The sequence below is a fragment of the Microbacterium saperdae genome (genome assembly GCF_006716345.1).
In the GTDB taxonomy this organism is placed as follows: Bacteria; Actinomycetota; Actinomycetes; order Actinomycetales; family Microbacteriaceae; genus Microbacterium; species Microbacterium saperdae.
Map to the genome: position 1 here is coordinate 56,655 of NZ_VFOX01000002.1, position 56,317 is coordinate 112,971.

Sequence of the window (56,317 nt, forward strand, 5' to 3'; positions counted from 1 at the left end):
TGATCCCGTCCACCGGCTCGCCGTTCTCATCGGTGACCCGCTGCGGGGCCGACCAGTTCTCCCCATCGGTGCTCGTGACGTACTCGGTGTATCCGCCGCGAGGCTGGAGCGCCGCCGGCCAGACGTTGAGATAGGCGACGAGAGTCTCCCCGTCCGTCCACCATCCGCCGTTGGACGTGTACCCGTCGGTGCGCGGTGCGGTGAGGGCCTCCGGGGTCGACCAGGTGTTCCCGTCATCGCTGACGCTGTACTTGACCACGGTTTCCGGGGCATCCTCGTCCAGCGCCGAACTCTGCCACTGGGCGTACAGCCGTCCGCGGAACGGCAGCAGTACCGTGCCGTGGTTGAACTTGTCGTCCGCATCTCCGGGTTCGAAGATCGTCACGGTCTCGGCGTTCCCGGCCTGCGGCAGCCCGAGCGAGATCAGGTCGGTCGTGTCGATCAGGCCATCGACGACCTGCACCGGCGCAGGGTCGTCCGCCTGGGCGGGTCCCGCGAATCCGGCGACCAGTATCGCGGCGGTCAGCAGCGCACCGCCGGCGAGGATCCGCCGTCGGGGTGTGACATGTGAGGGCAGCATTGCAACTCCTTTGTCGTGCGGCGCCCGTCGTCGGACGCCGTTGTTTCAGTGGAATCGAGGCACAGCGCGCTCGAGACGCGCGAGCACCTCGGCATCCGGGTCGGGGATCGGCATGCGCTTGCCCCCGACAGGACGCCCGGCAAGGCGGTGGACGGCACGCATCCGCGCGGGGGATCCGTCCACGGCCCCGACGACCTCGTCGATGTCCGTCTGCAGTGTGGTGATTCGAAGAGCGTCCTCCGCGAGAAGCGCATCGCGCATGGCGACGAAGGGAACGGCGAACGCCGACGCGACGCCGGAGATCACTCCATCCGCTCCCGCCTGTCCCGCACGGGCGAAATCGCCGTCCGCTCCGGTGTAGATGCGGAAATCCTCGGGCAGCCGCTCCCGGAAGGAGGAGATCAGATCGAGCGATTCGCCGCTCACCTTCACGCCGATCACTCCGGGAAGCTCGGCGAGGCGGACGATGAGGTCCGCATCGACGGGAATCCCCGTCCGCGCTTCGAACATGTAGACGTAGACATCGAGCCCTTCCGCCTCCGAGACGACCCCGCGGAAGAAGTCGTAGACCTCGTCCGGGCTCGCCGGCAGGTAGTAGGGCGTCAGTACCGCGATCTCCTTCGCCCCCGCGTCACGGGCGCCGCTGATGAGCTGCGACACCTCGAAGCGGCTCGCCGCACCGACATGCACGATCACGCGCAGGCCGACGAGGACCTCCACCGACAGTCGCGCCACCGCATTGCGCTCCTCGATCGACAGCGCGGGGAACTCCCCGGTCGTGCCGAGGACGAGAGCGCCCTGCACTCCGGAGGTCGCGACGTACTCGAGGATCCGACGAGAACCTTCGAGGTCCAGACCACCGGCCTCATCGAAGGAGAGGGGGACGGCGGTGATGATGTCGTGCGAGCGCATGGCGATGAGGGTCTTTCGAGAGTGCGGGTGGGGAAGAAGACGCCGGATGCAGACGCTCGCGCCTGCATCCGGCGAGGAGGTCAGCCGGCGAAAGCCTCGTCCATCGAGCGCAGCACGTCATCGACCTCTGCCTGGTTCGAGAACAGCTGCTGGGTGCCGATGAACAGCGCCGACTGCGCCTTGGCGTTCGGCCAGCCCTGATCGGGCATGGGTGCCGTGCGACCATCGGCGATGATGTCGGCCGCGGACTGCATCACCGGGTCGAGCTCGACCTCGGCGTCGGTCAGTGCCGGGATGCCGGGGGCTGCGGCGAACCAGATGCTCGTCGCCTCCGGCGTTGCCAGCCAATCGACGAAGTCCAGCGCGTTGACCTGGTTCTTCGCCGACTCGTTCACGGCGAAGCTCACACCGATGCCGCGCGGGATCGACGTGGATCCGGAGTCATCGCCGGGCAGTGCGAAGAATCCGAACTCCGTCCCCTCCGGGGCGGTCGATGCGATCTGCGGGTACGACGCCAGCACCTGCACGACGCCGACCGCGTCGCCCGAGTTCACGAGTGCGTATGCCGCCGTGACATCGGTGCCGAGCGGGTCGTCGTTGAAGCAGCCGGCCTCGCCCATCTCCAGGTACTTGTCGAAGGCGTCCCCCCAGCCGGAACCGACGAAGGTCTCCGACCCGTCCTTGAGTCCGGCGTCGAACTCGGGGTCATCCGCGTACACGGTCGAGGCGACGAGCGCGTACGGAATGAGCTGGGTGACCCAGTCCGTCTGGATGCCGAGGGCGAAGGCGACCTTGCCGGCGTCCTTCACGTCGGCGCAGTATTCGAGAAGCTCGCTGTAGGTGGTGGGCACGTCGAGGCCGAGCTCGTCGAGCGTTCCGGTGTTGTAGATCGCTCCGACCGCGTCGAGCTTCGACGGCAGCCCGTAGGTCTTCCCCTCGATCTGCAGCGTCTCGGCCGTGCCCTCGTCGACCGTGTCGACCCAGGGCCGATCGGAGAGGTCGGCCAGATAGCCGGCGCCCTGGAGCACATCGATGGCGCCGGGGTTTCCTCCACCCGCCCATACCGTGAAGACGTCGGGCGCCGTGCCGCTGGAGAGCTGCGTGCGGATGGTGGTCTGGAACTGAGAAGTGTCGGCCACCGTCAGGTTGACGTCCAGACCGGTCTTCTCCTTGTACGCCTCGACGACGGCCTCCATCGGGCCCTGGTTGTTCGAGGTGGTCGCGATGGTGAGCGCGTCCGTGGGCTCATTCGCTCCCGCCGTCGGCTCCGACGACGAGCAGGCCGCCAGGCTGACAGCGGCGACAGCGACACCGGCGACGACGGCGATGTTACGCAGATTCATGGTGGATAAACTCCAATGCAGGAAGGGGGCGAGCCCCCGGATCAGGTGGTGTGTGGGTCAGGGGCCCTACCCGGGCGGGAAACGGAAGTTGAAGGTTCCGGATTCCAACCGCAGTCGGGTGCTCTCAGGGCCTGGGTCCATCAGGGTGACGCCTTGCGAGTGCGTCGCGTTCTCGCCTCCTTCCGTGATCTCCGAGGGCGTTCGGCAGGGCAGATGTGCGATCACGGCGCCTCCCGGGGGGACCGTGATCGTCCAGGCGATCTCTGCGCCCTCCCGTCGCCACGCGCTCTCCACACGTCCGCGCGGCGTCTCGAGTGCGCCGCGCGCGTGCTGGAGGAAGGGGTCGAGGCGCGGCGCGAGTGCGATCTCGCTGTAGCCCGCCGACTCCGAGGTCTGGGTGATCCCGAGGATCCCGGAGAGGAACCACGCGCCGACCGAGCCGAGCGAGTAGTGGTTGAAGCTGTTCATCCGGGCGGACTGGAATCCGTGCTCGGGGGTCCAGCCGTCCCACCGCTCCCAGATCGTCGTGGCGCCGTTGTTCACGGAGAAGAGCCAGGAGGGGTAGCGGTCGTTGTGGAGCAGGCGGAACGCCAGATCCTCGCGCCCGACCTCCGCCAGGACGGGGCACAGCAGCCCCACCGTGACGAAGCCGGTCGTCAGCGAGACCTCGCGGCGGACGACGGTCTCCACCAGGCGCTCCGCGAGGCGGTCCTTCTCCGCGGCGTCGCGGTACAACCCGAACGCGAGCGCGAGCAGGTAGCTGCCCTGCGTGTCTCCGGCGACGGTGCCGTCGGGAGCGACGAAGGCGTCGCGGAACGTCGCGGCGATCCGCGCGCGCAGCTCTTCGAACTCGGAGGCCTCGGCATCACGCCCCAGCTTTCGCAGAGTGCGCGCGGTGAGGTCGGCGCTGTGCGCGAAGTACGCGGTGGACAGCACGTCCTTACGCGTCTCCTCGCCGATCTGCAGCCAGTCGCCGTAGTCGTTGCCGACCTGGGTGCGCCAGATGAGCGAGGGGTTGTGCCGCTCGATGTGCCGCACCCACGCCATCATCGAGTCGGCCGCTTCCTCGAGCACGGCGAGATCGCCGGTCGCACGGTGGATGCTCCAAGGAATCGTGACGCCGCCATCACCCCATGCCGGCGCCCCCTCGCGGAGGTGGATCAGGTGCGGGGCGATGTCGGGGAACGCACCGTCGTCGTTCTGGGCGCTGCGCACGTCGCGCATCCACCGCCGCAGCAGTGGGCCGACATCGGCGAGCGCGAGTGCGGTCGGGGCGAACACCTGGGCATCGGCGAGCCATCCCAGCCGTTCGTCGCGCTGCGGACAGTCCGTGGGAATCGAGACGAAGTTGCCCCGCAGCCCCCAGGAGATGTTCTGGAACAGGCGATCGAGCGGTGCGTCCGACGAGGAGAACTCGCCGAGGAATTCGACATCGTTGTGCAGCACGACGGCTTCGACGTCGGCGGCCTGGAGCGGGCCCGCCAGACCCTGCACCTCGGCGAATCGGAATCCGTGCAGAGTGAAGCGCGGCTCGAAGGTCTGCTCGGCATCGCCGTTCGTCCAGAACACGTCTCGAGGTTCGGCGGTGCGCAGGTTCGCGGTGTAGAGCTCGCCCTCGTCGAGGACCTCGGCGTGGTCCAGTTGGATCCTGGTCCCCGCGGCCTGTCCGCGCACGGTCAGCCGCACGCGTCCGACGAGGTTCTGGCCGAAGTCGACGATGTGGCGCCGGGGCGCCCGCTCCTCCACCGAGATGGCGGGCAGGACCTTCGTGGCCCTCACTCCCGGATCGACCTCAGGAGTGAGCCGGTCGACGTCCGTGCCGACGACGGCCGCGCTCGACCAGCCCGTCAGGTCGCACGTGGGGAGATGCCAGTCCGGCTGCGCACGTCGAGAGTCCTCGTACTGGCCCATGAGCATGTCCGCATAGAGGATGTCGCTCGCCGATTCGCTCCAGCGGTCATCCGTTCCGATCACGGATCGACCGCCGTCGCCGGCATCCATCATCAGCTGCACCAGCAGAGCGGGTTGCTTTCCGTAGTGCTGGGCCTGATGCCGCCGGTCGGTGCCGATGAACCCGACGTACCAGCCGTCACCCAGCAGGGCGGCGATGCTGTTCCTGCCCGGACGGAGGTGGCCCGTGACGTCCCAGGACTGATACGTGATCCGGTCGCGATACTCGGTCCACCCCGGGGCCAGCTCGTCCGCGCCGACGCGGCGGCCGTTGACGTAGAGGCGATAGATCCCCTGGGCCGACGCATGCACCTTCGCCGTCGCCGGAACCGCCTCGAGATCGAAGTGGCGGACGAATCGGCGTACCGGCTGGAGCTTGTTGACGGTGAAGCTGATGTCCGTGTCCTGCGGAGGAAGCGCGACCTGCTGGAAGACGGGGTTGCGTCCGATCCATGCCGCCGCCCATTCGTCGGCATGGACGATGCCGGTCGCGAACCGTCCGGTGCGCTCGACGACGTCGCCCCCTTCGTCCTCGACGGCCAACAGCCAGTCGTAGTCGGCCGACGAGGACAGCGGCGCGCCGCCGTAGTGGGCGCCGGTGGTGAGCGACGACTCGATCCGGCCGGAATCCCACACCCGTGCGCTCCCTCCCCCGGGAAGGCGGACGGAGACGACGACACGGTATGCGACCTGGCGCGCCCCACGACGTGCGGAGCGAAGACGCCAGGAGAACGACGGCGCGGCGACGATCCCCTGCGGGTCGGCCTGACCGTCCGTGCGCAGCGCGTACGGCTCGAGCATGCTCACCCCTTCAGCCCCCCCGCGAAGCCCTGGATGATCTGCTTCTGCATCAGGAAGTACACGAGGAGCACGGGGAGCACGCTGATGACCAGCCCGGCGAACACGACAGGCCAGTTCGACACGAACTGCCCGACGAACGCGTAGAGCGCGACGGTGACGGTCTGCTGCGGCGTTCCGCTCAGGTAGAGCAGCGGCACCAGGAAGTCGTTCCACACCGTGATGGCGTTCAGGATGACGACCGTGCCCGTGATCGGTCGCAGCAGCGGGAACACGATGCTGAGGAACGTGCGGAAGGTCCCCGCTCCGTCGATCGCCGCCGCCTCTTCGTAGTCACGATCGAGGGTGCGGAGGAATCCCGTGTAGAGGAAGACCGAGAACGGCACCTGGCTCCCCGTGTAGAAGAGGATGAGCGAGGCGAGCGAACCGAGCAGACCGAGGTCGCGCATCGTCTGGTACAGCGGGATGAGCGCGACCTGGAACGGGATCATCATGCCGGCCAGCACGATCCAGAACACCGTGGAGGAGAGCCGCGACATCACCCTCGCGAGCGGGTAGGCCGCCATCGACGAGATCGCGACGATGAGCACCACGCTCACCACTGTCACGATCGCACTGTTGAGCAGCGCGGTGCCGAGCCCGGCTTGATTCCACGCCTGGATGAAGTTGTCGAAGGTCGGCTGGGCCGCAGGGACGAGCGGCGAGGAGATGTCGTTCGCCGGTCGCAACGACATGTTCACGAGGATGTAGACAGGGAAGACGAAGATGAGGGCGACGCCGATCATCACAAGCTCGCGCGCGAACACGCCCTTCGTGTACCGGAACATCAGTCGTTCCCCTTCCGGGACAGGCGCTGCTGGCCGACGGAGAAGATCGCGACCACGGCGGCGAGCACGAGCGCGAGTGCGATGCCGTAGCCGAACTCGTTGAACTGGAACGCCGACTTGTACAGCAGCGTGGACAGCGTCTCGGTCGCACCCCCGGGACCGCCGGCGGTGAGCACGAACACCTCCGTGAACATCTTCAGTCCGCCGATGATCGTGAGCATGATGTTGATCGCGGTCGCCGGCGCGAGAAGCGGCCAGGTCACCGACCAGAATCGGCGCCAGGCGCCGGCGCCGTCGACGGCAGCAGCCTCGTTCAGCTCCTGCGGGATGGACTGCAGACCGGCCAGATAGATGACCATCGAGTAGCCCGCATGCTGCCAGACCACCATCATCACGATCGAGAACGCCGCCCAGAACGGGTCTCCGAGCCAGCTCGGTGCGATGTCCCCGAGACCGAGCGCGGAGAGCACGCTGTTCATGGCGCCGTTCGGCGTCAGCATGAACTTCCACAGGTACGAGACGACGACAGGAGTGATCACGACCGGCGCGAAGAAGAGCACGCGCAGGAAGTTGCGGGACTTCAGTCCCGAGTTGACGCCGAGAGCGAGCAGCAGTCCGATGCCGTTCTGCAGCACCGTGACGGCGAAGGCGAAGATCAGCGTCATCCGCAGCGCGTCGAGCGAGCTCTCGGTCGTGAAGATGCGCACGAAGTTCGAGATGCCGACGAAGTCGTAGGTCTGCGAGAGTCCGTCCCAGTTGGTGAACGCGAGCACCGCTCCGCGGATGGACGGAACGATGACGGCGAAACCGTAGAAGAGCAGGGCGGGGATCGCGAGGAGCAGCAGCGCCTTGGACTGCGCGACTCCGACGAAACGACGTCGCGCGCGCGGACTCTCCTGCACGGGCGGTTCCGGTGGGGCGGCGTTCGCTTCCGTGGCCTCGAGGACGCTCATGAAGCGATCTCCCCGGATGGCACGTCGATGAGCGCCTGAACGGCGTGGGTCATGCGCCCGCGCGCACCGTCGAGGTGCTCACGCAGCTCGGCCCGCACCTTCTCGGCGTCACCCTCTTCGATCAGGTCGAGCAGCCGTCCGTGGTCATGCGCGGAGGGGTGGAGGTCCACGTCCTCCTCGACCGTGAGCTGCATCAGGCTCGCGAAGACGGGCTCATACGCCTCCCACACGTCGACGAGGCGACGGTTCCCGCCGACACGGTAGAGGAGCGCATGGAAACGCATGTCCGCATCAGCGAAATCCGCAGCGGCCGAGCGGTCGGCACACGCGACCATCTCACGGACGATCTCACGGCCGAGGCGGATCTGGTCCGCTGAGGCCTGCGCGATCGCACGCGTGACGGCGACGAGTTCGATGGACTCGCGCAGCTCATACAGGTCGTTGATGTCGCTCTCGCTGAGACCCACGACGAAGAACCCGCGGCGTCGAGCCTCCACGAGCCCCTGGGACTCGAGCTGGCGGAGCGCATCGCGGACAGGGCCACGACTGACGTCGTACTCCGCGGCGACGGCATCCTCGACGAGATGCGTGCCGGGCTGCAACTGCCGGCGCACGATCCGGTCGCGCAGCACCGCTGCGAGCTGGTCTCCGAGCGCCGGCGCTCGGGTAGGTCTCATCGTGACCACTGCGTCACCCCTTCGTGTACCGTTAACGATTGACAGTTAACTGCAATCGATTTCAGAAGTCAACTCCTCGCGCAGGGCGTCGGACGCACGCGTCACACAGGGTGGTGGACGCACGCGTCGCGCGGGGTGGCGGACGCACGATTCGGCTGGTCAGGCACAGAGCGACAACTGCTCAGGCACAGTGCGACAACGGGGCGCACCAGCACAGCGCTCCGTTGGAGCGCACGAGCGACAGAATCGGTCTCAGCGACCGTCGCGGGGGTTCCAGAGCACGACTTCGGTCGAGCGGCGCAGACGGCGCCCGCTCGGCATCGGCACGACGCCGGCGGAACCGGCGGCGAACACGCGCACACCGGGCCGGCTCTCGCGCTCAGCGCGCACGGCGGCTTCGAGTTCGGCGATGCGGCGTCGCAGCATCCGATTCTCGTCTTCGAGGTCGAGCAGCCGCGCAATCGCGGGAAGGCTCACACCCTCGGCGGAGAGCTGCGCGACCTGGCGCAGCTGGTCGATGTTACGGGTCGAGTAGCGCCGCGAGCCACCCGAGGTGCGGCCGGGCACGACCAGCCCGATGCGGTCGTACTGGCGCAGCGTCTGCGGATGCATGCCCGCGAGCTCGGCCGCGGCGGCGATCGCGAACACCGGGGTGTCGGCGTCCATACGGCGTTCAGCCATGGTCCTCCACCTCCTGCCCCGGTGTCGCGGTCATCATCGGCGGGCCTTCGCCATCAGCTCGGCCCGCGGGTTCTCGGTGGGCTCGAGCGCCTGGAACTTCTCCAGCGCTTCGCGCGCGGCGTCGTCGAGGTGCGAGGGCACCGCGACCTGGAGCTCGGCGAGCAGGTCGCCCGTGCCCTTGGAGGTCGCGACACCGCGCCCCTTGACGCGCAGCACGCGCCCGGAGGGAGTGCCCGGTGCGACCCGGAGCTTCACCGGGTCGCCGCCGAGCGTCGGCACCTCGATCGTCGCGCCGAGGGTGGCCTCCGTGAAGGTCACCGGCACCGTCACGCGGAGGTTCAACCCGTCACGGGTGAACACCGGATGCGGACGCACCGAGATCTGCACGACGATGTCGCCGCTGTCCCCGCCGTCCGGCGAGGGGCGACCGCGTCCGCGGAGACGGATCTTCTGCCCGTCGGCGACTCCGGCCGGGATCTTCACCTTGAACGGCTTGCCGTCCTCGCCCTGCAGGGAGATGGTCTCCCCCTGCACGGCGGTGACGAAGTCGAGCGTGGTGCGCGCCGTGACGTCGGCACCGCGCTGCGGACCGCCGTACCCGCGGAATCCACCGGACGTCTGCCCGAATCGGCCGGAACCGAAGGAGCCGCCCTGACCCTGGTTGAACATCGCGAAGATGTCCTCGAAGTCAGCGGTCTGGCCTCCGCGGCTCTGGCCGTAGCGGCTGAAGACGTCTTCGAACCCGCCGGCGCCCGAGCCGCCCGCCGTGAAGCGAGCGCCAGAGCCCATGGCGCGGATCTCGTCGTACTCCTTGCGCTGGTCGGCGTCGGAGAGCACCGAGTAGGCCTCGCTGATCTCCTTGAACGTCGCCTCGGCCTTGGCATCACCCTGATTGGAGTCGGGGTGGTACTTGCGCGCGAGCTTGCGATACGCCTTCTTCAGCTCGGCCTCGCTGACGTCCTTCGAGACCCCGAGGGTCTTGTAGAAGTCCTTGTCGAACCAATCCTGGCTAGCCATTGATCACCTACTCTGCAGGGACAGCGACGACGACCTTCGCAGGACGCAGCTCGACGTCTCCGAGGCGGTAGCCCACCTCGACGACCTCGAGGATCGTGGTCTTCTCGACGCCCGGCGTGGGTTGCTGGAAGATCGCCTCGTGGCGCTGGGGGTCGAATTCCTCGCCCTTCTCGCCGTACGAGACGACACCGAGACGCTCCACGACCGCGCGCACCTTCTCGGCGATCGCCGCGAAGGGGGTGCCCTCCACGAGGTCGCCGTGCTGAGCGGCACGGTCGAGATCGTCGAGCACCGGCACCAGCCCCTTGGCCGCCTCGCCCTTCGCGCGCTCGATCTCCAGCTGACGCTGGTCCTCGGTGCGGCGACGGTAGTTGGCGTACTCGGCCTGGAGGCGCTTGAGGTCGTTCAGCAGCGTCGACTCGAGGTCGGCGAGCACGGCGTCCTCCGCTGCGGCTTCACCGGTCTGCGTCGCGCCGAGGATGTCGTCGACCGTGAGGTCGTCGTCAGAGCCCTCGGCCGCGGCGGCCTCGGTGGAGTCGGGGTTCTGCGGCGCGGGGCCGGATGCCTGAGCATCCGACCCCTCACCGTGAACCCCGGCAGCGTCCTGATTCTTGTCAGGCACTTCGTCGAAGTTCTTGTCCGTCATGATTACTTCTTGTCTTCTTCGTCGTCGACGACCTCGGCGTCGATGACGTCCTCATCAGAGGAGGCGTCATCGGCAGCGGGTGCCTCGCCGTCAGCGGGAGCGCCGGCTGCGGCATCCGCCTGGGACTGCGCGTAGATCGCCTCGCCCAGCTTCGTCTGCGACTCGTTGAGCTTGTCGAACGCGGTCTTCACGGCGTCGTCGTCCTCGCCGGCGAGAGCCGTCTTGAGGGCGTCGACATCGGCCTGGACCGACTCCTTGACGTCGGAGGGGAGCTTGTCCTCGTTCTCCTTGATCAGCTTGTCGATCGAGTAGGCGAGGGTCTCTGCCTGGTTGCGGACCTCGGCGGCCTCACGGCGCTTCTTGTCCTCGGCGGCGTTCTCCTCGGCCTCGCGCACCATGCGCTCGATGTCGTCCTTGGACAGCGAGGAGCCGCCCGTGATCGTCATCGACTGCTCCTTGCCGGTGCCCTTGTCCTTGGCGGACACGTGCACGATGCCGTTCGCGTCGATGTCGAACGTGACCTCGACCTGCGGGATGCCCCGAGGAGCCGGCGCGATGCCGGTCAGCTCGAACGTGCCCAGCGGCTTGTTGTCACGCGTGAACTCGCGCTCGCCCTGGAAGACCTGGATCGCGACGGACGGCTGGTTGTCGTCTGCCGTGGTGAAGGTCTCGCTGCGCTTGGTCGGGATCGCGGTGTTGCGGTCGATGAGCTTGGTCATCATCCCGCCCTTGGTCTCGATGCCGAGGCTCAGCGGGGTGACGTCGATGAGCAGGACGTCCTTGCGCTCGCCCTTGAGGACACCGGCCTGGAGCGCGGCTCCGACGGCGACGACCTCATCCGGGTTGACGCCCTTGTTCGCGTCCTTGCCGGTCTCGCGCTTGACGAGCTCGGCGACCGCGGGCATACGGGTCGATCCACCCACGAGCACGATGTGGTCGATGTCGGCGACCTTGATGCCGGCTTCGCGGATGACATCCTCGAACGGCTTCTTGGTGCGGTCGAGCAGGTCCTTGGTCAGGTCCTCGAACTTCGCGCGGGTGATGGTCTCGCTGAGCGAGACGGGGCCGGAGTCGGTGAGCGACAGGTACGGCAGGTTGATGCTGGTGCTCGTGGAGCTCGAGAGCTCCTTCTTCGCCTGCTCCGCCGCTTCCTTCAGACGCTGCAGGGCGATCTTGTCACCCGAGACGTCGACGCCCGTGGTCTCCTTGAACTGCTTGATCAGGTAGTCGACCAGGCGCTGGTCCCAGTCGTCTCCACCGAGGCGGTTGTCACCGGCGGTCGAGCGCACCTGGATGGTCGAGAAGTCGTCGTCCTTGCCCACCTCGAGGAGGGAGACGTCGAACGTTCCGCCACCGAGGTCGAAGACGAGGATGAGCTCGTCCTCCTTGCCGCGGTCGAGGCCGTAGGCGAGTGCTGCAGCGGTGGGCTCGTTGATGATGCGGAGCACGTTGAGACCGGCGATCTCACCGGCTTCCTTCGTGGCCTGACGCTCGGCGTCGTTGAAGTACGCGGGGACGGTGATGACCGCGTCGGTCACGGTGTCACCCAGGTAGGACTCGGCGTCGCGCTTCAGCTTCATGAGGATGCGCGCGGAGATCTCCTGCGGCGTCCACTTCTTGCCGTCGATGTCGAAGCTCCAGTCCGTGCCCATGTGGCGCTTGACGGACGAGATCGTACGGTCGACGTTGGTGACGGCCTGGCGCTTCGCGGTCTCGCCGACGAGCACCTCGCCGTCCTTGGTGTATGCGACCACAGACGGGGTCGTGCGGAAGCCCTCGGCGTTGGCGATGACCTTCGGCTCGCCACCCTCGAGGACGCTGACGACGGAGTTCGTCGTTCCGAGGTCGATTCCCACAGCACGTGCCATGTGTTTTCTCCTTTGTTGAGGACGTTGATCGGTTCAGAAACCTGCGGCGATCAGGAAAACCTGAGTCGCGATGACTCAACTGTACCTCGGCGCACGAGAGGTGTCAAACAAAGTTGATATGAATTGGCTCAACTTTAGAACGGTGGCGCGATCGAGTCGCGGAACATCACGGTGTTCGGCGGCTGAGGTCGGTCGACATAGGTCCTCCCCACGGGACTGGTCCAGGAGAGCAGGCCGCCGTCGAGTCGTTCCACCCGCCACGGGGTGTGATGCTTCAGCATGTGATGCCGCCGGCACAGGTGCGCGAGGTTGTCTTCTCGCGTGGCTCCGCCGAGAGCAGCATCGTGCGTATGGTCGACGTCGCTCTCGCTCGGCGACCGTCCGCACCCGGGGAATCGACATCGCTGATCCCTGGCCCGGAGATGCCGACGCAGCTGCGCGCTCGGTCGAAAGCGATCCACCGCGAGCACAGACCCGTCGACCGGGTCGGTGAGCACCCGATCCCATCCGGATGCCGCACCCGCCAGCCTCCGCGCCGTCTCGATGTCGATCGGCCCACTGCCGTCGAGTTCGGCAGCGACGTCGCCACGCCCCGACAGCGTCAGCACGGGAATCGTCACCGAGACGTGGGCGGCGATGGCACCGAGCACCCCGGCCGACCCGTCGTGTCCGGCAGGAGCGCCGGTGAGCAACAGGTCGAGTGCGAGGTCGGCGCGGAGCTGATCCACGGTACGGCCGTCGCCTACTGCAGCGGGTGCATCGAGTTCAGCCGAGCGAGGCGCATCATGATCTGCGGCACACGCGGTCTGCACCATCTCGGCCATGCCGGTCAACCGGTCGAACACCCCGTGCACCAGGGCGGCCGGGCCCCGCAGACCCAGCTGCGCCATGCCGTCGGCCACATCTCTCACCCACACGCCGCGCTGCTCGCGCGCATCGCGATGACGCTCGTCGAGCGACCGCGGCTGGAAGCGCTCGGCGACGCGTCGCGCCATCCGCGCCACCCGATTCGGCGACTCGGCTTCGGCGAGCTCCAGAATCTGCACCGAGTAGGCGTCGCGATCCTCGGCCGCATCGAGGTGTTCCGCGGCGTCGACGATCACCCGCGCGTGCGCCGCACTGATGCGCCCGGCACCTTGCGCCGCCCAGACCAGCGGGAATCGAGTCACCAGCCAGTCCGCCTCCGCCATGCGCCGCTGGATCGTGCGGTCACTCATACGCAGAGCAGTCGCCATCTCGGCCGCCACGGACCGCGCCGCCATATCGGCTCCGTCCGGATGCTGCGCCTGATCGGCGACCTCGACCGCCCAGCGCGACCCCAAAGCGAGAATCCCGTCTCGAGCCGCCTGCAGGCTGCTGATCGTGCGCTCGACGGACTGCAGCAGGTCCACCAGCTCGTCGAGCGTGGCCATCTGCTCCCCCGTCACATCCATCAGCGCCGCCATACCTTCAGTAGACCAGGGGCCACCGACATTGGAACACCTGATCAGAGCGCAAATCCGAAATACCGGAATACTCGGGTACGGTCCGCTCGTCGCCCCGCGGAAGAATGGCTCCATGATCCGCGCTGTGCTGTTCGACCTCGAGGCTCGCCATGGCCTCGAGGTCGGCGCGATCGCCCGCGCCGCGTTCCGCTCGCCCGTGATCGAGGACGTGACCACAGGGCGCATCACCCGCGCGGAATGGCTTCGCCGCATCGGCGAGCACACTGGGGCGGCGGAGGCCGTCGACGAGTGGGGTCGCACGGCGTTCCGCGTCGATCGCGACCTGACGGCACTGGCCGATGAGCTGCGCGCGCACGGTCTGATCGCCGCGATCCTCACCAACGGCACCGACACGATCGCCGCCGAAATCGCGAGCTGCGGCCTCGATCACCACTTCTCCCCGATCTTCAACTCGGCGGAGATCGGCTTCGCCAAGCCCGACCCCCGAGCGTTCCGCTACGTCCTCGACACACTCGCGCTCCCCGCCGATCAGGTCTTCTTCACCGACGATTCACCGTCGAAACTGGTCGGCGCAGCAGGACTCGGGCTGCACACCCACCCTTTCACCGGCGTCGAGGCACTCCGTTCCGCCCTCCGGGACTGCGGAGTGGACGTGCGCGCCGCGGCCGCGTGACCGAGTTCTGAGGAGTTGTGAACCGATACCTCACACGCCCGAAACATCCCGGTCACAGACGCCCCCTACAGTCGCCTTCATGGTCCGCCCCACGCTGCTCGCCGTGTCGCACGGCACCGACGATGCCGACGGCGCCCGCGCGATCGCCGACCTCGTCGCCCAGGTCGCCGCACACCTGCCTGATGTGGAGGTGCGCAGCGCCTTCGTCGACGTGCAGCAGCCCGAAGCGCGCGACGCCCTCGCGGCGATCGAGGGACCGGTCGTGGTCGTCCCGCTCCTGCTGTCGTCGGGATTCCCCGTGTTGCACGACCTGCACGGCATGGTGGCCGACCGGATGGATGCGATCGTCGCCGACCCGCTCGGCCCCGACCCCCGTCTCGCGCAGGTGCTGGCGCAGCGCCTGTCCGGGGCTTCCGATCATCCGGTGATCCTGGCGATCGCAGGGTCGCACGGCCCCCGTTCGGTCACCGACGCCGAGGACATGGCCGCTCTGCTCCACACGCATCTGGGCCGCCCCGTGCACCTCGCCTACCTTGCCGCGCTCGAGCCGGACCTGCCGACCGCCCTGGCCGCGCACCCCGGCGCTGTCGTGTCGACCTATCTGCTCGCCCGGGGCGCCCTCTTCGACCTCGCCGTGCGGCATTCCTCCGGCCGCAGCCTGACCATGCCGCTCCTGAACGGCATCAGCGTGCCCGAGCCCCTCATCGCGCTCGTGATCGCACGCTACGAAGACGCCGCGGCCCGGCTCGCGAACGATGACGCGCCCGCCTGCACCGCCGAACTGGCAGGATAGGAGTAAGGCGAGCCTTACCCCGCATTCGGCCCGCCCGGCGGCGCCGCCACGATCGCCGCTCCCGCGCGCGCTCTCCTTCGTCGCCGCCCTTCCCGCAGGAGGATGCGCATGACGGATCAGACCCCGTACGACGTGCTGATCATCGGCGGAGGCCCCGCGGGCCTCTCCGCCGCGCTCAACCTCGGACGCTCTCTGATGCGCGTGCTGGTGGTCGACGCCGACCGGCCCCGCAATGCCGCGACCCTGCAGTCGCACGGCTTCCTGACGCGCGACGGCGTGCCGCCGCACGAGCTGCGCCGACTGGCCAGGGCGGAGCTCGCCGCCTACCCGAACATCGAGATCCTCTCGCGCAACAGGGTGTTCGCGCTCCGCACGACGGATGCCGGATTCACCGCCGACGTCGGGCGACGCGAACCCACCGCTTCCGTGACCGCCCGCGCTGTCCTGGTGGCCACCGGCCTGCGAGAGACTCTGCCCGATGTGCCGAACCTGCGCGGCTTCTACGGCATCAGTCTGTTCAGCTGCGCCGCGTGCGATGCCTGGGAGCTGCGCGACCGCCGTCTCGCGCTGATCGGAGAGTCCACCGATCTCGCTGATCGCGCGCGGCTCATCGCCCGGTGGACCGACAGTCTCACGGCGTTCACGCACGGGTCGGATGCCGTGACCTCCGCGCAGCAGAGCGAGCTCGAAGCCGCGGGGGTGGCGGTGCAGCGGCATCCGATCACCGAGCTCGTGGGCGAGCGCGGCAGACTCGAAGCCGTCCGGCTCTCGGACGGCACCGAGATCGCCCTCGACGGCGGGTTCGTGCGACCCGAGTGGCAGACGGAGCTGTCGTTCCTCGACGATATCTTCCCGGCGATCGATCGCGACGGCAACCTGGTCACCGACCGTTCCGGTCGCACCGATGTGCCCGGGCTTTACGCCGCAGGCGATGCCGCCATCCCCGGTCCGCAGCAGCTGATCGTCGCCGCGGGGGCGGGCGCCAGGGTCGCCGCCGTCATGGTGCATGACGCGGTGGGCGTCGCGACCGCGCATTGACCGGCAGGGCAGAAGTACCCATCGAGCAGGAGGAAGCCGAGGACTAGGCTGACCGGCATGACCCGCTCCCGCTCGGCCCGACCGCTGTTCCGCCTCGCTGCGACCGCGATCGTGGCCGTGTCGGTGATCCCGCTCAGCGGATGCCTGTACGCCCAGATCCCCGCGGATCCGCCGGCGGTCCAGGAGCCGACGCCGACCGCATCCGATGCGCCGGTCGACGAGCCCACCGGCGATCTCCCCGCCGAGCTGACCTTCGCCGCAGGGCAGGAGCTCCCGGCCACCGCCTACATCGAATGGGGCGACGGGTTCATGACCGCCGACGGGTGGGAGTCCGTGTCGCCCGACGACGGCAACGGCGGCTGGACCTACGGCACGACCGACGGCACATGCACGGCGCAGTTCTGGCAGGGTGTCACCCCCGACGTCCCCGTGGTCCCCGGCGATGACAGCGCGTCGTCCGACGCGATCCTCGGCGCGCTGCTGCAGTCGACGACCGAGGAGATCACCGGCTTGGCCACGACGGGCGAGTTCAGTTACCAGGTCGGCGGCGAGGGCGGGGTCGAGAACCGGCAGGTCACCGGTGAGGACGGAGACCGCACCTGGATCATCGCGACGCGCGCCTTCACCGCCACCGGGGTGGGGCTGTACGTCATCGTCGACTGCACCGGCGGAGATGCGAACGGCATCCTGGCCGAGGTCGTCGAACGCAACGCGGTCGTCGTCACGCCGTAGCGGACCGGATGCCGCGCGCGCGGGTCACTTGCCGCCGGGCGGACCCACGAGCAGCAGGATGACGTAGAGCGCGATGATGCCGCCGGCGAGCAGCACCGCGAGCACCCACGGACGACGCAGGAACCAGCGCATCAGCCGGTCGTACCAGCGACCGTCGCGCGGGTCGTCGGTGGCGTCGAGACGCCAGGCTCCGTCGAGCCGCCCCGTGCGGTGCAGCCAGATCTCGGTGGGGATCGTGGCGTAGGGGACGACGGCGCTGACCACGGCGAGGGCGGCGACTCCGACGTGCCACCGCTGGTTCACCGCGACCAGCACGGCGGTCGCGGCATACGCCAGGAACACGAACCCGTGGATGCCTCCACCGATCGTCACGACGACCCCCGGCGCCCCCACCGCCCTGGCGATGATCGCGGAGATCAGGATCGTCCAGGTGATCGCCTCCGCGATCGCGAGAACTCGGAACAGGCGGTCGGGTGAGCGGAACACGGGACTCCTCGGGTGGCGTCCTGCCAGCGTATCCGGGATGTCGATGCCGTTCCTGAGCGGGAGGATGCCGCTCCGAGCCGCGAAGAGGAATACGGAGCTCCGCGAAGACGTTGCCGAAGGCATGACGATCGTGGATGCGGACGCACTCTCGCAGGTGCTCAGCGCCGTCGACCTCCAGGTCGGCGTCGCGCGCCGCGTCGCCCTCCCTGCGGGCGGACTGCTGCCCCTGGCCGCCGGAGCGGTGACCCTCGTCTACGTCGCGGGCGGCAGCGTGCAGGGGCATCCGCCGCTCACCTCCGCGTGCAGCCTCAGCGTCGACCGCGCCTCCCAGAGCGTCGCGGTCACGGCGGGATCCGACCGCCTGCGGGCCGGTGACGCCTTCCTGACCCTCGGCGACACGGCCTTCCTCCTCCAGGCGGATGCCGAGGCGAGCGTCATGGTCGTCGATCTCGTGCTCTCGGACATGACCTCCCGGCTCAGCGCCGTGCTGCCCGACGTGATCACCGTGACAGGGTTCGACGCGCTCGAACCGGCCGCCGCCGCACTGGCCGAGAACATGGGCCTCGTCGACCCGGCCGCCTGCCCCGTGCGCCAGGGCGACCCGCTGATCTGCCGGATGATGGCCACGACCGTGCTGCTCTCCGTGATCCGCGCCTGGGCCGCGAACGGCTGCGCGCCCGCCGGGTGGCCGTCGATGTCGAACGACCCCTTCCTCGACCGGGTGGTCGATGCGATCCATGAGGAACCGGGACGGGAGTGGACCGTCGAGCGGCTCGCGAGCGTCGGCGCCATGTCGCGCTCCGCGTTCTCCGAGCGGTTCCGCACGGCCCTCGGCCGCTCCCCCGCCGACTACGTCACCGAGGTGCGCGTCGATGCGGCCAAGCGGATGCTCGAGGAAGGCCGTTCGGTCTCGGAGACCTCCCGCGAGCTGGGCTACGCCTCGGACGAGGGCTTCAGCCGCGCCTTCCGACGCCGCACGGGCATGACCCCGTCGTCATGGCGCCAGGCGCAGCGCGCCCCCGTCTCCGCGTAGCCTTCGCCCCCTCCCGCGCGAAAACGGAGACGATCCGTGTCGGCATCCGCGTGTCGTGTGTCGACACGCTGTATCCGACGCGCATGCTCTCCGTTTTCACCTATGGGCTCAGGCCCGCACGCGGTTCGAGGCGCCGAAGAACGCCGCCCCCGCGATCAACGACACCGCGCCGATCACGTAGACGAGCTCGACGCTGAGGGTGTCGACGAGCAGACCGCCCACGCCCGCGGCGATCATGATCGCGGCCTGGAAGCCCACCACGACCAGGCTGCCGCCGGCTTCGAGGCGGTCCGGCATCCGATGCCCGACCCACGTGTTGGCCACGATCAGCCACGACGAGAAGAAGAAGCCCCACACGAGCACCACGATCGCGACGCCGACCACGGTCCCGGACAGCAGGATCATCGAGATCACGGCGGCCGCGATCACGAGCGGCGCGAAGACCGCGAAGAAAGCGAAGGAGCGGTCGATGACCAGGCCGATCGTGATGTTGCCTGCCAGCCCGCCGAGCCCGAACAGGGCGAGCAGCACGACGATCGTCGACGCGTCGACATCCGGGATGCGCTCGAGTGCGAGTCGCACATAGGTGTAGGCGGAGAAGTGTCCGAGCACCACGAGGATGTGGCCGATCATGCCGAGCCCGATGCCCGGGCGACGCAGCGTGTCGACCAGCAGCCGGAGGCTCGAGGCCTGCGCGGCGGGAACAGAGGGCAGCGACAGCCGCAGCGCGACGGCGAGCAGCACCATCAGCACGCCCGCGATCGCGAAGACCATCCGCCAGTCGACGAGCTCGCTCAGCATCACGCCCAGCGGCACGCCGGCCACGGTCGCGAGCGAGACGCCGGCCGAGGTGAACATGACGCCTCTGCCCAGGCGCTCCGGGCCGGTGAGTCGGGCAGCGACCGTGATCGACATCGCCCAGAAGGCGCTGATCGCGGCCCCCAGCAGGAAGCGTGCGAGCAGGATGATGATGAGGTTCGGCGAGATCGCGACGATCAGGTTCGACACGGCGGCGGCGAGCGCCATCCACACCAGCAGGGAGCGGCGGTCGAGCCGCGGGAACATCAGCCCGACGGTGGGAGCCACGATCAGCCCGACCAGAGCCGTCACGGTGACCGTCTGCCCCGCCTGGCCGGGAGTGACACCGAGCTCGTCGGCCATCTCGGTGAGCACGCCGTTGGGCAGGAACTCGGCCGTGACGAGCAGGAAGCCCATGAGCATGAGCACGATGAGGGCGCCGTAGCGGATGCGCTCCGCACGCGGGGGAAGGGCCGTCGGAATGGGCGCGGTTGTTGTCATGTTCCCAGCCTCGCGGCATCCGCACCCCGCCGCCCGACCAGGCGTCCGCGGCATCCGACCATTCGTCCGGCGTGATCTCGGGCCCTCAGGGAGCTGACCGCACCGCTGGACCCGCCACGATGGCGCGGGTCAGGCCTCCCCGATGCGGGCGGCCAGCAGCGTCACCAGCTCGTACACCACGTGGCTCGCGGCGATGCCGGTCATCTGCGCGTGGTCGTAGGCGGGCGACACCTCGACCACGTCGGCGCCCACGATGTCCTGTGCGCGCAGGGCCCGCAGGATGCGCAGCAGTTCACGGCTGGTGAGCCCTCCGGCCTCGGGAGTTCCCGTGCCCGGCGCATGCGCGGGGTCGAGCACGTCGATGTCGATCGACACGTACAGCGGCTTGTCGCCGATGCGCTGCAGGATCCGCGCGATCGCGGCCTCGACGCCGTGCTCCTCGATGTACTCGCTCGAGACGATCGAGAAGCCGAGGCGCTCATCATCCTCGAGGTCCTGCTTCGAGTACAGCGGCCCTCGCGTGCCGACGTGGCAGCTGGCGGTGAGGTCGATCAGCCCCTCCTCGCTGGCGCGACGGAACGGCGTGCCGTGCGTGATGGGGGCGCCGAAGTAGGTGTCCCAGGTGTCGAGGTGCGCGTCGAAGTGCAGCACCGCGACCGGACCGTGCTTCGCGGCGACGGCCCGCAGCAGCGGAAGCGCGACCGTGTGGTCTCCGCCGATCGTGACGATGCGCGAGACCTGCTCGCCGAGGGCGAGCGCCGCGCGCTCCACCTCGTTCACCGCCGCGGTCAGGTCGAACGGGTTCACCGGGATGTCTCCGGCATCCACCACCTGCGCGAGCTCGAACGGCGAGACATCCTGCGCGGGGTTGTACGGGCGCAGCAGGCGCGAGGACTCGCGCACGTGCGACGGTCCGAACCGGGTGCCCGGCCGGTAGCTCACCCCGGAGTCGAAGGGGATGCCGACGACGGCGATGTCGGCGCGCGGCACGTCTTCGATGCGCGGCAGCCGCGCGAAGGTCGCGATCCCGGAATAGCGGGGGTTCGCGGAGGCGTCGATCGGGCCCACGTTCTCAGTCATCATCAGTCCTGTTCTGCTGTCGGGGCGGGAAGGTCAGAGGGCTGCCTGGGGGATGTGCACGAGCTGCACGCCTCCCTCGGCGATCGCGGCACGGATGCTCGACGCGATGTCGTCGCGTCGGTCCACCCGACGGCCGACGCCGCCGAAGGCCTGCGCCAGCGCGGCCCAGTCGGGCTGCACGAGGTCGACACCGATCGGCGCCATGCCGCGGTCGACCTCGTTCTGCCGGATCTCGGCGTAGCCGCCGTTGTCGACGCACACGATCGTGACGTCGAGACGCTGCTCGATCGCTGTCACGAGCTCGTTCACGCAGAACATCAGGGCGCCGTCGCCGATCACCGTCACGACCGGGCGCTCGGTCTGCGCCACGCGCGCGCCGATCGCGGCCGGCAGCCCGTAGCCGAGTGTGGCGTAGGTGGGCGTGTAGAGCAGGGAGTGCGGATGCTGCGGGCGAAGCACGCTGCCCAGCGCCATGTACACGATCTGCGAGGAGTCACCCGCGACGATCGCGTCATCCGGCAGACCGGCCGCGATGATCTCGGCGAGGGCGACGGTGTCGGGCGCGGTCTCGCGCATCTCGGCGACGATCGCGCTGCGGACGGCATCGAGCGCGGGCACACGGGCGGCGCCCTGCGGAAGCGCCGCGAGCAGAGCCCCCGCGGTGGCCGCGGCATCCCCGACGATCCCGACGGTGGCCGAGAGGTTCTTGTCGATCTGCGCCGGAGAGACGTCGATGCGCACGACGGCGCCGCGCGCCTCGAGCCGGGGAGTCCACAGCTCGGCCTCCCCCAGCTTCGACCCGATCACGAGCAGCACATCGGCCGCCTCGGCGACCTCGCGTGCGGCGGCCAGACGCAGATTCGAACCGAGCGCGAGCGGATGCTGCTCGTCGACGACGCCCTTGCCGTTGAGCGTCGTGAGCACGGGGGCGCCGAGCTGCTCGGCGAGGGCGGTGACCTCGGCGGCGGCAGCGGTCGCGCCACCACCGACGACGATCACCGGGGTGACGGCGGCGGACAGCAGCCGTGCGGCCTCGGCGACCGCACCGGCATCGCCGGATGCACGGGGCGGCCGAGCACGCGCGCGACGATCCTCGGCAGGCACGTCGGCCGCCGCCTCCAGCACATCGAGCGGGATCTCGATGTGCACGGGGCGCGGGCGTCCGGTGCGGAACAGCGCGAAGGCATCGTGCACGGCGTCGACGGCCTCCGCTGCGGAGCGCACGCGGCGCGACCACTCCGCGATCGCGCCGACCATGGCCGTGGCATCCTTCGTCTCGTGCAGCGTGCCGACGTCGGCGAACTCCGCACCGAGCGGCACGCCGGGCGACAGCACGAGCAGCGGACGCGACTCGCAGAAGGCCGTGCCGATCGCGCTCATCGCGTTCTGCAGTCCGGGCCCGGAGGTCGTGATGACCACACCCGGCAGCCCGGTCTGCTGCGCCCACCCGTCGGCGCCGTAGCCGGAACCCTGCTCGTGCCGATTCGTCACGGCGCGGATGCCGAGATCGGCGAGCGGTCGGTAGAGCTCGAGATTGTGCGTGCCGGGGATGCCGAAGACCGCTGTCACGCCATAGGCGCGGATCGTCTCCAGCACCGCCCGACCGGCGGTGTCCGCGTACTGCTCGGCGGTGTCGATGTCAGACATGGTGGCGGCGCTCCCCGTCGACCCAGGTCTCGCGCACGGTGATCGCGGCGATGTCCTCGCCGGCCACCGCGAGCGGATCGTCCGAGAGCACCGCGAAGTCGGCGTACTTCCCGACCTCGAGTGAGCCGAGGTCGTCTTCGCGTCCGATCGAGATCGCTCCCTCGATCGTGTGCGCGCGCAGGGCGGCGAGTGCCGAGACCCGCAGATCATCGGGGCCGAGCTTGTGCCCTCGGCGCGTGACGCGGGTGACCGCGGTCTGGATGGCCTCGAGCGGAACGGGCTCGGCCACAGGAGCATCCGAGGAGATCGTGAACGGCACACCGGCCCGCTCGAACTCCCCGAGCGGGTTGAAGCGCTCTCCGGGAGTGCCGATCGCCTCCTCCACGCCCTCGCCCCAGTTGAAGTAATGCTGGGTCTGGTTGACAGGACGGATGCCGGAGACGGCCATCCGCTCGATCTGCGCGGGAGTGGGCAGACCGCAGTGCTCGATGCGGTGGCGGGCATCCGCGTCCGGACGCTCGGCGAGCGCGGCCTCGATCGCCGACACGACCATCTCGATCGCCGTGGGCGACTGCGCGTGCGTCGCGGTCTGCAGGCCTGCCGCGTGCGCCTTGCGGATCAGCTCCGCGTACTCGGCGGGCTCGTGGTAGAGCTGCCCGGTGCGACAGGGATCGCCGACGTAGCCGTCGGGGAAGTAGGCCGTCCAGCCGCCGAGCGTGCCGTCGGCGTAGAGCTTGATGCCCGCGAAGCTCAGGTGCGCGTTGCCGAACTGGCCCACCAGCCCCATCTCCAGCGCCTCGTCGAGCAGGTGCGACAGCAGGTACATCGAGACCCGCAGTTCGAGGCGACCGGCCTCCGCGAGGCGCAGGTACATGTCGAACTCGCGACGAGTGACCTGGGCATCGCCGATCGAGGTCACCCCGCCGGCGAGGAAGCGCCGGGTCGCGGCGTCCAGCTGACGCAGGTGCTCCTCCGGCTCGTCCGCGAGGTGGAAGTTCGGACCGTGGTGGCCGATCTTCACGCCGTGCACGCCCGTGAGCATGTTGCAGGCGGCATCAGAGATCTCGCCCGTCAGCTCGCCGTCCGCATCGCGGAAGTACTCGCCGCCGTCGGGGTTCGGGGTCTCGCGATCGACGCCGTTCCGCGTCAGCGTGTACGAGTTCACGACACCGCCGTGGCCGGAGGCGTTCATCAGGTAGACCTCGCGGTCGGAGGCGACCTCGTCGAGTTCGAACCGGGTGGGATGCCGCTTCTCGGCGAGGTTGCGCTGCTCGTATCCGTAGCCGCGCACCGGCCGCCCCTCGGGAAGACCGGCCGCCGCCGCGCGCAGCAGCTCCACGATCTCCGGGATGCTGCCCGCCTTCTCCGGACCGCAGTCGACCCAGGTCATCAGCTGCCCGTACATCAGAGGGTGGGCGTGGGCGTCGATGAAGCCGGGGACGATGACGGCATCGCCGAGGTCGATCCGCTCCGCGGCGAGACCGGCGCGCTCGGCAGCCCGCTCGCACTCGGCGACGGTGCCGATCGCCACGATCCGTCCGCGATCGGTCAGCAGCGCGGTCGCGGTCGAAGACGCGGCATCCGCGGTGTGGATCGCCCTGGCGGTCAGGAGCCGCGGCTCCGTCTGGGAGGAGCGGTCGAAGGGGGTGAGCTTTCTCATGGCAGCCTGTTCGCGGTCGTGTCGGTGCGGGCCGTGAAGGACCCGGTGACGGGAGCCTCATCCGAATGCTGCGGTGCGAGCTTCGTGCAGATGCCGGCGATGATCGCCATGCCGGCGAACATCGCGAGGACCGACCAGATGCTGCCGGTCCAGGCGATGAGCTGCGTCGCGAACCACGGCGAGAAACCGGCCCAGATCGCCGCTCCGACACCGTAGGACAGCGCGATCGAGGTGTAGCGCGACTGCGGCCGGAACATCTGCGCGAGCAGAGCCGCGATCGGGGCGTAGGTCGCACTCATCGCGATGCGCACCAGGGAGGCGAACAGGAAGATGAGCGGCTCGACGCGGCCCGGCATCACGAGCATGAACGGCACGAACGTGAGCACCGAGGTGATCAGACCGATGTACATCACGTTCTTGCGCCCCCACTTGTCGCCCAGCCAGGCGATGGGGAGGGTCACGACGAACTCCACGAACGAGGCGATCGTCATGGCGTCGAGGATGACCTGCTCGCTGATCGCGATCGTGTCGCCGGTCGCGTAGGCCGTGGCGAACGTGGTCGCGAGGTAGTAGCCGCCGGTCGAGATCGGCAGGATGCCGATGCCGAGCAGGATCGGACGCCAGTTGGTGCGCAGCGCATAGGCGAGCGGCATGGACTGCTTGCGGCCCTCGACCTTCGCCTCGAAGACCGGCGTCTCCTCGACGCGGTAGCGGACCCAGAACCCGACGCCGACCAGCACGATCGACAGCAGGAACGGGATGCGCCATCCGCCGTTCATGATGAAGTCGTCGCCGACGCGCGACATGATCGCGAAGATGCCGGAGGCGAGCAGCGCACCGGCCGGGTTGCCGAGCTGCGTGAAGCCGCCGTAGAAGGTCTTGGACTTCTCGGGGGCGTGCTCGACGCTCATCAGCACCGCACCACCCCACTCGCCGCCGACCGCGAGACCCTGCACGGCGCGCAGGAGGATCAGGAGGATCGGCGCCAGGATGCCGATGTTCTCGTAGGTGGGGAGGCAACCGACCAGCACGGTCGCCGCGCCCATCAGCAGCAGGGTGATGACGAGCGAGGTGCGCCGGCCGAGCTTGTCGCCGATGTGACCGAAGATGATGCCGCCGAGGGGGCGGACGAGGAACGCGACGGCGAAGGTCGCGAACGCGGCAGCCGTCTCGGCGAGACGGTCACCGCTGGGGAAGAACAGCGGTCCGAACACGAGGGCGGCGGCCGTCGCGTAGACGTAGAAGTCGTACCACTCGATGGTGGTGCCGACGAAGGCGGCGAAGCCTGCGCGTCGCGCCTTGGTGTGGGTGGAAGTCATGTGAGACCCGCTCCTTTGCGGAAGATGTCGGATAGCGATGGATGCTACGGCCGCACAGCGGGGTCAGGCAAGGGCAGAACTCCAGTGAGAATGCTCATTCACTGGAGTTCTGCACACACCTACGCGCAATGCTCACCTTCCCCTCAGCGCTCGCGACTCCTAGGCTGAAGATGTGTCCCCGCAAGCGTGCGTTCCGGGGAAACTGACGAAACGGACGGAAGCCATGGATTTCGACGCCGAACTGATCCGCGCTCTTCAGGAGGACGGACGCGCCAGCATCCGCTCCCTCGCGCTGCACCTCGGCCAGTCGCGCGCCGCCGTGGCCGCCCGACTGCGCACCATGCTCGACGATCGCACCGTACGCGTGGTCGCCGCCGTCGATCCGGTGTTCCTCGGTCAGCACGTGCTCGCGCACGTGTCGATCCGCACCGACGGCACGGTCGAGGCCGTCGCTGAGCATCTGCGCGACATGCACGAGACCGTGCTGGTGTCGGCGGTCGGGGGTTCGCACGACCTGGTCACCGAGGTGCGGCTCGGGTCGATGGAGGAGCTGCACGATCTGCTCGCCCAGATCCGGGCGATCACCGGCGTGCTCGACATCAACACCATCATCTACTCCACCGTCGTGAAGGGCTTCTTCGTCTCGGAGTACCACGGCGACGTGACGCTCGACGGCATCGACGAGGCCCTGATCGAGCAGCTGCAGACCGACGGCCGCACCAGCTTCCGCGCCCTGGGCGAGGCCGTGCGCCTCTCCCCCTCGGCGGTCGCCACCCGTGTACAGCGGCTGATCGACGGCGGCGTCATCAAGATCAGCGCGGTCGAAGCGCGCGGCCTCGCGCACCGGCAGCTGTCGATGGGCGTCGGGCTGAACCTCGACCACGATGACGAGAGCGTGATCGAGGCGCTGCGCACGGGCAGGGGTGTCGACTTCGCCGCCCGCACACTCGGCCGCTTCGATGCGGTCGCGACACTCGTCGAGCCCTCGGCCGGCGCCCTGTACGCAAGCCTCGAGCGGCTGCGGGCGCTGCCCGGCGTGACCCGCATCGAGGCCTGGCTGCACCTCGCCGTGCTGAAAGAGGACTACGCCCGCACGCTCCGCCCGCTGCGCACGGAGTGAGTGCGGGCGGGCGGCGTCAACCCCCTGCGGGTGGGCCTCCCGCGCAGCCATACTGTCCGGATGACAGAGGCAGCCGAGCCGGAGCGGACCGACGACGGCCACCACATCATCGTCGGAGGGCGCCGCTGGCGAGCGACCGACCCCGCCATCCCTGAATCTTTCCGGCAGGAGCTCGTCGACGAGCTGATGTCCGCACGGCGTGCCGTCAGGTCCGCGGAGCCTGACGCGAGACGGCGCGTGCACGACGCCAAGACCGCACTCGGCGAGCGCGGAGCACCCTGGTGGGAGGAGGCGTCCGATTCGGATGCGGATGACCGGATCGCGGCCACGATCCGCGCACTCGCCCGCAAGCGCACCGAGTCTTCGCTCTGCCCGAGCGACGTCGCCCGGACGGTCGGCGGCGAATCTTGGCGGTCGGCGATGGATGACGTCCGACGCGTCGCGGAGCGCCTGTCCGACAGCGGCGAGATCGTCGTGACGCAGAAGGGCGAGGAGGTGCGGATCGCCGAGGCCCGCGGCCCCGTGCGCATCAAGAGGGGCCCCGCGCTCTGAGAATCAGGCGAGCGCGGCGTCAAGCAGAGCCGACAGCGGGCGCGACATCCGCTCGGGCCATGCGTCCGACCCTACGCATCCGCCGGCGTCGCGTCGATGGCACCGGCACGCGAGCGCGGCGCGCCGTCACCGCGCGTTCACCCGGCACCGCCAGACTGCGAGCATGAGCGAACCCGATTCTCGCCCCGCCGTTCCGGAACCCCCGGCGATCGCGAACAGCGGCGCCGTCGGCGTGATCGGTCTCGACCTGCGCGGCGAGACTCCCGCGCCGAAGAAGCAGGTCTACTCGTGGGCACTGTGGGACTGGGCGACGCAGCCCTTCAACACCGTCATCCTCACCTTCGTCTTCACGGCGCTGTACCTGGTGGGCACCGGGTTCCTCCCGCCGGAGATCGCCTCCCTCGGAGAGGACGACCCGATCCGGCTCGCCGCCGAGGCCGACCTGGCGTCGGGGCTCGGACTCGGATCGACCATCGCCGCCTTCGGCATCCTGCTGCTCGCCCCGGTACTCGGACAACGAGCGGATGCCGCGGGACGCCAGAAGCTCTGGCTCGGCATCGGCACCGGCGCGCTGGTGCTGTGCATGCTCGGCCTCTGGTTCGTGGAGCCGACCCCGAGCCTGTTCTGGCTGGGCGTCGCCCTGATCTCGGCGGCCACGGTGTTCCAGGAGATCGCCGCGGTCAACTCCAACGCCATGCTGATCGGCATCGCCAACCCCAAGAACGTCGGCCGCATCTCGGGCCTCGGATGGGGCTTCGGCTACCTCGGCGGCATCATCGCGCTCGTGATCGTGGTGGTGCTCGACACCTTCGACTGGTTCGGGATGTCGACCGACAACGGGCTCGCGTACCGCCTCATCGCCGTCGGCTGCGCGGTCTGGGCCATCATCTTCAGCATCCCGATCTTCCTGAACGTGCCGGAGCCGTCCCTCGGCCGCCCCGAGCGCAAGGTCGGATTCTTCCGCTCGTACGTGCTGCTCGTCACCGACATCCGAGGTCTCTACCGCGACCCCGAGACCCGCCCCACCTTCTGGTACCTGCTCTCGAGCGCCGTCTTCCGCGACGGACTCGGCGGCGTCTTCGCGTTCGGTGCGATCATCGGCACGGCCGTCTTCAAGTTCGACACGCAGGACATCATCATCTTCGGCATCGCCGCGAACCTGATCGCCGGCGTCTCGACCATCCTCGCCGGTCGTCTCGACGACCGCGTCGGTCCGAAGCGCATCATCCTGGCCTCGATCGGATCGATGATCGTCGCCGGCCTCGCGGTGTTCCTGCTGCGCGACGGCGGTTCGCTCGTGTTCTGGGTCGGCGGTCTCATCCTGTGCGCCTTCGTGGGTCCGGCGCAGGCCGCGGCACGCTCGTTCCTCGCCCGGGTCACCCCGGCCGGACGTGAGGGCGAGATCTTCGGCCTCTACGCCACCACCGGACGCGCGGCGAGCTGGATGGCCTCGGGCGCGTGGACGCTGCTGATCGTTCTGACCAGCCAGACCGCGTACGGCATCCTCGGCATCATGGTCGTGCTGATCGCCGGATTCCTGCTGCTGCTCCCGGTCAAGGCACCGCGCTGAGTCGGAGCGCGGGCCGCGGAAGACGGAGAGTCAGCGCTGCCAGTTGTCGGCGAGCTTGTTGAGCAGGCGCGCGAGCTCGGCACTCTCCTCGGGCGTGAAGGCCGCCAGCGCACGTCCGAGCATCTCGCGGCGCTCCCCCCGCATCCCCCTGGCGACCTTGCGGCCCTCGTCGGTCAGCGCGATGCGCGTGCGCCGGGCGTCATCGGGGTCGGCCTCGCGACGCACGTAGCCGCGATCGACGCCCTGCTGCACGAGTCGTGATGCGCGGGGCTGGTCCACACCGATCGCCTCGCCCAGTGCGCTCACGCTGAGCGGAGCGGATGCGGCGGCCAGGGCTTCGAGCATCCGCATGCGCGCGGGGCCGCCGAGGCGTCCGGAGGGGTCGGTCATCCACGGCGGAGTGCCCGGGTGGCCGTGCCCGAACGGGTCGCCGTGTCCGTGCTCATGTCCGTGCGGACCCCCGTGCCAGCCGTGCGGGCCGCCGTGACCGCGACCGCCGGGTCCTCGTTCGCCGGGGCGTCGGCCACGCAGACGGGACAGCGCCTGGGCGATGGCTTCGGACGGGTCGATCTCTTCGGAGGTCACACGCTGATTTTACATGCGACTTGACATGCATTCAGATCGCATGTCACACTACATGTACATGCACTGTGACATACACATGCACACTGACAACTAAGGACTTCCCATGAACACCTCTGAATCTCAGACCCCTGACAGCACCTCCCGCCCCTTCGGCTACTGGCTGAAGGCCGCCGACCGCCTGATGGCGGCCGAGTTCGCCACCGCCTTCGAGGGCGAGCACGCGAGTCGCCGCGACTGGCGGCTGCTCAACATCATCGACGGCACCGTCCCGGCTCGCCGCCCCCTGAACGACCACAAGCTGCGTCCCCTCGTCGAGCGCGGCTGGGTCGCCCCCGAGGGTGAAGGCTGGACGCTCACCGACGACGGGCGCGCCGCCAAGGATCGCCTCGGCGCGATCGTCGACGGCATCCGCTCCAAGGTCACCGACGCCGTCTCCGCCGAGGAGATGGCCACCACCCTCGCCTCGCTCGAGAAGATCGCGCGCGCGTTCGGATGGGATGAGGAGACTCCTCTCCCCCGCGGGCGCCGCCACGGCTTCGGCGGACACGGACACGGACGTGGACACGGCTTCCCGCGCGGCTTCGGCCGTCCGTTCGGTCGGGGCTTCGGACCGGGCCGCGGCTTCGGTCCGGATCACGGTCTCGGTCCCGATGCGCGCGACGGCGACTGCCGCGGCGCGCACAGCGACCACGACCACGGCCACGGCCACGGCCACGGCCACGGTCACGGGCACGGATTCGACTCCCGTCACGGCTTCGGTCCGCGGGACGACGCCGGACACGAGCACGCCGGACACGAGCACGCCGGACACGAGCCTCGCGACCACAGCCGCGGCCACCACGGTCCGCAGCGGATCGTCCGCCTCACGCAGCACGCGTACGAGCGCGGCTTCGACGCCGGCTACTCACGAGGCCGCGACGCCTGATCAGTCCGTGCCAGCACGTGAGAAGGGACGGATGCTTCGGCATCCGTCCCTTTCTGCGTCTACCCCGCTGCCCGCACCTCGTCAGCAGGCAGGACTCCCCCGGACGCGGGTTCGGCATACGCGTGCAGGGCGCGATACATCGCCGAGAGCGATGCGAAGCCGGCGAGTCGGGCGCGCTCAGCCTGCGACATGCGGGAATGGCGCGCCTGCAGGTCCCGCGCCGTACGGACCCGCGCCCCGCGCAACGCTTCGCGGACCGTGCTCCCCTCGGCGGCGAAGGCCGTCTGGAGCGTGCGCGACGACACCCCGAACCGCACCGCGATCGATGTGGCGGTCACGTTCGCATCGCGATGGTGTGCCGCGATGAACGCCGTGACGGCGTCCACGATCCCCTCGTACGGCGTGACGTTCTCGAGAACCGTCCGCGCGCACGCCTCCACGATCGCATCCGCACTGAGGGCGATCAGGTCGGGTTCGTCGGCGGGTCCCGGAGGCGTCGCGCACACCCCGTGGACGAAGGCGTAGAACGGGGCGATCCGCCGCCAGGGAAGCGAGGGACCACCCGCGTCGACATGTAGCTCGCCGAGTGCGGGCGCCACGAGATGCGCGGCCACTCGCAGCGCGATGACCTCGTTGTGCGCGGCGGTGAGTCGCACTTCGATCCGTGTGTCGCCGGGCGCGACCAACACGACCGAAGAACCCCGGCGGACGATCGGTCCGCCCGCCGTGACGGTCAGCGCACCTGTGCGCGCGACCAGCAGCAAGGCGTGTCGTGCCGGCTCCGCGCGACGGTCCCACACCACCGTCGCCGCGGCACCGTCCAGCAGCGCGAAGCTCGTCCGCTCGTCATGCGCGTGACGGATCTGGAGCCTGCCATCGTCCGCGACGCGCAGTACCGTCAGATTCGCATCGGCGAGCCGCCGAACAGCGTTCCGAGCTCCGCTTCCCTGATCGGCGGTGCCGGTCCCGCCCACGCGCAACGTCTGCTTCGCGAAGGCCGCCCGTGGGCGCGCGACAGATCCGTGCACGGGGCGTCCTCTCGTGATCCGCGTGGCTGCGATGACCGCATCGGGACTGCGGTCGAACCCCCGCCGGCCCGGCGGGTGGAACTGGCACGATGCTAACGACGAGACCGGTCCCCCGGACACCCTGAGAGCGGTATATCCCCACTTATGAGGGAGCGGCACCAGGGTGGGCCCGCACGACGGCCGACGGCGTCGCTCGCACGACCGCCTGCGGCCGTGCACGACGCCGCGCATCGCCGAATCCCTGCTGAGCCACATAGGCGGCGATCACGATCAGCCCGAGCCCGAACCACACCGCCCACCAGGGAAATCCCGGCACTCCGGACGGGCCCGCCATCGCATCGATGTCGGCGACGGGAGTCGGAGTGATCCGCTCTCCCGTGACCACGATCCGATGCGTGTTGATGCCGAGCGGGGTGCATGTGATCAAGGTGACCAGATCCTCGCCCACGACGGGCCGGATCGTGTCGGCGGCGTCGGGCTCGATCACGACCGTCTCGGTCACACGGTAGGTGAGCACCCTCTCGAACACCTCCACCGTGAAGGTGTCACCGATCTCGACCCGGTCGAGGTCGGTGAACATCGTCGCATCGGCGAGCCCCCGATGAGCCGTGATCACGGAGCGCGTGCCGACGCCGCCGATCGGGAAGTGGGACCCTTCGAGGTGCCCGGCACCGCGGGCGAGCACGGCGTCGCTCGTACCGTGATAGATCGGCAGGTCCACGTCGATGCGGGGGATGCGCACCCGACCCATCAGTCCATCTCCAGATGCCGAGAGGATACTGTCGTAGTCGAATCCGGTACCGGCCGCCGCGCCGTCGCTGACGGGACGACTGCCGTTGCGTTCGATGCGCACCGCGCCGGAGCTGAGTGCATCGTTGTAGGCGCGCGCCTGCGCGATCTGCTCTTCCGCGGAAGGATCAGCGGTCCGCACCGCCTGGTGGTACCCGTCCACCACCAAGGACTGGTTGTAGGAGCTCACCCATTGCGCTGTCATCGGATAGAGGCCCGCGAGCAGTCCCCCGAGCGCGAGCGCGGCGATCGCGCTCGTGAACAGCCCGGGCCTCCACCGTCGCGCGCGAGCACGGTTCACGTCTCGTTCGCTCTCCGGGTCCGGCGACGCTGCCACCATGCGCCCGCGACCGCGAGCACACCGAAGCCGCCCGCGGCGAGCGCGAACTCCCACGTGCCGGTGCCGCCGGTGAGCGGGATGCCGGGGATCGTGATCTGCTCGTTCTCGATGTCTCCGTAGGCGACGTTCGTCAGCACCACGATGTCGATCGCGTCTTCGAGCAGCAGATATCCGGCCGGCGCACGGGTCTCGACGAGTCGGTATGTGCCCGGAGTCAGGGAAGCGACACGGAATGCCCCGGCGGCGGGGTCGATGTCCGGACCCGCGCACGCGCCGGGGTCGGCCGCGACGCAGTCCACCACGGCGAGGGTCCCGGTCGGATCGAGCACGCCGGGCGTGCTGAACGGCGTGAGCATCCATTCGGATCCGGCGAGCAGGTCGCCGACGAAGTTCACCTTGTTCCATGTGAGGTCGACCACCACCGGATGCACCGTGCAGGGCGCCGGGGGCGTGCAGGTCGCGGGCGGCTCCTGTCCAGTCGGCACGACGGCATTGCGCAGCACATGGTCCCCCGCGGCCGTCTGCGGGTTCTTCACGACGACCGTGTAGGTCACTGTCGCACTCGCGAGGGGGAGCAGGACCCCGGTGATCCTGATACGGTCCCCGGTCGGGTTCAGCACCGCCGACAGCGGAGGCTGCGCCGTGATGGCACCGGACAGATCGGCGTCGTCCCGCACTCCGGCGAGGACATCGTCATGATCGACGACCACGGGCAACCCGCCCGTGTTGCGGAAGGTCAGCGTGTACGTCACCGACTGCCCGGGCACCACCGTGGCCCCCGACGGCGGAGTGGACGACTTCTCGATCACGAGGTTGCCGGGCGCGGGGGCCCGGTTGTAGATGCGGCACTCGATGCGCTGGTTGCTGCCGGCATCCACCTGGAAGCCGGGCTGTGCAGCGATTCCGGCGTTCGTGACAGCGACCGGGGCGCCGGTCTCGACGTTCACGCACGACGCGTTGCGTGCTGCCACTCCCGCACCCACCGGTACGAGCGTGTATCCGGGCTGCTGCGTCTCGAGCACCTGCACCGCCCCGGACGACGGGGTCGCCGAGAACGTCAGGCCGAAGTTCACCTTGCCGTCGCCGCCCGCAGCCGTGACCGCGGAGTTCGGGTCGTTGACGGCGACCGCGGGCGAGAGGCTGGTCGCGTCGAACTGCCATCCCGCCGGCGCAGGAACCGCGTCGGCGATGCTTCCTGCGGCGGGCACGATCATCTTCTGCACACCGATCGAGCCCTGGCAGGTGTCACCCACGAGTGCACGGAGAGCGGCCGTGGCCTCGGCGAAGCTGCTCGCGCGGTAGTAGTCGGAGTTCAGCGTGGTGCCGGAGACGGCACGGAGGTTGTTCTCGCTCGCACCGGTGAGAGCGGGGCCGACACCGAGCGCGATGACACGAGTGCCGTCGGCCTTCAGCAGGTTGGCCGAGAAGACGCCGGCGTCGACATCCTGCAGCGAGTTGAATGCGCTGGAGCCTGTTCCGTTGTTCCCCCGGCTCACCGTCGGGTTGCCGTCCGTGAGCAGGATCGCCACGTCGTAATGCGGCGCCGCGCCGGCAGCCGTCGCGAATCCGGCATCCCAGCTCGTGCCGCCGCCGTACGTCCATCCCGTGTACTGCGCTTTGAAGACGGCCGCCTGCGCGGAAGTGGTCACGGGGAGCAGCGCGGGGTGATTGGTCGCCCCGACGCCAGGGCTGTCTGTGGAGAAGGAGAAGACCGCCATGCGCGTCTGTGTGCCACGGAGCGCATCGACGAAGGCCGACATCGTCGACTTCAGCTCAGTGATGCCGGTCTCCCCCAGCGAGCCGGACGTGTCGCTGATCAGTGCGATGTCGAGATCGCACGATGCCGGGATGACCGGGTTCACCCGGGACTGATTCCAGATACCGTTCGTCCGAGTGGCATTCGCCGACTGTCCGCCCTCGACGTTGCTGTCCGCCCGGGTGCGCATGAAGTAGCGGTCGGGGTCCCCCGACCCCGTGCCCGTGCCGGTCGGGTCGTTCCACGGCATCGGATCCGTGGATCGATAGACCACGCCCGCGCGCAGTTCGATATCGCTGCGGAAGCGGTAGGTCCAGGTCGTCTCGGGAGTGGCGCCGAAACCACCGACACGAATCGAGGGGTTGGTGTACCAGCCGCTGGGCGCCGCCTCTTCGACGATCCAGAAACGGGTGTCCTGCGGCACGCCCGTCGCCGACGGAGCTCCCGTGCGAATCGGGATGATGAAGTTGCAGTCACCGTCCGCGTCGGAGACGCAGGTCGTCCACGGCCACGTGGTGTCGTAGCGTGTACCGGCCGCTCCCTGGATCGGGAGTCCCACGGCGCCGCCGCCAGACACCGTCGCCGTGCCGCCGCCGTAGAGAGCGAGACGGACTCCCGGGAGTCCTTGAACGGCTCCGGCCGAGGTGCGATCCCCACCGACCTTGACCGAGATCACAGCCGATCCGGCAGGCGGTACGGGAACGGCAAGCGGAGCGATCGCAAGGCCAGCAGACGCTTGTGCGGTCGTGGATGCCACCGCGTCCGCCGCCCACGGACCGGCGATACCGAGTCCGGTGACCATCATGAGCGCCAGGAGGAGCGACGTCGCGCACCGGACGCCCCTTCGCATCGTTCCCCTCGCACCGACTGTGGGGCGCAGACCCGTGAACATCAGTGACTCCTCCCCGGATCGTCGGTCGTTCTGCAGAGCACGGCAGCGGTATCCCCACCTGAGCCGTGGGGACGGGGCGGCGCATGCAGCGCGCCGCCCCGTCGATGAGCGCGAGGTGCGCTACTCGGTCAGCGTCCGCTCGCGACGACGCTTCATCAGCACGAGGCCGATGGCGACGATCGCGATGCCGACTCCCGCGGTGATCAGGATGATCTGGCCGTTCGCACCTGTGAGCGGCAGGCCGGGAACCCCCTGCTGCGTGTTCACGATGTCGGCGTTGTCGGCGGTGGTCGTCTCGCCGATCCTGACCGCGACTCCGGTGAAGGGGTCGGCGGGGAGGACGTACCCCGCGGGCGCCGCCGTCTCCTTCAGCACGTAGCAGCGCTGCAGCGCGTCGACGGCGGGGTTCTCACTGTCGCTCACGAACAGCCCGGCGATCGAGATGACACCACCGGCCACCGAGGTGAAGGTGGTCTCGCCGTCGACCGCGATCGGGTCGCCATCGGCGACGGCGGCCGTGCAGTCGGCGCCGTAGGGGGCCACGGCGTTGTAGACCTCGAAGGTCGCTCCGGCCAGGAGTCCCTGCGAGCCGGACGTGTTGCTCGCGCGCTTGATGATCTCGAGCGAGCCCCAGTGGGTCTCGACCTCGTTGGAGGGCAGCGGCGGACGCACGGCGGGGTCGAAGCCGGGGTTGTTCGTCCAGAGCTCGGCCTGGTTCGTGATCGAGCCGTCCCCGACCTCCACCACGGTTCCGGCGAACACCACCGTGATCTCCGAGCCGGCCTGGGCATTCGGGCCCTGATTCAGCCACGCGAGCCCTGCCGCGGTGAAGTTCACCGTGACCTGCTGGCCCGCGACATCGACCGTGTAGTAGCTCGCATCCAGGGCTGCGCCGTCCGCGGTGACGGCGACATCCGCCGACGCGACGGGAACCAGACGCGCGTCGAGCGCGTCGCGGATCGCGAAGCCGGTCCAGGTGTCGTTGCTCACCGGCACGGGGACGGTGACCGGGAAGCGCACCACCGAGCCGAGGCCGGTGTCCTGCTGCTCCTGGATCGTCTTCACGACCTCGCCGGCACCGTTCTTCGGGTACGCGTGGACGTCGTAGACCCAGCCGTTCTCGAACGGCATCGGAATCGTGACGATGAACGGCGCGGAACGGTCGATGATCTGCGCCGGCGCCTCGGTCTCGCACACCTGGTAGGCCCCGACGGTCAGCGCGAGCGTCGCCGCGCCCTGCGCATCCGTCGGGTCGAAGGCGACCCCGGTGCCGAGCGTGAAGCCGGTCGGAGCGGTGCAGGCCGCGCCGGCCTGCACATCCTCGAGGCCGTCCCAGCTCTCGGCGATCGAGAGGTCGAGCGGCACCCCGCCCTGCAACAGCGGATAGGCAGTGAAGACGACATCAGCCACCGGATCGGTGAAATCACCGGCGGCGGGCGGCGCACTGATGTCACCTTCGACATCGCCGGTCTGATGCAGGTACTTGTGCACCGTGAGCGACCCCGTGCGATCGGCATCGATGTTGCCGAAGTCCTGCGCATCGGCATGTGCGGCAGACGCGGCGACCATGCTCGCCAATCCGACTGCGGCCACTCCCAGCACCGCGCCGACGCGGTGCACTCTTGTTCCTCGCACTGGCATGCTCCTTCGGTAGTCCTCGCCGACCGCCGGATGCAGTCGTCACCGACCCCGGGGTACGCAGAAGCATCCCCGTGGATCCTTCACAGGAAAGCCGCCGGGAGCGGGGTGCCGTCGCGGGTCTGCGCGAAGTGACAGGGATTCAGCGGGAAACGGGAGGAATCACCGGGGAGTGGTCAGCCGGCGGGCCGCGTCAGGAAGATGTCGACCTCGTCCTCGCTGTCGACCACGAACCCGGCACGACGGTAGAGCCGGAGCGCGGGACTGCCCTGCAGGACGTTGAGTCGGAACGTCTGCTGTCCGGCGTCCGACAGCACCCGAGCCAGCACGGCGCCTCCGACACCTCTCCCCTGCGTCGCGGGGTCGAGGTAGAAGTGCTCGATCCATCGCACACCCTCGTCGGGACGCACCGCTATCGACCCGGCATCCCTTCCGTCGACGACGATGATCTGGGTCGTCGCCGTGCGGAAGGAGCCGAGGAATCGCTGCCGCACCCGCACCTCGTCATAGCGGCCGAGGCGCGTCAGATCGTCCCGCAGCACGACCGCGCGCAGCTCGGCGATCCACGCGGCGTCTTCCGGCGTGCTCGGACGGAGCATCCACTCCATGGGGTCGCTCAGATCGGCAACGACAGGTAGAACTGCCGCACCGCGTCGTCGTCGCCCTGCACCTGAAGGACCCACGGCTGCGATCCGTCGCCCGTCACGATCCACAGCACCGTGGTGGAGGAGTCGTCCTGATAGGTGTTCTGGGTGCCGCGGCCGTCCTCGTACACGGAGTTCGTGTCGGAGGGGTCGCCGAGGCCCTCATCGGCGACGGCGTACGCGGCCTCGGCCGTGGCGTCGTCCGTGAACTTCCACACCGTGAACGTGAGGGAGCCGACCTCCGACTCGTAGGAGGCCGCCGTCGCCTCCTCGGCAGGCAGCGCGGCCGGGTCGGCGACGGTCCACGGCTGCACGAGCTGCCACTCGGTGGCGCCGTCTGCGCCGATCACCGAAGGCCCGACCTGACCAGCGATCTCGGCGCAGAAGTCGCTGCAGGGGTCGGTGCTGAGAGAACCCACCGAGACCGTCGACGCCTCATCCTCGGTCGCGGATGCACCGGACGGAGCGCTGACGGGCGCCTCCTGGCCGAACGACGGCAGCTCGAGGCGTGTGCTCGTGGCGAGGTAGATCACCAGCGCGATGGCACCGGCGAAGAGGATGAGCAGGAACACGAAGATCGCTGCCGTCAGTCCGCGATAACCGCCCGACGGCACCTCGGGGGTCATGGTCGGCTGCGACCACTCCTCGGAGACCGCGGCGGGTGCCGGCGCATCCGAAGTGCCGGCGGGACGCGCACTGCGCCGGGACGGGACCATCGCCTCGAGTGGCGGGGGCGGGATGACGGAATCGGCCGGCGCGATGTCGAGCGGAGGCGGCGGGATCACCGCATCCGGCACGTCGGAGGATGCCGGCGGGATCAGCCCGTCCGGGATGGGGATCTCGGGCGGAGGCGGCGGGATCACCGGCTCCGGGATCGAGAGCGGAGAGTCGGCGGGCGACGGCGCGACCGCCGGGTCCGGCGGAGTCTCCGGGTCGTGCGGGGTGGCGCTGTCGTCGCTCATGTCAGCCTCCGACGGCTCCGACGTCTGTCGTGCCGACATCCGTCCGGTGGAAGTTCTGGAAGGAGCGGGATGCCGTCGGGCCCCGCTGCCCCTGATAGCGGTTGCCATAGGGACCGGAGCCGTAGGGGTTCTCGGTCGGCGAGGTCAGGCGGAAGAAACAGAGCTGACCGATCTTCATTCCCGGCCACAGCTTGATCGGCAGGGTCGCCACGTTCGCGAGCTCGAGCGTCACGTGCCCCGTGAAGCCCGGGTCGATGAAACCCGCCGTCGAGTGCGTGATGAGTCCGAGGCGCCCGAGGGAGGACTTGCCCTCCAGCCGCGCGGCGACATCATCGGGCAGGGTGACCTGTTCGAACGTCGCCCCGAGCGCGAACTCCCCCGGGTGCAGGATGAACGGCTCGTCGGGGTCGACCTCGATCAGGCGCGTGAGCTCGGGCTGGTCGACCGAGGGATCGATGAACGGGTACTTGTGGTTGTCGAACAACCGGAAGTAGCGGTCGAGGCGCACGTCGATGCTCGAAGGTTGGATCATCTCCGGTGCGTGCGGATCCAGGCCGATACGGCCTGATGCGAGTTCTGCCCTGATGTCGCGGTCGCTGAGAAGCACGGGTTCAGCCTAGTTGCCACACGGAGTCGGCGCTTTTGCCATACGGCGGTCGGCGGGTAGGCTGGCGATCACCTGTTCCTCCGGGCACAGGTTCGGGACTGTAGTTCAATGGCAGAACTTCTGCTTCCCAAGCAGATAGCGCGGGTTCGATTCCCGTCAGTCCCTCCACGAGTGAGTTGAGTTCCGCACCCGCGAGCAGACGTTTCGATGCGGGTGCGTGACAGAAGCGGCGTCAGGAGAAGAGCTGGCGAAGCGCGTCGAGGTCGCCGGAGTCGACCACCTTCTGGACGGCGTCGATGGTCTCCTGGGTCGCGAACATGCCCTTGAGCGTGCCGTTCCACATCGCCCTCACGGTGTCCACGTCACCGGCGTCAACCGCCGCGCCCGCAGCCTCGATGGCCTGCTGGTACGGAATCTGCGCGAACCCGCCCGGCGCGTCCCACGGGCTGTCGTACGGGATCCAGGGGGTCTCCGGGTCGGGCGTGAGCCAGAGCACCTGGCCGGGGTGGATGTCTCGCCTGTGGTTCATCGAGCCGAGGTTCGGGTACGCGCAGAGCCGTTCAGCGACCACGGCTTCGACGTCGCCCGGCTCGACGGTATACGTCACGGGGGCGCCGTCCTCATCGACTGTCACCTCGCCACGCGCGAACTCACGTGCACCCAGATCTCGGAGCGTGCCGTGGCGCTCCCAATACAGACCTCCGTCGTCACCGATGACCTGAGACATGCCGGAGCAGGATTCCGACTCGGTCGAATCCGGCGTCGAAGCAGCCTCGGTCACCGGCTTGGTGCAGGGGCCAGGCCGGTGCAGGGTTGCGCACCCCAAGCCTGCCTGGTCTTCTAGAGGTTCTCCGGTGGCAGCGATGTGGGCCTCGCAGCGATTCGTCGATTGTTGCGCCCGATGGTGAGGATGCTCAGCACCTGCGAGATCGCGAGCAGGATCATCGCCGCGGCGGTCCACCACACCGTCGATCCGAGGACCCCGGCGAGAAGCAGCACCACAAGTGTGAGGGCGAACGTCCCGACGATTCCGAGCGCCCACCAGTACGGGGTGGCGCTGCGCGTCTGCATGTACATCTCCTCCACGATTCCATCTGCCGTCCGACGGGACAACACCTTCCGCTCTCGGCCGATCTGCGATCCATCCCATCCGAATCCGCGTCGGCTCCGAACAAGGACGACAGGGCGGTACTCGCGCGCCCGCGTCCCGGCCCCATGGCCCGAGAGGAGCCCCGATGATCGAGTCATCGACCCCGCCGCTTGCCGCCCTCGACGGCTACCGCAACGTCACCGATCTGCTGGTCGCGCGCGCCGCCGCCGCTCCGGACCACGTGGCGTTCGAAGTCCACGACCCGGATGCCGGCTCGTGGCGGCCGATCACGACGCGGGAGTTCTCGAACGAGGTGCGCGCGCTGGCGAAGGGCTTCATGGCTCGGGGCATCCGGGCCGGTGACCCGATCGCGATCATGGCTCCCACGCGCTACGAATGGGCCGTCGCCGACCTCGCGTCCTGGTTCGCCGGGGCCGTCGTGGTGCCGATCTACGAGACCTCGTCCGCGTCGCAGGTGAACGCGATCGTCGCGGATGCCGGCGTGCGCCTGGCCATCGGCGGCACCGCGGAGCACGCGGCGCTTCTTCAGAAAGCACTCGCGCAGACGACCGGCGACACGCTCGGGGCGTGGACGATGGATATCGCGACGCCCAGCGCTCTCATCGACCTGGTCTCCGCCGGCGTCGACGTCACCGACGAAGCTCTCGAGGCACGCCGGACATCCGCCTCCCAGGACGACCCCGCGACCATCGTCTACACCTCGGGCACCACAGGTGCACCCAAGGGTGTCGTGCTGACCCATCGGAACTTCCTCGGTCAGGTGCTCAACATCGCCGCCGCGTACCGCGAGATCGTGAACGAAGACGGCAACACCGTGATCTTCCTGCCGCTCGCGCATGTGCTGGCACGCGGGCTTCAGTTGATCTGCCTGGCCAGCGGCATGCGCATCGCGCACCTGTCCGATCCGTCGACGGTCGTCGCCACTCTCGACACGCTGCGTCCGACTTTCCTGGTCGTCGTGCCGCGGGTGCTGCAGAAGATCCAGGCGGCCGCAGCAGCCAAAGCGGCCGACAAGGGCCTCTCCGGCGTCTGGGCGCAGGCCCGGTCGACGGCCATCGCGTGGGGTCGTCGCGCCGAGCGGATGGATGCCGGGCGCAGGGTCAGCAAGAAACTCGGGCTCAACCTGCGCCACCGCCTGTTCGACGCGCTGTTCTTCGGGCGCCTGCGCACCGTGATGGGCGGACGCGTCGGATACATCCTGTCGGGCGGCGCCGCGCTCGATGCCGAGCTGTCGCTGTTCTTCCGCGGTATCGGCGTCCCCGTGATCGAGGGATACGGGCTGACCGAGACCACGGCACCCCTCACCGGCAACCTGCCGGGGAACATCTCCTCGGGCAGCGTCGGCACGCCCCTGCCCGGACTCACGGTGCGCATCAGCGACGAGGGCGAAGTGCTGGCCCGCGGTGTCGGGGTCTTCGCCGGCTACCGCAACGCGGCCCACGACGAGGACGCCTTCGTCGACGGATTCTTCCGCACCGGAGATCTCGGGCGACTCGACGAGCAGGGTCGGCTGATCCTCGAAGGTCGGCTGAAAGACGTGATCGTCACCTCGAACGGCAAGACGATCGTGCCGACCCGTTGGGAGAGCGCGGTCGAGGCGAGCCCGCTCGTGTCGCACGCCGTGATGGTAGGCGAGGGAAAGCCGTACCTGTCCGCGCTGCTCGTCCTCGACCCGGAAGAGACACGGGCATGGGCGACCGCAGAGGGCATCATCATCGCTCAGAGTGCGCCGTCCGACATCCGCGCGGTCACCGATCCGACGTTGCGCGCACACCTGCAGAAGACCATCGATGCCGCCAACGCCCTCGTGGCCCGTAGCGAGCAGGTGCGCCGTTTCAGCGTGGTCTTCGCCGACCTCGAAGACCGCGCGCTGGTCACACCGACCATGAAGCTCAAACGGAGCGTCGTGCTGGATCGCGCAGCCGTCACCGTCGAAGACCTGTACCTCTGAGAAACAGAAAGAACACCATGTCCTCCCCGACGCCCACCAGTCCCAAGTCCTCCCGCTCCTCGCTGATCGCGATCATCGCCGCCCACGTCATCGGAGCGCTCGTCGCGCTCGCCGGCAGCCAGAACAGTGCGACGCTCGGCGGCATCCCGCTGTTCGCCCTCGCTGTCGCCGCGGCGTTCGCGATCCAGGTCCTCGCGTTCATCCCGGCGATGATCCTGCGCACCGAGCGATTCTTCGACCTGACCGGCAGCCTCACCTTCTTCGCGATCTCGGCGACCCTCGTGCTGCTGACGCCCGAGCCCGACGCGCGCAGCGGGATCCTCGCGGCGATGGTGATGCTGTGGGCCGTGCGCCTCGGTTCATTCCTGGCCCTGCGCGTGCACAAGGCCGGATCCGATGGCCGATTCGACGAGATCAAGGGCTCCCCCCTGCGGTTCCTGCAGGTGTGGGTGATTCAGGGGGCGTGGGTGTCGCTGACGGCCGCGGCGGCCTGGATCGCCATCAGCACGGAGGCCTCGTCCCGTGCACCCATCGGATGGCTGACCGTCGTCGGCATCATCGTGTGGGTCATCGGCATGGTCGTCGAGATCGTCGCCGACGCGCAGAAGTCCGCGTTCCGCGCAGACCCGCGCAACAAGGACGAGTTCATCCGCACCGGGCTGTGGTCGCGCTCGCGCCACCCCAACTACTTCGGCGAGATCGTGATCTGGGTGGGCGTGTTCCTCACCGCCGCCCCGGTGCTCGCCGGATGGCAGTGGGTCGCCCTGCTCTCGCCGCTGTTCGTCATCCTGCTGCTGACGCGCGTGAGCGGCATCCCACTGCTGGAGGCACGCGCCGAGAAGAAGTGGGGCGATCGCGCCGACTACCTCGCGTACCGGGACTCGACCCCCTCGCTGATCCCGCGGCTCACCCGGCCGAAGGTGCAGGAGAGCGCGGCGTCCTGACCGGCAAGCCCCTCGGGTTAGCGGGGCCCTGGCTGGCTCTGCCCTCCTCGCCCTCCTCGCCCTCCTCGCCACGGGTTGAGGGAATACCCCACGGGGGTATACAGTTGCCTCTAATACCCGGTACAGGTACCACCGAGAGGAAGAGGATCTGCGATGACCACGAACGAGTTCCAGGTGACCGGCATGACCTGCGGGCACTGCGAGATGTCGATCCGCGAAGAGGTCGCCGAGATCCCGGGTGTCGCAGACATCCAGGTGAGCGCGCAGACGGGCACGCTCGTCGTCACCGGCCCTGACTCCCTCGACGACGCGAAGATCCTGGCTGCCGTCGCGGAGGCGGGGTACTCGGCGGTGCGGACGGTATGAACGCCGGGGCACGCCTCACGATCTACGGGATCGGCGTGGTGGTGGCGTTCGGTGGGGCCTTCGGCCTCGCCGGTGCCATCGTTCCCCCGAGCGTTGTCAGCGATTGGACGGAAGGTGCGGAGATGAACGGTCACGACGGCGGGCACGATTCCCCCACGGCAGCAGGGGAAGAGTCCTCGGATGCCGCTGCGGACAGCCTGAAGGGCCTCTCTCTCGGCCTGGACGGGTATGTCCTGTCGCCGGTCACGGCGCCGGGAGCCGTCGGAACCTCCGGCGAGCTGCGGTTCCAGATCCTCGACGTCGCGGGCACCCCGGTCACGGAGTACACGACCGCACACGACAAGGACCTGCACCTGATCGTGGTGCGCTCCGACGGGAGTCGGTTCCGTCACGTCCACCCGACGCTGGATGAAGGCACGGGAACGTGGTCGCTGCCGTGGGAATGGACGGAGGCCGGGAGCTACCGCGTCTTCGCAGACTTCACTCCCGCCGGCGAGGATGCATCCTCGCTCACGCTCACGCGCACGGTCCAGGTGGCGGGTGAGTTCGCCCCGGTCACGCGACAGACGACGCAGACGGCACAGGTCGACGGCTTCACGGTCACGCTCGACGGCGACCTCACGGCGGGATCGGCGACGGATCTCACCCTCACCGTGTCGAAGGACGGGACGCCTGTCACCGCCCTCGAGCCGTACCTGGGGGCGTTCGGCCATCTCGTCGCACTGCGCGACGGCGACCTCGCCTACCTGCACGTGCACGCCGAGGGGGACGAGCCCGAGGCCGGCGAGACGTCCGGCCCGGAGATCGAATTCGCCGCCGAGGCGCCGACCGCCGGCCGGTACTTCCTCTATCTGGACTTCCAGGTCGACGGGCAGGTGCACACCGCCGAGTTCGTGGTCGATGCCGCTCAGGGGGACGACGCGGCAGAGTCCGACGGCGACGCGCACGAAGACGGGCACTGAGCGGCGATCGCCGCTCAGGCAGCTCCACGCTGCCGTCCGCACACACAGCCGACAGAAGGAAAAGCACATGAGCACATCAGCACCCCCGAGCCGGGGTTCAGGCGTCGAGTTGGAGATCGGCGGGATGACCTGCGCGTCCTGCGCGATGCGGATCGAGAAGAAGCTGAACAAGCTCGAGGGTGTCGTGGCGACCGTGAACTACGCGACCGAGAAGGCGAAGATCACGGTCCCTGACGGCTACGACCCGGCGGTGCTGATCGCCGAGGTGGAGAAGACGGGATACTCCGCGGTGCTGCCCGCCCCGAAGGGCAGGAAGAACGACACCGGCTCCTCCGATGGTGCCGACGACGAGGACCCGGAACTCCGATCCCTGCGCCATCGGCTGATCGGCGCGATCGTGCTGACCGTGCCCGTGATCGCGATGGCGATGATCCCCGCGCTGCAGTTCACATACTGGCAGTGGGCTTCGCTCGCGCTGGCTGCGCCCGTGATCATCTGGGCGGCGTGGCCGTTCCACAAGGCCGCGTGGACGAACCTCACGCACGGCGCCGCGACGATGGACACGCTCATCTCGATGGGCACCTCCGCGGCATTCCTGTGGTCGCTGTACGCCCTGTTCTTCGGCACGGCGGGTACACCGGGAATGACGCACCCGTTCGAGTTCGCACTGGCCCCCTCGGACGGTGCGGCGAACATCTACCTCGAGGTGGGCGCCGGGGTGACGATGTTCATCCTCGCCGGGCGGTACTTCGAGAAGCGGTCGAAGAAGCAGGCCGGCGCAGCCCTGCGCGCGCTTCTCGAACTCGGCGCGAAAGAGGTCGCCGTACTCCGCGGCGGCGTGGAGACGAAGATCCCCGTCGAGGATCTCCAGGTCGGTGACGAGTTCATCGTGCGCCCGGGAGAGAAGATCGCCACCGACGGCGTCGTCGTCTCCGGGACCTCGGCCGTGGACGCGTCCATGCTCACCGGCGAGGCCGTACCCGTCGAGGTCGCAGAGGGAGACGCCGTCACCGGTGCCACGACCAACGTCGGCGGCCGGCTCGTGATCCGCGCGACCCGGGTCGGCTCCGACACGCAACTGGCGCAGATGGCCCAGCTCGTCGAAGACGCCCAGACCGGGAAGGCCGAGGTGCAGCGCCTCGCCGACCGGATCTCCGGGGTGTTCGTGCCGATCGTCATCGTGATCGCCTTCGTGACTCTCGGCGGCTGGCTCGGGGCAGGATTCCCCGTGACCGCGGCATTCACGGCGGCGGTCGCCGTGCTCGTGATCGCCTGCCCGTGCGCGCTGGGTCTGGCCACGCCGACAGCGCTGCTGGTGGGTACAGGACGCGGTGCCCAGATGGGCGTGCTCATCAAGGGCCCGGAAGTTCTGGAGTCCACCCGCAAGGTCGACACCGTGGTGCTGGACAAGACCGGCACCGTCACCACCGGGAAGATGACATTAGTCGAGGTGTTCGTCGAGGACGGTACCGAGCGCGCGGAGCTGCTGCGGCTGGCCGGCGCGCTGGAGGATGCCTCGGAGCATCCCATCGCGCAGGCGATCGCCAAGGGCGCGACCCAGGAAGTCGGACCGCTCCCCACGCCCGAGGACTTCGCGAACATCGAGGGCAAGGGCGTGCAGGGGATCGTCGACGGCCACGCCGTGCTGGTCGGCCGTGATTCGCTGCTCGCCGAGTGGTCACAGCAGCTCAGCCCCGAACTCGCATCGACGAAGGCGCGCGCCGAGGGAGAGGGGAAGACCGTGGTCGCCGTGGGGTGGGACGGTCAGGCCCGCGGCATCCTCGTCGTGGCCGACACTGTGAAGCCGAGCAGCGCGGAAGCGATCGCGCAGTTCCGGGCGATCGGGTTGACCCCGATCCTGCTCACCGGAGACAACGAGGCCGTGGCCCGGCAGATCGCGGCCGAAGTGGGCATCACCGAGGTCATCGCCGAAGTCCTCCCGAAGGACAAGGTCGACGTCGTCACCCGGTTGCAGCGCGAAGGCAAGGTGGTCGCGATGATCGGCGACGGCGTCAACGACGCCCCCGCACTCGCACAGGCCGACCTCGGACTCGCGATGGGCACCGGCGCGGATGTCGCGATCGAAGCATCCGACATCACGCTGGTGCGCGGCGACCTGCGCAGTGCGGTCGATGCCATCCGCCTGTCTCGCAAGACACTCGGAACCATCAAGACGAACCTGTTCTGGGCCTTCGCCTACAACGTCGCGGCGATCCCCGTCGCCGCTCTCGGGATGCTCAATCCCATGCTCGCCGGCGCGGCGATGGCACTGTCCAGTGTCTTCGTCGTCGGCAACAGCCTGCGCCTGCGCGGGTTCAGGAGCATCGCCAAGTGATGGCATCCGCGCCATCTCCCGCCACCGGAAGCAATCGAAAGGAACCATCCCGCATGACGAACCACACCGAGGCCGCCCCCAGCTGCTGCAGCACCAGCGCCGTCGACCCTGCCACCCTGGGCAACGGCCGCGAGAACCTGTTGACCCGCGGATCAGATGACGACCTCACCACCTGCCCGGTCATGGTCGGCACTCCGGTCAGCAAGAAGGCAGCGGAAGCGGTCGGGCTCTTCCGTGACCACGAAGGCGAGCGGTACTACTTCTGCTGCGCCGGGTGCGGTCCGGCGTTCGACTCCGACCCCGCCACGTACGCCGCCGCCATGGCCTGAGCCCGATGCGGGTTCACGGTGCTGAGGCCGAGGTGCAGAGACGCCGCCCGTCACTCTGACGGAGCAGAGCGGATCGCTCGTCTCGTGAGGAGTGCGACCGGGATGTGGCCGAGGGCGAGGACGGCGGCGGCGATCGCGATCCACGGATTGCTCAGCCACGCCGCGGCGCAGAGGAACACCACCACCGGCATGACCGCCATCGGCACCGGAACACGCCAGAGCGAGGCGTAGAGCAGAGCCTGCGCACGACCGGCGACGAGGTACCGGCCCCACAGCCCGTAGTAGATCGCCAGCGCCAGGACTGCGGGCAGCGCCCACCACCAGACGATCGCACCGGGGAGCGTGATCGCCGGCACGACGAGGCACAGCGCCTGCCCCATCCGTTCGACTCCTTCGAGCAGACGCGGCACGCGTGCGACCGTGTTCTGCCCGTGCGGGGGAAACCACAGCAGCAGGAGGTTCGGCGCGAGCACCGCGATGCTGACGATCAGTCCGAGTAGCGAGAATCCCACGTGCGAAGGCTACCGATGCGCACCGCACGGCCGAAAGCCGCCGGCAGCGGGATGCTCAGAGCGAACCGATGCCCTTGCCGAGCATGAGCACCGCGATCACGACGAGCAGCACGGTCGTGATCACCACGTTCTCGCGGGCGAGCCAGCGGTGGAACCTCTCCATGGGCTCGCGGAGGCGACCGGCCGCGAACAGGAACCCCACGACGGGGATCACCACCGTCGAGACCGCGCATCCGATGAAGACCGCGGCGGCGATGGCCTGCGAGGACGCGGAGAGACCGGACCCTCCGATCAGCATGCCGGCGCTCGCGGCGACCAGCAGGTTCTTCGGGCGAGGGACGGAGAGCAGGAGCCCCAGCCCGAGAGCGCGCCCGAACGTGAAGGAGTCGATCGCAGCCATCCACTTCGGGAGGGCAGGGTCCTCCCCCGGAGCCGGGCGCCCGCGCCACTGCTTCACGGCGAGCAGGAGCAGCAGCGCCGCGAGCACGAACTGCACGATCGCACGCACGATGTCAGGACCACCGGACTCCCCCGCGGCCGGAAGAGCCCCGGCCAGGAGCACGAACACGATGACCGGCACGCTGATCCCGACGACCCATCCGATCAGGAAGCCCGGACCCGTGCGGCGCGCATTCGGAGACAGCAGCATGAGGATGATCGCGACGATCGTCAGCGGACTGATGGCGATGGCGAGCGTGAGGGGAAGCGTCTCCCCGATGACCGAACCCAGGATGGTCTCGTTCCCTTCTGACGCACCGCAGCGACTGACCGCGAGCTCTCGGCGACGAAGGGCCGAGGTTCGGCATCCTTCACCGCCATGCTCACCGATCGCGGGCACGGGGAAGGCGGCTCTCATCCTCCGCGGATGATGCCCTGTGCCACCTGCCCCCGCCCGCGACGAGCCAGCGCATCCGCCATCCGATCGACGGCCTGTTCGATGACCGGACGCGGGGTCGCGAACACGAAGCGCAGGAATCCGACGCCCGCGAGACCGGTCGCAGATCCGTCGGTCATCGCGACTCCGGCCTGCTCGCGGAAGAAGTCGGCGGGTTGTGCGCCGAGATCCAGGGCGCGCGCGTCGAGCCAGCCGATGTAGGTGCCCTCGGGAGCGCGATACGCGATCTCCGGGATGCGGGCGGCGAGGGCCTCGCCGAGGAACCGGCGGTTGCCGTCGAGATACCGCACGACCTCGGCGAGCCACCCACGATCGTCGCGATAGGCGGCGGTGTTCGCGATCACGCCCAGGTTGCTCGCTCCGTGGGAGGCCATCATGCCGATGCGCTCCCAGACCTCGCGGTCCGCGTCGTTCGTGATGATGATCTGCGCGGTCTTCAAGCCCGGGAGGTTCCACGCCTTCGAGGCCGAGGTCGCCGTGACGGCATGGGAGGCGGCGACATCCGAGATCGAGGCGTACGGGATGTGTGCGGCCGGCGCGTAGACCAGCGGCGCATGGATCTCGTCGGAGAACACGCGTCCGCCGTGCCGCTCCACGACCTCGCTGACGGCCAGCAGCTCATCGCGATCGAACACCCGACCGACCGGGTTGTACGGATTGCAGAGCACGAGCAGGTTCGCGCCCGCCCGGAAGGCGGCGTCGATGCCGTCGAGATCGAGAGTGTAGCGACCGTCGACCACGGTCATCGGCACCTGGATGACCTCCCGCCCGGCGGACGGCGGCACCGAGAGGAACGGCATGTACGCGGGCGTCGGCACGATGACGGGGCTCCCGGCGCGGGAGAAGTGGGTCATCGCCAGTTCGAGCGCGTGGATGACGTCGGCGATCGGATGCACATCGGATGCCGGCACGTGCCAGCTGTACGCGTCCCGCAGCCATTCGGCCGCCGCCTCGGACATCTCGTCGCTCATCGACGCGGGGAGATAGCCGAAGACTCCACGATCCACCGCGTCATGCAGAGCGCGGGAGATGCCCGGAGCCACCCCGAAGTCCATCTCGGCGACGAAGGCCCCCACCGTGTCGGGGAAGGCCGACCACTTGAGGCCGCCGAGGCGGCGCAGATGGTCGACCTCGATCGCGTCGAAGGTGGCAGCGAGAGACATTCGGGCTCCTGTCGTCGGGGACTGCGAGGGCATCCCTCCATCATCACCCGGGATCACCCGCCCCGGGGCGGTCCCATCCATCGTGGGGTCCGCGTCGAACAAGAAGCATGCGCCGTCTCCGATCCCTTGCGTCCGTGGTCGCCCTCGCCCTGGGCCTCACCGCCTGCGCCGCTTCGCCGGCACCCGACACCGCGGCGACGCCGGGGGACGGCCCCCTGGTCGCCTTCTACGGAGACTCGTACACGCTCGGCACGGGAGCGAGCGACCCCTCGATGCGCTGGTCGACGATCATCAGCGAGGCGCGGGGGTGGAACGAGTTCAACCCGAGTGTGAACGGACTCGGTTTCGTGAATCACCGCTCGGACTTCGAGGAGGACGACCTCCCCGCGCTCGTCATCGCAGAGCGCCCCGACATCGTCTTCATCACCATGGGCCTGAACGACAACTTCAGCTTCGCAGGACGCGCCGACCTCATCCATGAGACCATCACCGCCGATCTCACCCGCATCCGCGACGCCCTGCCCGCGGCGCGGATCATCGTGGTCGAGCCGTTCTGGTACACCGAGGAGCGCCCCGAATCCGTCGAGACGATCATCGGCTGGGTGGAGGATGCCGCCGTATCGATCGATGCGGACTGGATCCCGGGCGCCAGCCGCTGGCTCGACCGGCACTACGCCGGCGCAGAGGAGAGCTGGATGGCGGCCGACGGCATCCATCCTTCCGACACCGGGTACCGGCACATGGCCGCGCAGATGGATGCCGCGCTCGCGCGACTCGATCCGGCGCTGTGAGAGGCGCACGCCGACCGTGCCCCGTCGGACGGATCAGGAACCGGAGACCGGGGGGCTCCACGCGGATTCGGGCCCGATCGCCGTCGAGATCCGACGACTGATCACGCCGAGTTGGGCGACTTGACCGCGGGTCAGGGCATCGAAGACGACCCGCTGCACCAGAGCGTGATGACCCGGCGTGGACTCGACGACCTTCTCATGCCCGGAATCGGTGAGCACGCCCAACGTGAAGCGTCCGTCGCCGGGATCGATCGCACGGCGCACCCAGCCCTTCTTCTCCAGGCGCGAGATCGCACGCGAAAGCCGCGACAGCGTGCAACTGGCGTAGCCGGCGAGGATGCTCAACCGCAGCGAACGCTGCGGGGCAGTGTCGAGCGCATAGAGGATGCCGTGCTCGAAGTGGGTGAGCCCGCTGTCACGCTGCAGCTGCGCGTCCAGTGCCGCGGGAAGCCGCTCGAGCATGGTCGCCAGCGAGGCCCAGACAGCGAGATCCTCGGCGGACAACTCAGTGGAACCGATCGGCGCTGGCATGCCTCGAGTGTACGGCACCGACGTGCCAGAAGCGGCGTGGATAACTTGCTCAGGAAAGTTATGACAAGATCATATGACTTGCTCAAGCAAGTAAAATTCCGGCATGGAAAGTGAAAGACAGGAGCAATCGTGGATCTGAAGCTGCAGGGAAAGACGGCGTTCGTGAGCGGCTCGAGTCAAGGGATCGGGTACGCGATCGCCGCAGCGCTCGCATCCGAAGGCGTGCAGGTCATACTGAACGGCCGGGATCCGGAACGCCTCGCTGCGGCGGTCGGCCGACTGCGCGCCGAGCATCCGGCATCGAATCCGACGGCCCTCGTCGCCGACTTCGCCAGCCCCGAAGAGGTGACTCGGCTCATCGACGCACTCGGCGAGATCGACATCCTCGTCAACAACGTCGGGCTGTTCGGTCTCTCCGATTTCACCGCGGTCTCCGACGAGGAATGGGGCCGCTACTTCGACGTGAACGTGATGAGCGGGGTGCGCCTCTCGCGCCATGTGCTCACGGGGATGCTTCAGCGCGGCAGTGGCCGCATCCTCTTCATTAGCAGCGAATCCGGGGTGAACGTTCCCGCCGACATGGTGCATTACGGCGTGACGAAGGCGGCGATGATCGCGCTCAGCAACGGCTTGGCCAAGCTGACTCGCGGCACCGCGGTGACCGTCAACACGATCCTCGGCGGTCCGACCTACTCCGACGGCGTCGCGGCGACCGTCGGAGTCGTCGCTGAGGCGCAGTCGGTCTCGCCCGACCAGATGAAGCAGGCGATCATCGGCCAGAACCGCACCTCGCTGCTCGAGCGCTTCATCGAGCCGGAGGAGATCGCTCAGCTCGCCGCCTACCTCGTGAGCCCCCGAGCCTCCGCGACCAACGGCGCTGCGGTGCGAGCCGACGGAGGCGTGCTCACGACGATCCTGTAGACACCACCAACCCGCATGCAGCATCGCCGTGACGGCCGCGACGACCGATCGGCGATGCGCGGCGATGCGGTGGGGGTCGGTGAACCGACCGGGATCCGGACGGCGGCTCAGCCGAATCGCGCCGCCAGGGAGCTCTCGAGCTCGGACGCCGCGGCGCGCACGGCTTCGGTGATCTCGGCCCGGTGCTCTTCCGAGAGACGATAGGCGGGCGCGACCACGGTGATCGCTCCGATCACCGTGCCGTCGGAGCGTATGCCGGCCGCACTGGCCCACACACCCTGATCGACCTCGCCGGCGCTCTCGGCGTACCCCGACGCACGGATCTCATCGAGGTCGTGCTCCAGACGCTGGCGCACCGGCTTGGTCAGCGTGGAGCCGACGCGCTGCAGGTACTGGTTCAGCTTCGCGGGTGGCAGCGAGCTGAGCAGCAGCTTTGCCGCGGCGCCGCTGTGCAGCGGCATGAGGTGACCGGGCTGGAACGAGATGGAGATCGGATGGTCCGACTCGGCGATCGCGAGACACACCGCCGAATCGTTCACGCGGCGAAGGTACAGCGCCGTCTCACCCGTGGTCGCGGCCAGCCGATTAAGGATCGGCTGCGCCTGGGCGCGGTAGTCGAAGGTGGCCTCGGCGGCGCGGGCGAGACGCAGCACCTGCGGCGACAGCACGAACCTGCCCTTCTCCCGCTCCTCGATCAGGTCCATCTCGCGCAGCAGCGAGATGTAGCGGTAGGCGCTCGGCACGGAGATGTCGTGATCCTCGAGAAGGTTCTCGAGCGTCAGCTCGGGAGCGGACTCCGTGAACTGCAGCAGGATCTGCAGGGCTCTGCGGGCGCTGTCCACGCCTTTGGTGCGTTGCGGGTGCGCATCTGCCGCAGCGGCCTTCTCGCCGCCCTCCTGCTCCGCGGGTACCTGCGCTTCATTCACCATCGGAAGCCCTTCCGTCGATCTCGTCACGGCTGATGAACATCATCGCCGCATGTCAGACCCGGCGTGCGCTCAACACGGCGAGTGCGGCATCCATGCCATCTCCGATGTCCACCGGAACCCCGAGATCCGCGAGCGTGCGGCCCAGTGCGGCCAGTCCGATGAGGGAGTGGAGACCTCCCGCCGTGGGGCCCATATGGGAGAGACGTACGAGATTGCCCGCCCCCTGGCCGTGCGACAACATCACACCATACACGTCTCGTGCGTGGTCGCGGACGACCGCGTTGTCGATCGAATCCGGCAGCCGGATCGAGGTGACGCACGCCGACATGATCTCTTCGCGGACGGCCCAGAACTCGAGGCCCATCGCCCGCGCACCGGCGCGGGTGACGTCGGCCGCAGCCTCATGGCGGGCGATCACCGCATCGATCCCCTCCTCCAGCGCCTGGTCGAGCGCGGACTCGAGTCCGTACATGTCGCTCACCGAGGGCGTATAGGGGAAGCGCCCCTCCCCGAGCCACTTCTCCTTCCAGTCGATCAGCGACAGGTAGGAGTCCCGGGGCGCCGCGGGATTCGCGTAGATGGCCTCCCATGCCCGCGCACTGACCGAGACGAGCGCCACTCCCGCAGGACCGCCCAGGCACTTCTGCCCTCCGGCCACGCAGATGTCCAGCCCCCAGGCGTCGGTCTCCCACTCCATGCCGAGCACCCCGGAGACGGTGTCGATGTAGGTGAGGATTCCCCGATCACGGCACATCGGTCCGATCGCCGCGACATCGGTCACCGTTCCGGACGGCGTCTCGGAGGCGACCAGACAGACCATCCGGATCTCGGGGTGCGCGTCCAGATACTCCTCCACGCGAGCCGGGTCCACGGCATCGTCGTAGCCCACCTCGATCTCGTGGAGCACCGCACCGAAGCCGGCGATCCAGTACCCGGTCCCCTTGCCGAACACCCCCTGCACCAGGTTCAGCACATGCATCCCCGGCGTGATGAGGGAGCGGAGAGCGCCCTCCAGCGCGACGATCGCCTCCCCCTGCATCAGGATGATGTCGTTCCCCGTGCGGAAGACCTCGGCGACCTTCTGCTCGGTACGCCGGAAGCCCGCTTGGAACTCCGGGTCGTAGTGATAGAGGATCGGGCGGCCGAGCGCGGCCTGCGTGCGCGGGGTGACCGTGACGGGGCCCGCGGAGAGCGTGAAGTCGGGAAGTGCCATGGAAGGGTTCCTCTCAGAGTGGAGCGACGCGCGTCAGCGCGCGCCGCGCATGTAGGCAGCGCCCAGCGCGGGCGGGACGACCGAGCTGCGGGCGAAGACGATGAGCGTGATCATGACGACGACGAACGGCAGCATCTTGATGAAGTCCGCGGGCACGTTGAACCCGATCACCTGCAGAGCAGGGCCGATCGCGACCGCGAGCCCGTAGATCATCGAGGTGAGGATCACGAGCGACATGCGGCCACGCGAGAGCATCGTGATCACGATCGCGATGAAGCCGAGGCCGTTCGTGATCATCGGGGTGAAGGTCGACGTGGTGAGTATCGCCAGGTACGCACCGCCGAGTCCGACGAACACGCCGTTGAGGATCACCGCCTGCGAGCGGGTCTTCATGACGCTGCCTCCCGCCGCATCCAGCGAGGAAGGCTTCTGACCCGCCGCTCGCGTCGACAGACCCCAGTTCGTCCGAGTGAGCAGGAAGCCCACCGCGATCACCAGGAGCAGCATGATCCAGAAGATCGCAGACTGCTGGAACACCGCGGGGCCGATGACCGGGATCTCCGAGAGACCGGGGATCGCGAAGGCCGGCGGCTTGCCCAGCCCCGTGGTGGTCTTGGCGTAGTTCTGCAGGTAGAGCACGGAGGTCAGTCCCTCACCCACGAGCGTCACCGCCAGTCCGATCACGATCTGATTGAGCCCGAGCCACACGTTCAGGATCAGCATCGCGAGGTTCGCGACGACGCCTCCCACCGCCCCGGCGAGCATGCCGAGCCAGAAGCTCCCGGTGACGAGAGTGGCGACGAACCCGGAGTAGGCCCCGATGAGCATGACTCCCTCGATGCCGAGGTTGAGCACGCCGGCCTGCTCGCCCACGGTCTCTCCCGCGGAGGCGAGGATCAGGGGCATCGCCTGGGCGAGGACGGTGACGATGAACACCGTCACGAAGGTCGCGGAGACCAGGTCGCTCATGAGGTGGTCCTTCCGTCGCGGGCGAACGGGCGCGTCAGAGTGCGACGCAATCCCGGCGGCAGATAGCTCTGTCCGAGGCGGCGTCGATCGCCGATGTACTCGGTGATGGTCATGAAGATGAGGATGAGTCCGACGATCACGAGCAGGAAGTCGACATTGAGTCCGGCCTGCTGCGTCGCGAGCGTGCCCCCCGTTGCGAGCACCGCGTAGAACGCGACCAGCGGGATCGACCCCACGGGACTCAGCCGCGCGAGGAACACGAACGGGAGGATCGCGGCACCGTAGGCCGGGTTCCAGTTCGCGCGCTGGTAGCTGTACTGCCCCAGGATGTCGATAGCACCGGCGAAGGCGATGATGCCACTCGAGAGCGCGAAGATCAGGATGACCATCCATGTCGAGTTGATGCCCACATGGCGGGCCGCCTTCGGGCTCGCGCCGAACACGTCGAGCCGCAGCCCGAACGATGTGCGGCTCAGCACGAACTGGGCGAGAACCGCGAGCAGCAGCGCGATGATGAAGCCGATGTGGATCTCGGTCCCGGGGATGTACGGCAGCAGCTGATCGTCGGGGATCACACGGGTCTGCGGCATCGGGGTGTTCGGATCCTTGAGCGGTCCCTTGATCGCCAGATTGACGACGCCGATCGCGATGAACGACATCACGAGAGAGGTGATGATCTCGTTGGTGCCGTACCGCGCCTTCAGGATCGCGGGAACGAGCGACCAGACGGCGCCCAGCGCGACGGCGGCGATGAAGATGATCAGCGTCGCGAGCCAGGCGGGCATGACCGCGAACAGCACGGGACCCCCTCCCGAGGCGACCAGCGCCCCGAGCAGATACTGCCCGTTGTAACCGAGGTTCCAGAGCTGTCCACGGAACGCGACGATCAGCCCCAGGGCGACGATGAGGAGCGGCGCCATCAGCACGAGGCTGCGCTGCCAGTTGTCACCCGTGATCCCGTATGTCCAGACGCCGGCGAAGAAGTCCAGGGGGTTGGTGCCCATCGCCAGCATGATCAGGCCCGACGTGATGAGGGCGAGCAGGACCGGGAGCACGGAACGGGCGAGGTCCGCGCCGATGCGCTGTACGCGGCTGGGAGGCACGATGGCCATCGACGCCGTGGTGGTGGGGCCGGGAGCGGTCGTCGTCATGCGCTCACTCCTTCGATCGCACCGGTCATGTGCTGACCCACCTTCTCGGCCGTACCCGGCCCGTCGTTGATGACGCTGCCGACGAGGCGGCCGCGGGAGATCACCTCGATGCGGTGGGAGAGCTCGACGAGTTCGTCGAGATCCGTCGAGAGCAGCAGCACCGAACCGCCGTTCGCGGCGAAGTCGATGAGGATCTCGCGGACCAGCCGCACGGTCTTGAGGTCGAGCCCGTAGGTGGGCTTGTTCACGATCACGAGGCGCGCCCCGTGCGTGAGTTCACGCGCGAGCAGGATCTTCTGGATGTTGCCACCGGAGAGCGTGCCGGCGCGCGTCGCGGGCGAGGGCGTACGGATGCCGTACTCCTCGATCAGGCGTTCCG

Annotated in this window: 54 protein-coding genes and 1 tRNA gene (2 of these 55 only partly in view); 18 read left to right on the forward strand and 37 right to left on the reverse strand. The window is 68.8% G+C overall.

Annotated elements, in window-relative coordinates:
* From FB560_RS14845 to FB560_RS14900, 12 genes are all read right to left on the reverse strand, one after another.
* Positions 1–580: the start of an exo-alpha-sialidase gene (locus FB560_RS14845; RefSeq protein ID WP_141873308.1), read on the reverse strand. The gene continues 923 nt to the left of window position 1, outside the view; only the first 580 of its 1,503 coding nucleotides appear in the window; its start codon is at positions 578–580; the stop codon falls past the left edge of the window.
* A 45-nt stretch (positions 581–625) separates the two neighbouring features.
* Positions 626–1,492: a dihydrodipicolinate synthase family protein gene (locus FB560_RS14850; RefSeq protein ID WP_141873309.1), complete on the reverse strand. Its 867-nt coding sequence runs from the start codon at positions 1,490–1,492 to the stop codon at positions 626–628.
* Positions 1,493–1,572: 80 nt separating this feature from the next.
* Positions 1,573–2,835: an ABC transporter substrate-binding protein gene (locus FB560_RS14855; RefSeq protein ID WP_141873310.1), complete on the reverse strand. Its 1,263-nt coding sequence runs from the start codon at positions 2,833–2,835 to the stop codon at positions 1,573–1,575.
* A 66-nt stretch (positions 2,836–2,901) separates the two neighbouring features.
* Positions 2,902–5,586, reverse strand: a complete 2,685-nt coding sequence (locus tag FB560_RS14860) for an alpha-L-rhamnosidase (RefSeq protein WP_141873311.1) — start codon at positions 5,584–5,586, stop codon at positions 2,902–2,904.
* A gap of 2 nt (positions 5,587–5,588) precedes the next feature.
* Positions 5,589–6,410 carry a carbohydrate ABC transporter permease gene (locus FB560_RS14865; protein ID WP_141873312.1) on the reverse strand — a complete coding sequence of 274 codons (822 nt, stop codon included), beginning with the start codon at positions 6,408–6,410 and terminating at the stop codon, positions 5,589–5,591.
* Positions 6,410–7,363, reverse strand: a complete 954-nt coding sequence (locus FB560_RS14870; RefSeq protein ID WP_141873313.1) for a carbohydrate ABC transporter permease — start codon at positions 7,361–7,363, stop codon at positions 6,410–6,412. Before FB560_RS14870 ends, FB560_RS14865 begins: the two co-directional genes overlap by 1 nt.
* The gene (locus FB560_RS14875; RefSeq protein WP_141873314.1) at positions 7,360–8,040 is read right to left on the reverse strand and encodes a GntR family transcriptional regulator; all 681 of its coding nucleotides are present in this window, start codon (positions 8,038–8,040) and stop codon (positions 7,360–7,362) included. The genes FB560_RS14870 and FB560_RS14875 overlap by 4 nt, the downstream gene beginning before the upstream one ends.
* Positions 8,041–8,292: 252 nt before the next feature.
* Positions 8,293–8,721 (reverse strand): heat shock protein transcriptional repressor HspR, encoded by a 429-nt coding sequence (locus tag FB560_RS14880; RefSeq protein WP_141873315.1) that lies wholly within the window; start codon positions 8,719–8,721, stop codon positions 8,293–8,295.
* Between the two features lie 33 nt (positions 8,722–8,754).
* Entirely contained in the window at positions 8,755–9,738 is a 984-nt protein-coding gene (locus tag FB560_RS14885) for a DnaJ C-terminal domain-containing protein (RefSeq protein WP_141873316.1), read from the reverse strand.
* A gap of 7 nt (positions 9,739–9,745) precedes the next feature.
* A complete protein-coding gene (locus FB560_RS14890) occupies positions 9,746–10,384 on the reverse strand; it encodes a nucleotide exchange factor GrpE (protein ID WP_141873317.1) in 639 nt (212 codons plus the stop codon).
* Positions 10,385–10,386: 2 nt separating this feature from the next.
* Positions 10,387–12,252: a molecular chaperone DnaK gene (dnaK, locus tag FB560_RS14895; protein WP_141873318.1), complete on the reverse strand. Its 1,866-nt coding sequence runs from the start codon at positions 12,250–12,252 to the stop codon at positions 10,387–10,389.
* A 134-nt stretch (positions 12,253–12,386) separates the two neighbouring features.
* Positions 12,387–13,697: an HNH endonuclease signature motif containing protein gene (locus FB560_RS14900; RefSeq protein WP_141873319.1), complete on the reverse strand. Its 1,311-nt coding sequence runs from the start codon at positions 13,695–13,697 to the stop codon at positions 12,387–12,389.
* A 112-nt stretch (positions 13,698–13,809) separates the two neighbouring features.
* Between FB560_RS14900 and FB560_RS14905 the strand changes: the two genes are divergently transcribed.
* From FB560_RS14905 to FB560_RS14920, 4 genes are all read left to right on the forward strand, one after another.
* Positions 13,810–14,370, forward strand: coding sequence for an HAD-IA family hydrolase (locus FB560_RS14905; RefSeq protein ID WP_141873320.1), 561 nt, complete (start codon positions 13,810–13,812; stop codon positions 14,368–14,370).
* Between the two features lie 79 nt (positions 14,371–14,449).
* Positions 14,450–15,163 carry a sirohydrochlorin chelatase gene (locus FB560_RS14910; RefSeq protein WP_141873321.1) on the forward strand — a complete coding sequence of 238 codons (714 nt, stop codon included), beginning with the start codon at positions 14,450–14,452 and terminating at the stop codon, positions 15,161–15,163.
* Between the two features lie 108 nt (positions 15,164–15,271).
* Positions 15,272–16,201: an NAD(P)/FAD-dependent oxidoreductase gene (locus FB560_RS14915; RefSeq protein ID WP_229673348.1), complete on the forward strand. Its 930-nt coding sequence runs from the start codon at positions 15,272–15,274 to the stop codon at positions 16,199–16,201.
* Positions 16,202–16,258: 57 nt separating this feature from the next.
* On the forward strand, positions 16,259–16,933 hold the full coding sequence (locus tag FB560_RS14920; RefSeq protein WP_141873323.1) for a hypothetical protein: 675 nt from the start codon (positions 16,259–16,261) through the stop codon (positions 16,931–16,933).
* A 24-nt stretch (positions 16,934–16,957) separates the two neighbouring features.
* Here the strand turns inward: FB560_RS14920 and FB560_RS14925 are convergent, their stop codons facing one another.
* Complete coding sequence (locus FB560_RS14925) at positions 16,958–17,419, reverse strand: DUF3817 domain-containing protein (RefSeq protein WP_141873324.1); 462 nt, start codon at positions 17,417–17,419, stop codon at positions 16,958–16,960.
* A 37-nt stretch (positions 17,420–17,456) separates the two neighbouring features.
* On the opposite strand from FB560_RS14925, the gene FB560_RS14930 reads away from it, so the two are divergent.
* Entirely contained in the window at positions 17,457–18,452 is a 996-nt protein-coding gene (locus tag FB560_RS14930; RefSeq protein ID WP_229673347.1) for a helix-turn-helix domain-containing protein, read from the forward strand.
* Between the two features lie 108 nt (positions 18,453–18,560).
* On the opposite strand, the gene FB560_RS14935 is transcribed toward FB560_RS14930, so the two are convergent.
* The 5 genes from FB560_RS14935 to FB560_RS14955 form a co-directional block, all read right to left on the reverse strand.
* Positions 18,561–19,751 (reverse strand): MFS transporter, encoded by a 1,191-nt coding sequence (locus tag FB560_RS14935; RefSeq protein WP_141873325.1) that lies wholly within the window; start codon positions 19,749–19,751, stop codon positions 18,561–18,563.
* A gap of 129 nt (positions 19,752–19,880) precedes the next feature.
* Positions 19,881–20,831, reverse strand: coding sequence for an agmatinase (gene speB / locus FB560_RS14940; RefSeq protein WP_141873326.1), 951 nt, complete (start codon positions 20,829–20,831; stop codon positions 19,881–19,883).
* 33 nt (positions 20,832–20,864) lie between these two features.
* Positions 20,865–22,478, reverse strand: a complete 1,614-nt coding sequence (locus FB560_RS14945) for a thiamine pyrophosphate-binding protein (protein WP_141873327.1) — start codon at positions 22,476–22,478, stop codon at positions 20,865–20,867.
* Positions 22,471–24,138, reverse strand: a complete 1,668-nt coding sequence (locus FB560_RS14950; protein ID WP_141873328.1) for an amidohydrolase — start codon at positions 24,136–24,138, stop codon at positions 22,471–22,473. Before FB560_RS14950 ends, FB560_RS14945 begins: the two co-directional genes overlap by 8 nt.
* Positions 24,135–25,457 carry an MFS transporter gene (locus FB560_RS14955; protein ID WP_141873329.1) on the reverse strand — a complete coding sequence of 441 codons (1,323 nt, stop codon included), beginning with the start codon at positions 25,455–25,457 and terminating at the stop codon, positions 24,135–24,137. The genes FB560_RS14950 and FB560_RS14955 overlap by 4 nt, the downstream gene beginning before the upstream one ends.
* A 223-nt stretch (positions 25,458–25,680) precedes the next feature.
* Here FB560_RS14955 and FB560_RS14960 point away from each other — a divergent pair, with 223 nt between their 5' ends.
* From FB560_RS14960 to FB560_RS14970, 3 genes are all read left to right on the forward strand, one after another.
* A complete protein-coding gene (locus FB560_RS14960) occupies positions 25,681–26,577 on the forward strand; it encodes an Lrp/AsnC family transcriptional regulator (protein WP_141873330.1) in 897 nt (298 codons plus the stop codon).
* Between the two features lie 60 nt (positions 26,578–26,637).
* The gene (locus FB560_RS14965; protein ID WP_141873331.1) at positions 26,638–27,129 is read left to right on the forward strand and encodes a DUF3253 domain-containing protein; all 492 of its coding nucleotides are present in this window, start codon (positions 26,638–26,640) and stop codon (positions 27,127–27,129) included.
* Between the two features lie 163 nt (positions 27,130–27,292).
* On the forward strand, positions 27,293–28,699 hold the full coding sequence (locus tag FB560_RS14970) for an MFS transporter (RefSeq protein ID WP_141873332.1): 1,407 nt from the start codon (positions 27,293–27,295) through the stop codon (positions 28,697–28,699).
* Positions 28,700–28,729: 30 nt separating this feature from the next.
* On the opposite strand, the gene FB560_RS20970 is transcribed toward FB560_RS14970, so the two are convergent.
* Positions 28,730–29,284: a MarR family winged helix-turn-helix transcriptional regulator gene (locus FB560_RS20970; RefSeq protein WP_229673345.1), complete on the reverse strand. Its 555-nt coding sequence runs from the start codon at positions 29,282–29,284 to the stop codon at positions 28,730–28,732.
* 103 nt (positions 29,285–29,387) lie between these two features.
* Between FB560_RS20970 and FB560_RS14980 the strand changes: the two genes are divergently transcribed.
* Entirely contained in the window at positions 29,388–30,209 is an 822-nt protein-coding gene (locus tag FB560_RS14980; RefSeq protein WP_141873333.1) for a hypothetical protein, read from the forward strand.
* Positions 30,210–30,268: 59 nt separating this feature from the next.
* Here the strand turns inward: FB560_RS14980 and FB560_RS14985 are convergent, their stop codons facing one another.
* The 7 genes from FB560_RS14985 to dcd all read right to left on the reverse strand — a co-directional run bounded on the left by FB560_RS14985 (position 30,269) and on the right by dcd (position 38,865).
* Complete coding sequence (locus tag FB560_RS14985; protein ID WP_170198169.1) at positions 30,269–31,237, reverse strand: helix-turn-helix domain-containing protein; 969 nt, start codon at positions 31,235–31,237, stop codon at positions 30,269–30,271.
* 142 nt (positions 31,238–31,379) lie between these two features.
* Positions 31,380–32,327 carry a class C sortase gene (locus tag FB560_RS14990; protein ID WP_229673343.1) on the reverse strand — a complete coding sequence of 316 codons (948 nt, stop codon included), beginning with the start codon at positions 32,325–32,327 and terminating at the stop codon, positions 31,380–31,382.
* Positions 32,324–34,972 (reverse strand): VWA domain-containing protein, encoded by a 2,649-nt coding sequence (locus FB560_RS14995; RefSeq protein ID WP_170198170.1) that lies wholly within the window; start codon positions 34,970–34,972, stop codon positions 32,324–32,326. Before FB560_RS14995 ends, FB560_RS14990 begins: the two co-directional genes overlap by 4 nt.
* Before the next feature lie 162 nt (positions 34,973–35,134).
* Complete coding sequence (locus FB560_RS15000) at positions 35,135–36,649, reverse strand: SpaH/EbpB family LPXTG-anchored major pilin (RefSeq protein ID WP_170198171.1); 1,515 nt, start codon at positions 36,647–36,649, stop codon at positions 35,135–35,137.
* A gap of 179 nt (positions 36,650–36,828) precedes the next feature.
* Positions 36,829–37,251, reverse strand: coding sequence for a GNAT family N-acetyltransferase (locus FB560_RS15005; protein WP_325058563.1), 423 nt, complete (start codon positions 37,249–37,251; stop codon positions 36,829–36,831).
* Between the two features lie 17 nt (positions 37,252–37,268).
* Positions 37,269–38,258, reverse strand: a complete 990-nt coding sequence (locus FB560_RS15010) for a hypothetical protein (RefSeq protein WP_141873338.1) — start codon at positions 38,256–38,258, stop codon at positions 37,269–37,271.
* A gap of 1 nt (position 38,259) precedes the next feature.
* Positions 38,260–38,865: a dCTP deaminase gene (gene dcd / locus FB560_RS15015; RefSeq protein WP_141873339.1), complete on the reverse strand. Its 606-nt coding sequence runs from the start codon at positions 38,863–38,865 to the stop codon at positions 38,260–38,262.
* A 94-nt stretch (positions 38,866–38,959) separates the two neighbouring features.
* Between dcd and FB560_RS15020 the strand changes: the two genes are divergently transcribed.
* Positions 38,960–39,033 (forward strand) — tRNA-Gly (locus FB560_RS15020).
* A 64-nt stretch (positions 39,034–39,097) separates the two neighbouring features.
* Here FB560_RS15020 and FB560_RS15025 read toward each other — a convergent pair.
* Both FB560_RS15025 and FB560_RS15030 read right to left on the reverse strand, forming a co-directional pair.
* Complete coding sequence (locus tag FB560_RS15025; protein WP_141873340.1) at positions 39,098–39,592, reverse strand: hypothetical protein; 495 nt, start codon at positions 39,590–39,592, stop codon at positions 39,098–39,100.
* Between the two features lie 113 nt (positions 39,593–39,705).
* Complete coding sequence (locus FB560_RS15030) at positions 39,706–39,936, reverse strand: hypothetical protein (RefSeq protein ID WP_141873341.1); 231 nt, start codon at positions 39,934–39,936, stop codon at positions 39,706–39,708.
* 164 nt (positions 39,937–40,100) lie between these two features.
* Here FB560_RS15030 and FB560_RS15035 point away from each other — a divergent pair, with 164 nt between their 5' ends.
* The 6 genes from FB560_RS15035 (at position 40,101) to FB560_RS15060 (ending at position 46,863) form a co-directional block, all read left to right on the forward strand.
* Complete coding sequence (locus tag FB560_RS15035) at positions 40,101–41,927, forward strand: AMP-dependent synthetase/ligase (protein WP_141873342.1); 1,827 nt, start codon at positions 40,101–40,103, stop codon at positions 41,925–41,927.
* Between the two features lie 17 nt (positions 41,928–41,944).
* On the forward strand, positions 41,945–42,871 hold the full coding sequence (locus tag FB560_RS15040) for a DUF1295 domain-containing protein (protein ID WP_141873343.1): 927 nt from the start codon (positions 41,945–41,947) through the stop codon (positions 42,869–42,871).
* A gap of 153 nt (positions 42,872–43,024) precedes the next feature.
* Positions 43,025–43,237, forward strand: a complete 213-nt coding sequence (locus FB560_RS15045; protein WP_141873344.1) for a heavy-metal-associated domain-containing protein — start codon at positions 43,025–43,027, stop codon at positions 43,235–43,237.
* The gene (locus FB560_RS15050; protein ID WP_141873345.1) at positions 43,234–44,199 is read left to right on the forward strand and encodes a heavy-metal-associated domain-containing protein; all 966 of its coding nucleotides are present in this window, start codon (positions 43,234–43,236) and stop codon (positions 44,197–44,199) included. The genes FB560_RS15045 and FB560_RS15050 overlap by 4 nt, the downstream gene beginning before the upstream one ends.
* Positions 44,200–44,266: 67 nt before the next feature.
* Complete coding sequence (locus tag FB560_RS15055; RefSeq protein WP_141873346.1) at positions 44,267–46,534, forward strand: heavy metal translocating P-type ATPase; 2,268 nt, start codon at positions 44,267–44,269, stop codon at positions 46,532–46,534.
* A gap of 53 nt (positions 46,535–46,587) precedes the next feature.
* On the forward strand, positions 46,588–46,863 hold the full coding sequence (locus tag FB560_RS15060) for a YHS domain-containing protein (protein WP_141873347.1): 276 nt from the start codon (positions 46,588–46,590) through the stop codon (positions 46,861–46,863).
* Between the two features lie 50 nt (positions 46,864–46,913).
* On the opposite strand, the gene FB560_RS15065 is transcribed toward FB560_RS15060, so the two are convergent.
* The 3 genes from FB560_RS15065 to FB560_RS15075 are packed head-to-tail and all read right to left on the reverse strand — an operon-like array spanning position 46,914 to position 49,433.
* Positions 46,914–47,375, reverse strand: a complete 462-nt coding sequence (locus FB560_RS15065) for a hypothetical protein (protein WP_141873348.1) — start codon at positions 47,373–47,375, stop codon at positions 46,914–46,916.
* 55 nt (positions 47,376–47,430) lie between these two features.
* Complete coding sequence (locus tag FB560_RS15070) at positions 47,431–48,231, reverse strand: GAP family protein (protein ID WP_229673341.1); 801 nt, start codon at positions 48,229–48,231, stop codon at positions 47,431–47,433.
* Positions 48,228–49,433, reverse strand: coding sequence for a MalY/PatB family protein (locus FB560_RS15075; RefSeq protein ID WP_141873349.1), 1,206 nt, complete (start codon positions 49,431–49,433; stop codon positions 48,228–48,230). Before FB560_RS15075 ends, FB560_RS15070 begins: the two co-directional genes overlap by 4 nt.
* Before the next feature lie 107 nt (positions 49,434–49,540).
* On the opposite strand from FB560_RS15075, the gene FB560_RS15080 reads away from it, so the two are divergent.
* Positions 49,541–50,224 (forward strand): SGNH/GDSL hydrolase family protein, encoded by a 684-nt coding sequence (locus FB560_RS15080; RefSeq protein ID WP_141873350.1) that lies wholly within the window; start codon positions 49,541–49,543, stop codon positions 50,222–50,224.
* A 33-nt stretch (positions 50,225–50,257) separates the two neighbouring features.
* On the opposite strand, the gene FB560_RS15085 is transcribed toward FB560_RS15080, so the two are convergent.
* The gene (locus FB560_RS15085) at positions 50,258–50,755 is read right to left on the reverse strand and encodes a MarR family winged helix-turn-helix transcriptional regulator (RefSeq protein ID WP_141873351.1); all 498 of its coding nucleotides are present in this window, start codon (positions 50,753–50,755) and stop codon (positions 50,258–50,260) included.
* 129 nt (positions 50,756–50,884) lie between these two features.
* On the opposite strand from FB560_RS15085, the gene FB560_RS15090 reads away from it, so the two are divergent.
* Positions 50,885–51,676, forward strand: coding sequence for an SDR family NAD(P)-dependent oxidoreductase (locus FB560_RS15090; protein ID WP_141873352.1), 792 nt, complete (start codon positions 50,885–50,887; stop codon positions 51,674–51,676).
* 107 nt (positions 51,677–51,783) lie between these two features.
* Here FB560_RS15090 and FB560_RS15095 read toward each other — a convergent pair whose 3' ends face one another.
* The 5 genes in view from FB560_RS15095 to FB560_RS15115 are tightly spaced (at most 52 nt apart) and all read right to left on the reverse strand, a layout consistent with a single transcriptional unit that may run on beyond the window.
* Positions 51,784–52,605, reverse strand: coding sequence for an IclR family transcriptional regulator (locus FB560_RS15095; protein ID WP_141873353.1), 822 nt, complete (start codon positions 52,603–52,605; stop codon positions 51,784–51,786).
* Positions 52,606–52,657: 52 nt separating this feature from the next.
* On the reverse strand, positions 52,658–53,818 hold the full coding sequence (locus FB560_RS15100; RefSeq protein ID WP_141873354.1) for a pyridoxal-phosphate-dependent aminotransferase family protein: 1,161 nt from the start codon (positions 53,816–53,818) through the stop codon (positions 52,658–52,660).
* 33 nt (positions 53,819–53,851) lie between these two features.
* The gene (locus tag FB560_RS15105) at positions 53,852–54,787 is read right to left on the reverse strand and encodes an ABC transporter permease (RefSeq protein WP_141873355.1); all 936 of its coding nucleotides are present in this window, start codon (positions 54,785–54,787) and stop codon (positions 53,852–53,854) included.
* Positions 54,784–55,938, reverse strand: coding sequence for a putative B6 ABC transporter permease subunit 2 (locus FB560_RS15110; RefSeq protein WP_141873356.1), 1,155 nt, complete (start codon positions 55,936–55,938; stop codon positions 54,784–54,786). Before FB560_RS15110 ends, FB560_RS15105 begins: the two co-directional genes overlap by 4 nt.
* On the reverse strand, positions 55,935–56,317 hold the 3' portion of the coding sequence (locus FB560_RS15115) for a putative B6 ABC transporter ATP-binding protein (RefSeq protein ID WP_141873357.1). Its footprint extends 1,213 nt past the window's final position; 383 of the gene's 1,596 nt are visible here — the last part of the coding sequence; its start codon lies off the right edge, out of view — the gene reads right to left on this strand; it ends in the stop codon at positions 55,935–55,937. The genes FB560_RS15110 and FB560_RS15115 overlap by 4 nt, the downstream gene beginning before the upstream one ends.

Excerpts from the sequence above, each read along its gene's own strand:
- FB560_RS14870 (WP_141873313.1), bottom strand. The coding sequence starts at position 7,363 with ATGAGCGTCCTCGAGGCCACGGAAGCGAACGCCGCCCCACCGGAACCG.
- FB560_RS14970 (WP_141873332.1), top strand. The coding sequence starts at position 27,293 with ATGAGCGAACCCGATTCTCGCCCCGCCGTTCCGGAACCCCCGGCGATC.
- FB560_RS14955 (WP_141873329.1), bottom strand. The coding sequence starts at position 25,457 with ATGACTTCCACCCACACCAAGGCGCGACGCGCAGGCTTCGCCGCCTTC.
- FB560_RS14960 (WP_141873330.1), top strand. The coding sequence starts at position 25,681 with ATGGATTTCGACGCCGAACTGATCCGCGCTCTTCAGGAGGACGGACGC.
- FB560_RS14860 (WP_141873311.1), bottom strand. The coding sequence starts at position 5,586 with ATGCTCGAGCCGTACGCGCTGCGCACGGACGGTCAGGCCGACCCGCAG.
- FB560_RS14930 (WP_229673347.1), top strand. The coding sequence starts at position 17,457 with ATGTCGATGCCGTTCCTGAGCGGGAGGATGCCGCTCCGAGCCGCGAAG.
- FB560_RS15040 (WP_141873343.1), top strand. The coding sequence starts at position 41,945 with ATGTCCTCCCCGACGCCCACCAGTCCCAAGTCCTCCCGCTCCTCGCTG.
- FB560_RS15045 (WP_141873344.1), top strand. The coding sequence starts at position 43,025 with ATGACCACGAACGAGTTCCAGGTGACCGGCATGACCTGCGGGCACTGC.
- FB560_RS14880 (WP_141873315.1), bottom strand. The coding sequence starts at position 8,721 with ATGGCTGAACGCCGTATGGACGCCGACACCCCGGTGTTCGCGATCGCC.
- FB560_RS15050 (WP_141873345.1), top strand. The coding sequence starts at position 43,234 with ATGAACGCCGGGGCACGCCTCACGATCTACGGGATCGGCGTGGTGGTG.
- FB560_RS15075 (WP_141873349.1), bottom strand. The coding sequence starts at position 49,433 with ATGTCTCTCGCTGCCACCTTCGACGCGATCGAGGTCGACCATCTGCGC.
- FB560_RS15070 (WP_229673341.1), bottom strand. The coding sequence starts at position 48,231 with ATGAGAGCCGCCTTCCCCGTGCCCGCGATCGGTGAGCATGGCGGTGAA.
- FB560_RS15055 (WP_141873346.1), top strand. The coding sequence starts at position 44,267 with ATGAGCACATCAGCACCCCCGAGCCGGGGTTCAGGCGTCGAGTTGGAG.
- dnaK (WP_141873318.1), bottom strand. The coding sequence starts at position 12,252 with ATGGCACGTGCTGTGGGAATCGACCTCGGAACGACGAACTCCGTCGTC.
- FB560_RS14945 (WP_141873327.1), bottom strand. The coding sequence starts at position 22,478 with ATGTCTGACATCGACACCGCCGAGCAGTACGCGGACACCGCCGGTCGG.
- FB560_RS15030 (WP_141873341.1), bottom strand. The coding sequence starts at position 39,936 with ATGCAGACGCGCAGCGCCACCCCGTACTGGTGGGCGCTCGGAATCGTC.
- FB560_RS14890 (WP_141873317.1), bottom strand. The coding sequence starts at position 10,384 with ATGACGGACAAGAACTTCGACGAAGTGCCTGACAAGAATCAGGACGCT.
- FB560_RS15080 (WP_141873350.1), top strand. The coding sequence starts at position 49,541 with ATGCGCCGTCTCCGATCCCTTGCGTCCGTGGTCGCCCTCGCCCTGGGC.
- FB560_RS14980 (WP_141873333.1), top strand. The coding sequence starts at position 29,388 with ATGAACACCTCTGAATCTCAGACCCCTGACAGCACCTCCCGCCCCTTC.
- FB560_RS14995 (WP_170198170.1), bottom strand. The coding sequence starts at position 34,972 with ATGCGAAGGGGCGTCCGGTGCGCGACGTCGCTCCTCCTGGCGCTCATG.
- FB560_RS15110 (WP_141873356.1), bottom strand. The coding sequence starts at position 55,938 with ATGACGACGACCGCTCCCGGCCCCACCACCACGGCGTCGATGGCCATC.
- FB560_RS14910 (WP_141873321.1), top strand. The coding sequence starts at position 14,450 with ATGGTCCGCCCCACGCTGCTCGCCGTGTCGCACGGCACCGACGATGCC.
- FB560_RS14965 (WP_141873331.1), top strand. The coding sequence starts at position 26,638 with ATGACAGAGGCAGCCGAGCCGGAGCGGACCGACGACGGCCACCACATC.
- FB560_RS14915 (WP_229673348.1), top strand. The coding sequence starts at position 15,272 with ATGACGGATCAGACCCCGTACGACGTGCTGATCATCGGCGGAGGCCCC.
- FB560_RS14855 (WP_141873310.1), bottom strand. The coding sequence starts at position 2,835 with ATGAATCTGCGTAACATCGCCGTCGTCGCCGGTGTCGCTGTCGCCGCT.
- FB560_RS15035 (WP_141873342.1), top strand. The coding sequence starts at position 40,101 with ATGATCGAGTCATCGACCCCGCCGCTTGCCGCCCTCGACGGCTACCGC.
- FB560_RS15105 (WP_141873355.1), bottom strand. The coding sequence starts at position 54,787 with ATGAGCGACCTGGTCTCCGCGACCTTCGTGACGGTGTTCATCGTCACC.
- FB560_RS15025 (WP_141873340.1), bottom strand. The coding sequence starts at position 39,592 with ATGTCTCAGGTCATCGGTGACGACGGAGGTCTGTATTGGGAGCGCCAC.
- FB560_RS15060 (WP_141873347.1), top strand. The coding sequence starts at position 46,588 with ATGACGAACCACACCGAGGCCGCCCCCAGCTGCTGCAGCACCAGCGCC.
- speB (WP_141873326.1), bottom strand. The coding sequence starts at position 20,831 with ATGACTGAGAACGTGGGCCCGATCGACGCCTCCGCGAACCCCCGCTAT.
- FB560_RS15095 (WP_141873353.1), bottom strand. The coding sequence starts at position 52,605 with ATGGTGAATGAAGCGCAGGTACCCGCGGAGCAGGAGGGCGGCGAGAAG.
- FB560_RS14865 (WP_141873312.1), bottom strand. The coding sequence starts at position 6,410 with ATGTTCCGGTACACGAAGGGCGTGTTCGCGCGCGAGCTTGTGATGATC.
- FB560_RS15010 (WP_141873338.1), bottom strand. The coding sequence starts at position 38,258 with ATGAGCGACGACAGCGCCACCCCGCACGACCCGGAGACTCCGCCGGAC.
- FB560_RS14885 (WP_141873316.1), bottom strand. The coding sequence starts at position 9,738 with ATGGCTAGCCAGGATTGGTTCGACAAGGACTTCTACAAGACCCTCGGG.
- FB560_RS14850 (WP_141873309.1), bottom strand. The coding sequence starts at position 1,492 with ATGCGCTCGCACGACATCATCACCGCCGTCCCCCTCTCCTTCGATGAG.
- FB560_RS14920 (WP_141873323.1), top strand. The coding sequence starts at position 16,259 with ATGACCCGCTCCCGCTCGGCCCGACCGCTGTTCCGCCTCGCTGCGACC.
- FB560_RS14905 (WP_141873320.1), top strand. The coding sequence starts at position 13,810 with ATGATCCGCGCTGTGCTGTTCGACCTCGAGGCTCGCCATGGCCTCGAG.
- FB560_RS15005 (WP_325058563.1), bottom strand. The coding sequence starts at position 37,251 with ATGCTCCGTCCGAGCACGCCGGAAGACGCCGCGTGGATCGCCGAGCTG.
- FB560_RS15100 (WP_141873354.1), bottom strand. The coding sequence starts at position 53,818 with ATGGCACTTCCCGACTTCACGCTCTCCGCGGGCCCCGTCACGGTCACC.
- FB560_RS15085 (WP_141873351.1), bottom strand. The coding sequence starts at position 50,755 with ATGCCAGCGCCGATCGGTTCCACTGAGTTGTCCGCCGAGGATCTCGCT.
- FB560_RS14950 (WP_141873328.1), bottom strand. The coding sequence starts at position 24,138 with ATGAGAAAGCTCACCCCCTTCGACCGCTCCTCCCAGACGGAGCCGCGG.
- FB560_RS14900 (WP_141873319.1), bottom strand. The coding sequence starts at position 13,697 with ATGGCGGCGCTGATGGATGTGACGGGGGAGCAGATGGCCACGCTCGAC.
- FB560_RS14875 (WP_141873314.1), bottom strand. The coding sequence starts at position 8,040 with ATGAGACCTACCCGAGCGCCGGCGCTCGGAGACCAGCTCGCAGCGGTG.
- FB560_RS14935 (WP_141873325.1), bottom strand. The coding sequence starts at position 19,751 with ATGACAACAACCGCGCCCATTCCGACGGCCCTTCCCCCGCGTGCGGAG.